Annotated in this window: 48 protein-coding genes (2 of these 48 cut by a window edge); 22 read left to right on the forward strand and 26 right to left on the reverse strand. The window is 61.9% G+C overall.

Going from position 1 to position 57671, the window contains the following annotated elements; translation table 11 throughout:
• A protein-coding gene (locus BLO97_RS11680; RefSeq protein WP_003205307.1) for a helix-turn-helix transcriptional regulator crosses the window boundary here: on the forward strand, positions 1-471 show its 3' portion. It extends 156 nt beyond the left edge of the window; 471 of the gene's 627 nt are visible here — the last part of the coding sequence; the start codon falls outside the window, past its left edge; the stop codon is at positions 469-471.
• A gap of 100 nt (positions 472-571) precedes the next feature.
• Here the strand turns inward: BLO97_RS11680 and BLO97_RS11685 are convergent, their stop codons facing one another.
• The 6 genes from BLO97_RS11685 to BLO97_RS11710 all read right to left on the reverse strand — a co-directional run bounded on the left by BLO97_RS11685 (position 572) and on the right by BLO97_RS11710 (position 5800).
• Positions 572-1348, reverse strand: a complete 777-nt coding sequence (locus tag BLO97_RS11685) for an ABC transporter substrate-binding protein (RefSeq protein WP_092345971.1) — start codon at positions 1346-1348, stop codon at positions 572-574.
• 254 nt (positions 1349-1602) lie between these two features.
• Complete coding sequence (gene moaE / locus BLO97_RS11690; protein WP_063324513.1) at positions 1603-2055, reverse strand: molybdopterin synthase catalytic subunit MoaE; 453 nt, start codon at positions 2053-2055, stop codon at positions 1603-1605.
• Positions 2056-2058: 3 nt separating this feature from the next.
• A complete protein-coding gene (moaD, locus tag BLO97_RS11695) occupies positions 2059-2301 on the reverse strand; it encodes a molybdopterin converting factor subunit 1 (protein WP_053189805.1) in 243 nt (80 codons plus the stop codon).
• Positions 2298-2771 (reverse strand): cyclic pyranopterin monophosphate synthase MoaC, encoded by a 474-nt coding sequence (gene moaC / locus BLO97_RS11700; protein WP_092345973.1) that lies wholly within the window; start codon positions 2769-2771, stop codon positions 2298-2300. The genes moaD and moaC overlap by 4 nt, the downstream gene beginning before the upstream one ends.
• 167 nt (positions 2772-2938) lie before the next feature.
• Positions 2939-4333, reverse strand: coding sequence for a PhoH family protein (locus BLO97_RS11705; protein ID WP_092345975.1), 1395 nt, complete (start codon positions 4331-4333; stop codon positions 2939-2941).
• 336 nt (positions 4334-4669) lie between these two features.
• Entirely contained in the window at positions 4670-5800 is a 1131-nt protein-coding gene (locus BLO97_RS11710; RefSeq protein WP_092345977.1) for a polysaccharide deacetylase family protein, read from the reverse strand.
• Between the two features lie 310 nt (positions 5801-6110).
• Between BLO97_RS11710 and yaaA the strand changes: the two genes are divergently transcribed.
• From yaaA to BLO97_RS11790, 15 genes are all read left to right on the forward strand, one after another.
• Complete coding sequence (gene yaaA, locus BLO97_RS11720) at positions 6111-6890, forward strand: peroxide stress protein YaaA (RefSeq protein WP_092345979.1); 780 nt, start codon at positions 6111-6113, stop codon at positions 6888-6890.
• Positions 6891-7700: 810 nt separating this feature from the next.
• Entirely contained in the window at positions 7701-9017 is a 1317-nt protein-coding gene (locus BLO97_RS11725; protein WP_063324509.1) for a nucleotide sugar dehydrogenase, read from the forward strand.
• Positions 9018-9117: 100 nt separating this feature from the next.
• The gene (gene alg8 / locus BLO97_RS11730; RefSeq protein WP_371856190.1) at positions 9118-10599 is read left to right on the forward strand and encodes a mannuronan synthase; all 1482 of its coding nucleotides are present in this window, start codon (positions 9118-9120) and stop codon (positions 10597-10599) included.
• A gap of 35 nt (positions 10600-10634) precedes the next feature.
• Positions 10635-11804, forward strand: a complete 1170-nt coding sequence (locus tag BLO97_RS11735; protein WP_063324507.1) for an alginate biosynthesis protein Alg44 — start codon at positions 10635-10637, stop codon at positions 11802-11804.
• Between the two features lie 15 nt (positions 11805-11819).
• Positions 11820-13304 carry an alginate biosynthesis TPR repeat lipoprotein AlgK gene (gene algK / locus BLO97_RS11740; protein WP_092146852.1) on the forward strand — a complete coding sequence of 495 codons (1485 nt, stop codon included), beginning with the start codon at positions 11820-11822 and terminating at the stop codon, positions 13302-13304.
• A gap of 5 nt (positions 13305-13309) precedes the next feature.
• The gene (locus BLO97_RS11745; protein WP_063325227.1) at positions 13310-14800 is read left to right on the forward strand and encodes an alginate export family protein; all 1491 of its coding nucleotides are present in this window, start codon (positions 13310-13312) and stop codon (positions 14798-14800) included.
• A gap of 26 nt (positions 14801-14826) precedes the next feature.
• Positions 14827-16416, forward strand: a complete 1590-nt coding sequence (algG, locus tag BLO97_RS11750; protein ID WP_092346092.1) for a mannuronan 5-epimerase AlgG — start codon at positions 14827-14829, stop codon at positions 16414-16416.
• Between the two features lie 11 nt (positions 16417-16427).
• Entirely contained in the window at positions 16428-17876 is a 1449-nt protein-coding gene (locus BLO97_RS11755) for an alginate O-acetyltransferase (protein ID WP_092146850.1), read from the forward strand.
• Between the two features lie 11 nt (positions 17877-17887).
• On the forward strand, positions 17888-19024 hold the full coding sequence (locus BLO97_RS11760; RefSeq protein WP_092146848.1) for a mannuronate-specific alginate lyase: 1137 nt from the start codon (positions 17888-17890) through the stop codon (positions 19022-19024).
• Between the two features lie 210 nt (positions 19025-19234).
• Complete coding sequence (locus tag BLO97_RS11765) at positions 19235-20800, forward strand: MBOAT family O-acyltransferase (protein WP_063324503.1); 1566 nt, start codon at positions 19235-19237, stop codon at positions 20798-20800.
• A gap of 11 nt (positions 20801-20811) precedes the next feature.
• Positions 20812-21987 (forward strand): alginate O-acetyltransferase, encoded by a 1176-nt coding sequence (locus tag BLO97_RS11770; RefSeq protein ID WP_092223674.1) that lies wholly within the window; start codon positions 20812-20814, stop codon positions 21985-21987.
• Between the two features lie 14 nt (positions 21988-22001).
• Positions 22002-22667 carry an alginate O-acetyltransferase AlgF gene (locus BLO97_RS11775; RefSeq protein ID WP_092146844.1) on the forward strand — a complete coding sequence of 222 codons (666 nt, stop codon included), beginning with the start codon at positions 22002-22004 and terminating at the stop codon, positions 22665-22667.
• A 150-nt stretch (positions 22668-22817) separates the two neighbouring features.
• Positions 22818-24269 (forward strand): mannose-1-phosphate guanylyltransferase/mannose-6-phosphate isomerase, encoded by a 1452-nt coding sequence (locus BLO97_RS11780; RefSeq protein ID WP_092146842.1) that lies wholly within the window; start codon positions 22818-22820, stop codon positions 24267-24269.
• 170 nt (positions 24270-24439) lie between these two features.
• Entirely contained in the window at positions 24440-24904 is a 465-nt protein-coding gene (locus BLO97_RS11785) for a hypothetical protein (protein WP_063324499.1), read from the forward strand.
• Between the two features lie 34 nt (positions 24905-24938).
• Positions 24939-25763, forward strand: coding sequence for an SDR family oxidoreductase (locus BLO97_RS11790; protein WP_092345981.1), 825 nt, complete (start codon positions 24939-24941; stop codon positions 25761-25763).
• A 271-nt stretch (positions 25764-26034) separates the two neighbouring features.
• Here the strand turns inward: BLO97_RS11790 and BLO97_RS11795 are convergent, their stop codons facing one another.
• From BLO97_RS11795 to BLO97_RS11810, 4 genes are read right to left on the reverse strand one after another with little or no spacing between them, the layout of a single operon-like run.
• Complete coding sequence (locus BLO97_RS11795; RefSeq protein WP_092223678.1) at positions 26035-26898, reverse strand: efflux RND transporter periplasmic adaptor subunit; 864 nt, start codon at positions 26896-26898, stop codon at positions 26035-26037.
• Between the two features lie 10 nt (positions 26899-26908).
• Positions 26909-27109, reverse strand: a complete 201-nt coding sequence (locus tag BLO97_RS11800; RefSeq protein WP_003205331.1) for a DUF1656 domain-containing protein — start codon at positions 27107-27109, stop codon at positions 26909-26911.
• Positions 27099-29315: an FUSC family protein gene (locus BLO97_RS11805; RefSeq protein ID WP_092146962.1), complete on the reverse strand. Its 2217-nt coding sequence runs from the start codon at positions 29313-29315 to the stop codon at positions 27099-27101. Before BLO97_RS11805 ends, BLO97_RS11800 begins: the two co-directional genes overlap by 11 nt.
• Positions 29316-29326: 11 nt before the next feature.
• Positions 29327-30892: an efflux transporter outer membrane subunit gene (locus tag BLO97_RS11810; RefSeq protein WP_175456240.1), complete on the reverse strand. Its 1566-nt coding sequence runs from the start codon at positions 30890-30892 to the stop codon at positions 29327-29329.
• 323 nt (positions 30893-31215) lie between these two features.
• Between BLO97_RS11810 and BLO97_RS11815 the strand changes: the two genes are divergently transcribed.
• The gene (locus BLO97_RS11815; protein ID WP_003205334.1) at positions 31216-32184 is read left to right on the forward strand and encodes a LysR family transcriptional regulator; all 969 of its coding nucleotides are present in this window, start codon (positions 31216-31218) and stop codon (positions 32182-32184) included.
• A gap of 27 nt (positions 32185-32211) precedes the next feature.
• On the opposite strand, the gene BLO97_RS11820 is transcribed toward BLO97_RS11815, so the two are convergent.
• Positions 32212-32469, reverse strand: a complete 258-nt coding sequence (locus tag BLO97_RS11820; RefSeq protein ID WP_063324496.1) for a hypothetical protein — start codon at positions 32467-32469, stop codon at positions 32212-32214.
• A 234-nt stretch (positions 32470-32703) separates the two neighbouring features.
• On the opposite strand from BLO97_RS11820, the gene BLO97_RS11825 reads away from it, so the two are divergent.
• The 5 genes from BLO97_RS11825 to BLO97_RS11845 all read left to right on the forward strand — a co-directional run bounded on the left by BLO97_RS11825 (position 32704) and on the right by BLO97_RS11845 (position 40745).
• Positions 32704-33861, forward strand: a complete 1158-nt coding sequence (locus BLO97_RS11825) for an efflux RND transporter periplasmic adaptor subunit (protein WP_092345983.1) — start codon at positions 32704-32706, stop codon at positions 33859-33861.
• Entirely contained in the window at positions 33858-36974 is a 3117-nt protein-coding gene (locus BLO97_RS11830; protein ID WP_092345985.1) for a multidrug efflux RND transporter permease subunit, read from the forward strand. Before BLO97_RS11825 ends, BLO97_RS11830 begins: the two co-directional genes overlap by 4 nt.
• Before the next feature lie 9 nt (positions 36975-36983).
• Positions 36984-37667: a heavy metal response regulator transcription factor gene (locus BLO97_RS11835; protein WP_060740762.1), complete on the forward strand. Its 684-nt coding sequence runs from the start codon at positions 36984-36986 to the stop codon at positions 37665-37667.
• Positions 37654-39021, forward strand: coding sequence for a heavy metal sensor histidine kinase (locus tag BLO97_RS11840; protein ID WP_092345987.1), 1368 nt, complete (start codon positions 37654-37656; stop codon positions 39019-39021). The genes BLO97_RS11835 and BLO97_RS11840 overlap by 14 nt, the downstream gene beginning before the upstream one ends.
• A gap of 230 nt (positions 39022-39251) precedes the next feature.
• Positions 39252-40745, forward strand: coding sequence for a sensor domain-containing diguanylate cyclase (locus tag BLO97_RS11845; protein ID WP_092345989.1), 1494 nt, complete (start codon positions 39252-39254; stop codon positions 40743-40745).
• Positions 40746-41037: 292 nt separating this feature from the next.
• Here BLO97_RS11845 and lpxC read toward each other — a convergent pair whose 3' ends face one another.
• The 15 genes from lpxC to rsmH all read right to left on the reverse strand — a co-directional run.
• On the reverse strand, positions 41038-41949 hold the full coding sequence (gene lpxC / locus BLO97_RS11850) for a UDP-3-O-acyl-N-acetylglucosamine deacetylase (RefSeq protein WP_030139673.1): 912 nt from the start codon (positions 41947-41949) through the stop codon (positions 41038-41040).
• 112 nt (positions 41950-42061) lie between these two features.
• Positions 42062-43255, reverse strand: coding sequence for a cell division protein FtsZ (gene ftsZ, locus BLO97_RS11855; RefSeq protein WP_063324491.1), 1194 nt, complete (start codon positions 43253-43255; stop codon positions 42062-42064).
• 98 nt (positions 43256-43353) lie between these two features.
• Positions 43354-44613 carry a cell division protein FtsA gene (gene ftsA, locus BLO97_RS11860; RefSeq protein ID WP_003205342.1) on the reverse strand — a complete coding sequence of 420 codons (1260 nt, stop codon included), beginning with the start codon at positions 44611-44613 and terminating at the stop codon, positions 43354-43356.
• Positions 44614-44628: 15 nt separating this feature from the next.
• The gene (locus BLO97_RS11865; protein WP_092223686.1) at positions 44629-45495 is read right to left on the reverse strand and encodes a cell division protein FtsQ/DivIB; all 867 of its coding nucleotides are present in this window, start codon (positions 45493-45495) and stop codon (positions 44629-44631) included.
• A gap of 3 nt (positions 45496-45498) precedes the next feature.
• Positions 45499-46464 (reverse strand): D-alanine--D-alanine ligase, encoded by a 966-nt coding sequence (locus tag BLO97_RS11870; protein WP_092345992.1) that lies wholly within the window; start codon positions 46462-46464, stop codon positions 45499-45501.
• On the reverse strand, positions 46461-47921 hold the full coding sequence (murC, locus tag BLO97_RS11875; protein ID WP_063324488.1) for a UDP-N-acetylmuramate--L-alanine ligase: 1461 nt from the start codon (positions 47919-47921) through the stop codon (positions 46461-46463). Before murC ends, BLO97_RS11870 begins: the two co-directional genes overlap by 4 nt.
• Positions 47914-48984, reverse strand: coding sequence for an undecaprenyldiphospho-muramoylpentapeptide beta-N-acetylglucosaminyltransferase (gene murG, locus BLO97_RS11880; RefSeq protein ID WP_063324487.1), 1071 nt, complete (start codon positions 48982-48984; stop codon positions 47914-47916). The genes murC and murG overlap by 8 nt, the downstream gene beginning before the upstream one ends.
• Positions 48974-50191 (reverse strand): putative lipid II flippase FtsW, encoded by a 1218-nt coding sequence (gene ftsW, locus BLO97_RS11885; protein WP_063324486.1) that lies wholly within the window; start codon positions 50189-50191, stop codon positions 48974-48976. The genes murG and ftsW overlap by 11 nt, the downstream gene beginning before the upstream one ends.
• Complete coding sequence (gene murD / locus BLO97_RS11890; protein WP_092223688.1) at positions 50188-51534, reverse strand: UDP-N-acetylmuramoyl-L-alanine--D-glutamate ligase; 1347 nt, start codon at positions 51532-51534, stop codon at positions 50188-50190. The genes ftsW and murD overlap by 4 nt, the downstream gene beginning before the upstream one ends.
• A gap of 5 nt (positions 51535-51539) precedes the next feature.
• Positions 51540-52622, reverse strand: coding sequence for a phospho-N-acetylmuramoyl-pentapeptide-transferase (mraY, locus tag BLO97_RS11895; RefSeq protein ID WP_063324484.1), 1083 nt, complete (start codon positions 52620-52622; stop codon positions 51540-51542).
• Positions 52622-53989, reverse strand: coding sequence for a UDP-N-acetylmuramoyl-tripeptide--D-alanyl-D-alanine ligase (gene murF, locus BLO97_RS11900; protein ID WP_092345994.1), 1368 nt, complete (start codon positions 53987-53989; stop codon positions 52622-52624). The genes mraY and murF overlap by 1 nt, the downstream gene beginning before the upstream one ends.
• Positions 53982-55445, reverse strand: coding sequence for a UDP-N-acetylmuramoyl-L-alanyl-D-glutamate--2,6-diaminopimelate ligase (locus BLO97_RS11905; protein WP_092146821.1), 1464 nt, complete (start codon positions 55443-55445; stop codon positions 53982-53984). The genes murF and BLO97_RS11905 overlap by 8 nt, the downstream gene beginning before the upstream one ends.
• The gene (locus BLO97_RS11910; protein ID WP_162893922.1) at positions 55445-57184 is read right to left on the reverse strand and encodes a peptidoglycan D,D-transpeptidase FtsI family protein; all 1740 of its coding nucleotides are present in this window, start codon (positions 57182-57184) and stop codon (positions 55445-55447) included. Before BLO97_RS11910 ends, BLO97_RS11905 begins: the two co-directional genes overlap by 1 nt.
• The gene (gene ftsL, locus BLO97_RS11915) at positions 57184-57477 is read right to left on the reverse strand and encodes a cell division protein FtsL (protein ID WP_072348519.1); all 294 of its coding nucleotides are present in this window, start codon (positions 57475-57477) and stop codon (positions 57184-57186) included. Before ftsL ends, BLO97_RS11910 begins: the two co-directional genes overlap by 1 nt.
• On the reverse strand, positions 57474-57671 hold the final stretch of the coding sequence (rsmH, locus tag BLO97_RS11920; RefSeq protein ID WP_003205354.1) for a 16S rRNA (cytosine(1402)-N(4))-methyltransferase RsmH. Its footprint extends 750 nt past the window's final position; 198 of the gene's 948 nt are visible here — the last part of the coding sequence; its start codon lies off the right edge, out of view; its stop codon occupies positions 57474-57476. The genes ftsL and rsmH overlap by 4 nt, the downstream gene beginning before the upstream one ends.

Below are 57671 nucleotides of genomic sequence, written 5' to 3' on the forward strand. Positions count from 1 at the left end.
GGCGATGACTCGTCCCTGGAAGACATGCTCAGCGAGGATGTCAGCGAACGTAATATCGGGCCCTACGAGAAGCTGAACTGGGACGGACAGAAGATTCGCAGCCTCAGCAGCGTACTGCGTGACGCCGACGGACATCCGCTGGCGGTGCTGTGCATCAACCTGAATATTTCGCTGTTCGAGAACGCCAAGGCCGCGCTGGATCTGTTCCTGTCGCCAAGCAAGTTGATCCCCCAGCCAGACTCACTGTTTCGCGATGACTGGCAGGAGCGGATCAACACCTTCCTGCATGCCTGGATGCGCGAGCGTCAATTGAGCCTGAACCTGCTGACTCGCGACCACAAACGCGAGCTGGTGCTGGCGCTGCATGCCGAAGGCGCGTTCAAGGGCAAGAGCGCGTCCAACTACGTGGCCAACGTGCTGAATATGGGGCGGGCGACGGTGTACAAGCATTTGAAGGAGTTGAAGGGCTGAAATCTGCTTTGCCAGGTCTGCCGCCATCGCGAGCAAGCGCCCACACTGGATCTTTGTACCCAGGCCCTGTGGGAGCGAGCTTGCTCGCGATGGCGGTCAATCAGTCGCCGTAGATATCCGACTTGAAATACTTGCCCTGGATCTTCTGATACTCCCCATTGGCGCGAATCCCATCGATGGCCTTGTTCAAATCCGCCACCAGTTGGGTATTGCCCTTGCGCACCGCGATACCGGCACCTTCGCCGACGTATTTCGGGTCCTTGAGCTCGGGGCCGACAAAGGCGTAACCCTTGCCACGGGGCATCGACAGGAAGTCTTCCAGGGGGATGGTGTCGGCAAAAATCGCGTCGAGGCGACCGGACGCCAGGTCCATGTAGATTTCTTCGTTGTTGCCATAGCGCTTGACGACCACACCCTTGGGCTCGAGGACTTCAGTGGCGTAGCGGTCAGTGGTGGTGGCCCGCTGCACACCGACGGTCTTGCCCTTGAGGCTGACGTACTGGTCATCGACCACCGCCCCTTCCTTCATGACTAGGCGCGACGAGGTGAAGTAGTACTTGTGGGTGAAATCCACCGACTTCTTGCGCTCTTCGGTGATGGTCATGGACGACAGCGCCAGGTCGATCTTCTTCACCTTGAGCGCCGGAATCAGCCCGTCGAACTCACCTTCGATCCACTCGCACTTGACCTGCATCTGCGCGCACAGGGCATTGCCGATGTCGTAGTCGAACCCCACGATCTTCCCTTCCGAGGTCTTGGAAGCAAAAGGCGGGTACGCCGCCTCGATGCCGATGCGCAAGGTTTTCTCAGCGGCGAACAGGCTGCTGGAGGCCAACAGGCTCAAGGCCAGGCCAGTGATGAGGGGGAGTTTCTTCATGATCGATCTCTCGCGGGTTGTTGTTGGTTTGGCAGAGAAAGGTGGGGCGATGACTTTTATGTACTTATAAATCCATACTGGACTTTTATGTACAAAGCGTCAATTGGGGAAACAGGGGAAAGTGATGGGAGGCTGCCGGCCTCATCGCGAGCAAGCTCGCGCCCACAAAGGACCTGTGTACAACGAAGATCCAGTGTTGGAGCGAGCTTGCTCGCGATGGCGGGCTCGTGGCTTGCGAAAAAAAGACGGGGGGTTTACTGCTTCCAGCGATCCGCTGCCGCATGATCACTGTCCCGCCCTTCAACCCAGCGCGGGCCGTCGACAGTGTTTTCCTTCTTCCAGAACGGCGCTCGGGTCTTGAGGTAGTCCATGACAAAGGCGCAGGCGTCGAATGCCGCCTGGCGATGGGCACTGGCGGCCCCGACGAAGACGATCGGCTCGCCCGGTTCCAGGGCGCCGATACGGTGCAGCACCTCCAGCTTGAGCAACGGCCAGCGCTGCTCGGCCTCGCTGGCGATCTTGCCCAGGGCTTTCTCGGTCATGCCTGGATAATGCTCCAGGAACATCCCGGACACATCGAGGCCGTCATTGAAGTCGCGCACGTAGCCGACAAAACTCACCACCGCCCCCACGCCGACATTGGCCGCGTGCATCGCGTTGACTTCGCCCCCTGCGTCGAACGGTGCGACCTGCACACGAATCGCCATGGTTCAGCCTCCGGTCACGGTGGGGAAAAACGCCACTTCGTCGCCGTCCGCCAGCGGTTCGTCGAGCTGGCACAGGTCTTCATTGCGCGCGCACATCAGGTTTTGTTCCTTCAGCACCTCGGCCCCGTCACGCTGGGCAAGCAGCACGCGCACATCGTCGACCGTGGCGAAATCGCCTTCCACCTTTACCGAGTCCACACCCAGCGCTTCACGGTAACGGGCAAAGAACTTCACGTTGATTTTCATGACGCATCCGCCTGGAAATGGCCGCTCTTGCCGCCGAGTTTTTCCAGCACCCGCACGCCTTCGATGGTCATGCCACGGTCGACGGCCTTGCACATGTCGTAGATGGTCAGTGCAGCGACGCTGGCGGCGGTGAGGGCCTCCATTTCCACGCCGGTCTGCCCGGACAGTTTGCAACGGGCGACGATGCGTACCTGGTCCTCGCCTTCGGCATTGAGCTCGACCTTGACGCTGGTGAGCAACAGCGGGTGGCAGAGCGGAATCAGGTCACTGGTTTTCTTGGCCGCCTGGATGCCGGCAATGCGTGCGACGGCGAACACATCGCCTTTGGGGTGACCGCCGCTGACGATCATCTGCAGCGTGTCGGGCAACATGCGCACAAAGGCTTCGGCCGTGGCTTCACGGAACGTCACGGCCTTGTCGGTCACGTCGACCATGTTGGCGCGACCTTGGGAATCGAGATGAGTCAGCACAGGGTTACTCCTGATCGGGAGTGTCGATTGTAAACCCGTAAGTCAGAAACCGGCAGGGTCGATTGTCGCACCCCACTTGGGTCTTGGAGTCGAAAGTCAGCGCTACCACAGTTTTTTTGTACAGCATAAAAACCGGGCGGCTAGAAGGCCGCCCGGTTTGGCAGGGGTTACAGGTGGGATTCGGCGTATTCGGCCAGGATCGAGCGCGGTACGCCCTGCAGGGTGATGTGGACCCCGTTGGGGAAGTCCTTGAAGCGTTCCGTCAGGTAGGTCAGCCCGGAGCTGGTCGCGGACAGATAAGGGGTATCGATCTGCGCCAGGTTACCCAGGCACACCACTTTGGAACCGGCACCGGCACGGGTAATGATGGTTTTCATCTGGTGCGGGGTCAGGTTCTGGCATTCGTCGATCAGGATCAGGCTCTGCTGGAAGCTGCGGCCTCGAATGTAGTTGAGGGATTTGAACTGTAACGGCACTTTGCTGAGGATGTAGTCGACGCTGCCATGGGTGCTTTCGTCATCCATGTGCAAGGCTTCGAGGTTGTCGGTGATGGCGCCGAGCCAAGGTTCCATTTTTTCCGCTTCGGTACCGGGCAGGAAGCCGATTTCCTGGTCCAGGCCCTGCACGCTGCGGGTGGCGATGATGCGCCGGTAGCGTTTGCTGACCATGGTCTGCTCGATGGCAGCGGCCAGGGCCAGGATGGTCTTGCCGGAACCGGCGGCGCCGGACAGGTTGACCAGGTGGATATCCGGGTCGAGCAAGGCGAACAGCGCCAGGCTCTGGTAGATGTCTCGGGGCTTGAGGCCCCAGGCTTCCTGGTGCAGCAAAGGCTCCTGGTGCAGGTCGAGGATCAGCAGCTTGTCGACCTGGATTTCCTTGATCCAGCCGACGAAGCCTTGTTCGTCGATGATGAACTCGTTGATGTGCACGGCCGGCAGGTTGTCGATCAGTTGCACCTGGTGCCAGGTGCGGCCGTGGTCCTGGCGGGTCTCGACCTTGCTCACACGGTCCCAGAAGGAGCCGGTCATGGTGTGGTAGCCATTGGGCAACAGCGAGATGTCGTCGACCAACTGGTCGGTGCTGTAGTCCTCCGCCGCAATCCCGCAGGCGCGGGCCTTGAGGCGCATGTTGATGTCTTTGGTCACCAGCACCACGGCCTGGTCCTTGGTGCGCGCGTGCAGGTCGATCAACTGGTTGATGATGATGTTGTCGTTCAGGTGTTCTGGCAGCACCAGGTTGGGTTCGGTGCGCTTGCTCATCAGGATCGAAAGCAGGCCCTTGGGACCACTTTTACCACGCTGGATCGGCACGCCGAGCTCAACGTCCTCCGGAGAGGCGTCACCCAGGGTCTTGTCGATCAGGCGGATCGCCTGCCGGCATTCGGCCGCAACGCTGTGGTGCCCGCTCTTGAGTTTGTCCAACTCCTCAAGCACGGTCATCGGGATGGCAACGTGGTGTTCTTCGAAGTTCAGCAGGGCGTTTGGATCGTGGATCAATACGTTGGTATCGAGTACATAGAGGATTGGCTGGTTGGAGGAAGGGCTACGTCCGTGGTCATCCATACTCGGTCACCTATGTGGGGGCCATTCGACGCAATACCGTGACAGTGCTGCGCCTCGAGGTAGCCACCGAATTCACCCGCGACGATTCAGGTGAACTGCACACAATCTGGGTCTTGGAAGACGCCACCTGTGTTGCAGGTTTCGGCGGTCTGTCTTCTTGATACTCCAAAAACCATGACAGGAAAAAGCACTTTGACGCTTTTTTGAAGTTTATTTTTCAGAGTGACGAATAACCCTTGGCGTACCGCCATTGCGCCGTTAAAGTCGGAAGTCCGGTTGTCATGAATGTGCGCCGGTTTTTCCTCTTCCCCCAATGTTTCCGGGCCTTTTCAGGTTTCAGCGAAACGCTTCCTGGCAATCCGCCCAACCGATCCCGCTTTGCGCCGTCTGCGTCATCAACCAGGGCATCGCCGTTTTCACCCCATCCTGCTTGGCATTGAAAGTGATCACCCCGTGGCGCCACAGCAGCATCAGGGTCAGCACACGCTGGGCACTTTGCTCAGGCTTGAGTCGATTGTTGCTGTCCTGGGGATCGATGTCCCACAGCGCCACTTGCAAGCCCTGCTGCTCAAAGAACGCTTGTGCATCGCCACGACGCTGGCCCTGGGGTGGACGAAACAGCGGCACATAATTTTCGGGCAGCTTGCCCTTGACCAGCTCGACACTGCGCCGGACCGAGTCTTGCCAGTCCTGCCAATAACTGTGGGAGCGGAACTCCCAGCCCTGCACGCCCACGCATTGTCTCGAATACAACGCCTGGAGATGGTTGACCGAGCCCTCTTGCAACCGCGCCTGGATGTCCTTGCCCAGCACGAAGAAGGTGCCATTGACGTTCGCCTTGCGCAGGTATTCGGTTAGCCACGCAGTGTTGTCCGGCACCACGTTGGCGGCGCTGTCGAAGGTCAGCAGGAACAGGCGGTCGTTCATGTCTTCGCCGTTGCGTTCGTAATCGCCGAAACGTTCGATTTCGCTGCTGGTTTGCGGAAAAAGCGCGGCTTTACGCAGCAGTTCGTCGCGGTATTGGGTATGAAAGATCTGACTCGGCGCGGCCCACTTGATGTAGTAGGAATCGTCATCCAGATGAAACCTGCGCGCTTCTTCGCGCAGGGTCGCCATGTCCTCGACCAAGTAACAGAAGGAAGCGTCCTGATCGCAACTGCGTTGGGCAAAGTTGTAGCTGGCCAACAACCGCTGCCACAGCCGGGTGCGAAGCGCATCGATCGCAACCATGTTGACCGAGCGCAGCCCCAAGTACTGCTTGAGTGCGATCTCGTCCATGGCATCGACGTCCAGCAGGACCCGGGCGAACATCAGGATCTCGGCCCGCGAGGCCACGTCGAACAGCGTCGGGCTGGTGAGTTGTTCCGGCCAGGTGCTGCGGTCCAGGGTCGCGACATCATTGGGCGCGGGCGCGGCAATGGCACCCAGGCTCAACAGCCAGGCCGATAACACAAGAGCGATACGCAAAAGGGATGTCTCCATAACGAAACCCGCGCGGCATCATAGCCGATCCTGATGCAATACCCGCCGGCGAACGCCTCATGGCAAAGCGGCTTCTGCGGTTGGAGGATTTTGTGGTGGAAGTGCTTTTTGTGGCGAGGGAGCTTGCTCCCGCTGGGCTGCGAAGCGGCCCCCAAAATTTTGCGGTCGCTGCGCAACCGAGCGGGAGCAAGCTCCCTCGCCACAAAAGCATCACCACCGATCACCTATCACCCCAATAGCTGGAGTCCACCCGGACAACCCCCTAGAATCGCCGCACCCTCAAGGAGACGATTTCATGCTGATGGTGATTTCCCCCGCCAAGACCCTCGATTACGAAACACCGCCGGCCACCGAGCGTTTTACCCAGCCACAGTACCTGGATCATTCCCAGGAACTGATCGAGCAACTGCGCGAACTCTCCCCGGCACAGATCAGCGAGCTGATGCATGTCTCCGACAAGATCGGCGGCCTCAATGCCGCGCGATTCGGCAGTTGGACACCGGCGTTCACTCCGGCCAATGCCAAGCAGGCGCTGCTGGCCTTCAAGGGCGACGTGTATACGGGCCTCGATGCGCAAAGCTTTGGTGACGCCGACTTCGACTACGCCCAGCAACACCTGCGCATGCTCTCTGGCCTCTATGGCCTGCTGCGGCCACTGGACCTGATGCAACCCTATCGCCTGGAAATGGGCACGAAGCTGGCCAATGCCCGGGGCAAGGATCTTTATGCTTTCTGGGGCGCACGCATCAGTGAATGGCTGAACGAAGCCCTCGCCGACCAGGGCGACGACGTTCTGCTGAACCTGGCTTCCAATGAATACTTCTCGGCGGTCAAGCGCAGCGCACTGAAAGCGCGCGTCATCGATACCGAATTCCGCGACCTGAAAAATGGCCAGTACAAAATCATCAGCTTCTACGCCAAGAAAGCCCGGGGCCTGATGAGTCGTTTCGTGATTCAGGAACGGATCAGCGACCCTGCGGCACTCAGCCAGTTCGATGTACAGGGCTACCGCTTCAACGCCCAACAATCGAGCCGGGACAAACTGGTTTTCCTGCGCGATCACGCCCCCGAATAAGGCATGACCCTATACCGCCCCCTGATCGGGGGCTTCGATCATCTGCCTATTTGTCATCTTAGTTCATCGCCCACTTCGCCAGTTTCATGGCGCCAATAAATCGCCCCACTCCTGCGCTAACTTTTCTTTCACTCGACACTCGTCAGTTTTTTGCGTAGTGGCACCGATTTTTTTCATCAGTAGTGGCACAAAACTATCTACCCCTCCTAACTCCCCATTAATAAAGGGCAAAACGGCAAGTGCCATCATATTGAGGCCAGTGCCATCTTCGATAATATTTCGAAAAATTTCGAAAATCGCGATGAGCGGATCGGAACTATGTCAAATTGCATGGCTCATACCATCCGTAACGATTCTCGGCGAGCGTGTACGAGATAACTTACAAAGGACGTCGAACGGATTAACCAAGTTGTCACGACAACTTAGCGAAACGGTCGTCTAATTGGATCCACCCTTAAAGGATGGGAGATAAAGCACCATTACTATCCCCTACAAGGCCAAGGCTGCGCCCCTATAACGTGCTCACCCGAGCACACAAACTTTTGATTTTGTGGGCTTTTTGCCAGGGATCGGAAGTGAAGGACCTTTGCACGAGCGTTCCCGATAACGAGGACTGGCTGCATAACAGGGCAGGTCATAACAACTAGGCCACATTGCGCACAACTTGAGTGCATTTATTTAGACACTCGGAACTTAGTATGCCTGCACACGGCATTGTGGCGCCTGCATTCCACACTTCCGAGTGCACTATGACCGCTGAACACTATTAACTCCGGCCATTTAATGGCGTGAAAAACAGAGGGAAATGCGATGCGCATTAGCATATTTGGTTTGGGTTACGTCGGTGCAGTATGTGCCGGTTGCCTGTCTGCACGGGGCCATGATGTAGTTGGCGTGGATGTCGCCAAAGACAAAATCGACATGATCAACGCCGGTAAATCGCCGATCGTTGAACCTGGTCTTGGTGAGCTATTGGCGCAAGGCATTCAAACTGGTCGACTGCGCGGCACGACCAACTTCGCCGAAGCGATTCGCGATACTGACCTGTCGATGATCTGCGTCGGTACACCGAGCAAAAAGAACGGCGACCTGGAACTGAACTACATCGAAGCGGTGTGCCGCGAGATTGGTTTTGTCCTGCGTGACAAGACCACCCGCCACACTATCGTAGTTCGCAGCACCGTATTGCCGGGCACAGTGGCAAACGTTGTGATCCCAATCCTGGAAGACTGCTCCGGCAAGAAAGCCGGCGTCGATTTCGGTGTCGCGGTCAACCCTGAATTTCTGCGTGAAAGCACCGCGATCAAGGACTACGACCAGCCGCCGATGACCGTTATCGGTGAGTTCGACACCGCCTCCGGTGACGTTCTGCAGTCGCTGTACGAAGAGCTCGATGCGCCGATCATCCGCAAGGACATCGCCGTCGCCGAGATGATCAAGTACACCTGCAACGTGTGGCACGCCACCAAGGTGACCTTCGCCAACGAAATCGGCAACATCGCCAAGGCCGTCGGCGTCGATGGCCGTGAAGTGATGGATGTGGTCTGCCAGGACAAGACCCTGAACCTGTCCCAGTACTACATGCGCCCAGGCTTCGCCTTCGGCGGCTCCTGCCTGCCCAAGGACGTTCGCGCCCTGACCTACCGTGCCGGTTCCCTGGACGTGGAAGCGCCGCTGCTCAACTCGCTGATGCGCAGCAACGAATCCCAGGTGCAGAACGCCTTCGACATCGTTTCCAGCCACGACAAGCGCAAAGTCGCCCTGCTGGGCCTGAGCTTCAAGGCCGGTACCGACGACCTGCGAGAAAGCCCACTGGTAGAACTGGCGGAAATGCTGATCGGCAAGGGCTTCGACCTGAAGATCTACGACAGCAACGTCGAATACGCCCGCGTCCACGGTGCGAACAAGGATTACATCGAGTCGAAGATCCCTCACGTCTCGTCCTTGCTCAACTCCGACTTCGACTCGGTGATCGACAGCTCCGACATCATCATCCTGGGCAACCGCGACGAGAAGTTCCGCGCGCTGACCGAGAACGTACCGGAAGGCAAGCAGGTCATCGACCTGGTCGGCTTCATGTCCAAGGCCACCAACCCGAGTGGCCGGACCGAAGGCATCTGCTGGTAAGTCTGTTTGCCGGCCGGGGCATGCTCCGGCCGGCCTTTCGCCTGCCTTAACCCATCGGGCCGCCCACAAGGCCCGCCCGAGATAGAGACGGATGCAGATTATGCACAGGCTAAAGCACGGCCTGCTTCAGGCCGCCGGTTGGCTGTTTTACTTGAGTTTATTGATGGGCATCGCCATGGCGCTGCCCACGTCCACGTTCGACTCCGAATCCAAGGACTTCATCTTCCTGATCGGCGCCGTGGGCATCTGGCGTTACTCCATGGGAGCAACGCATTTCGTGCGCGGCATGATCTTCCTGTACATCGTCTACCCGCACCTGCGCCGCAAGGTACGCAAGCTGGGCAAGGCGGCGGATCCGTCCCATGTGTACCTGATGGTCACCAGCTTCCGGATCGATGCGCTGACCACCGCCCAGGTGTACGGCTCGGTGATTCGCGAGGCCATCGAATGCGGGCTGCCCACCACCGTGGTCTGCTCCATCGTGGAAATGTCCGACGAACTGCTGGTCAAGAGCCTCTGGGCCCGCATGAACCCGCCAGCGCGGGTCAAGCTGGACTTCGTGCGTATCCCTGGCACCGGCAAGCGCGACGGCCTGGCCTACGGTTTCCGCGCCATCTCCCGCCACTTGCCGGATGACCGCGCCGTCGTAGCGGTGATCGATGGCGACACCGTGCTCGCCGAAGGCGTCGTGCGCAAGACCGTGCCGTGGTTCCAGCTGTTCGGCAACGTCGGCGGCCTGACCACCAACGAGTTCTGCGAAGTGCGCGGCGGCTACATCATGAGCGAATGGCACAAGCTGCGTTTCGCCCAGCGGCACATCAACATGTGTTCCATGGCCTTGTCCAAGCGCGTGCTGACCATGACCGGCCGCATGTCGGTGTTCCGCGCCACCGTGGTCACCAACCCGGACTTCATCGCCGACGTGGAAAGCGACTCGCTGCAACACTGGCGCCTGGGTCGCTTCAAGTTCCTGACCGGCGATGACAAGTCGAGCTGGTTCAGCCTGATGCGCCTGGGCTACGACACGTTCTATGTGCCCGATGCGGCGATCAACACCGTTGAACACCCGCCGGAGAAGAGCTTCATCAAGGCCAGCCGCAAATTGATGTTCCGCTGGTACGGCAACAACCTGCGGCAGAACTCCCGGGCACTGGGCCTGGGTCTGCGCCGTCTGGGCCTGTTCACCTCGGTGGTGCTGCTCGACCAGCGTGTGTCGATGTGGACGTCGCTGCTGGGCCTGACCGTGGCACTGATCGCCAGCTTCAAGTACGGCACCGCGTTCATCCTGGTGTACCTGCTGTGGATCGGCATCACCCGGTTGCTGCTGACCCTGTTGCTGTCGTGCTCCGGACACAAGATCGGCCCTGCCTACCCGGCGATTCTCTATTACAACCAGATCGTCGGTGCCCTGGTGAAGATCTATGTGTTCTTCCGCCTCGACCAGCAGTCCTGGACCCGCCAGCCCACCTCACTGACCCGTGATCTCGCCAGCTTTCAACGTTGGTTCAACACTTGGTCGTCTCGGACCATGACCTTCTCCGCCGGCAGCATCTTTGTCGCCGTGCTGCTGACGATGGTCTGACCGGACTTGAATGAATTAACTAGGAAATCGCCCCTATGAACACCGCCGTGAATGTCAACGTAGTGCATGAATCCGAAGCCCAGCGCCAACACGCCCGGGTCAAAATCCCGGCCAAGCTGCGCTTCTTCGGCCCTGACCGTACGCCGATGGAAGTCAAGGTCCTGGACTTGTCCGCCGGCGGCCTGAGCTTCAACGCCGGCCAGATGCCCCTCAAGACCGGGGAGTCCTACAAAGGTCGCCTGCAGTTCGTCATCGACAACCTTGGCCTGGCCATGGACGTGGAGTTGCAGATCCGTTCCTACGACCGCCAGACCGGCCGCACCGGTTGCCAGTTCCAGAACCTGGAGCCGCGGGACATCTCGACACTGCGTCACATCATCACCTCGCACCTGGCCGGCGACATCGTCGGTGTCGGTGACGTGCTGGCGACCCTGCAGCGCGACAACTTCACCAAGGCCCGCAAACAGAAAGACGAAAACGGCGGCATGAGTGCCATGGGGCGCCTACGCGCCGTGACCTTCAGCCTGGGGGTCTTCGCCGTTGGCCTGGCGGCGTTCGGTTTCATCTTCAAGTCGGTGTACGGCATGTACTTTGTCAGCCACGCCCAGGCCGGCCTGGTGAACGTGCCGGGCATGGCCATTACCATGCCGCGCGACGGCACCGTGCAGAGCCTGGTCAAGGCCGACGGCGTGGCTGCCAAAGGCGCCCCGCTGGCGACCTTCAGCACCAGCATGCTCGACGTGCTCAAAGGTCACCTGGACGACAACCAGTTGCAGCCGGCCAAGGTCGAGGAGCTGTTCGGCAAGCAAATGACTGGCACCCTGACGTCGCCGTGCGACTGCATCGTGTCCCAGCAACTGGTCGCCAACGGCCAGTACGCCAGCAAGGGTGACGTGATCTTCCAACTGGTCCCACGGGGCACCGAAGCCAACGTCGAAGCCCGTTTCTCCTATCGCCAGTTCGGCGACGTGCGCCCAGGTACGCCAGTCAACTTCCAGGTCGCCGGCGAAGACACCACCCGTACCGGCAAGATCGTCAGCAGCACCAGCCTGAAAAGTGCCGACCTGTCCTCCGATATCCGTGTGCTGATCCAACCTGACGAACCCCTGGACAGCTCGCTGGCCGGCCGGCCGGTAGAAGTCACCAGCGACCGTGGTCCGAACCTGAACTGGCTGATCGACAAAGCCATGGCCGTCGGTATTTAAGTCGAGGATATGCCCGTGACCATTATAAAAATCCTGAACACCCCACAGGCTCTGTGGGAGCGAGCTTGCTCGCGAAAGGATCAACGCGGTCAGGATGCTATGCCGCAAACTCGTTCCCACATGGGAACACTGTGTGCCCTGGCACTGGCCGTCAGCCTGGCCGGTTGTGCCGGCCTGCCCGACCAGCGCCTGGCCAACGAAGCCCTCAAGCGCGGCGACACGGCGCTGGCGCAGCAGAACTATCAGCAGCTGGCAGACCTGGGCTACAGCGAAGCCCAGGTCGGCCTGGCCGATATCCAGGTGGACAGCCGCGATCCCGAGCAGATGAGAAAAGCCGAGGCGACTTACCGCGCCGCCGCCGATATCTCGCCACGGGCCCAGGCTCGCCTGGGTCGCCTGCTGGTGGCCAAGCCCGGTTCCACTGAAGCGGAAAAACACGAAGCCGAAGGCCTGTTGAAGAAAGCCTTCGCCAACGGGGAAGGCAACACCCTGATCCCGCTGGCGATGCTGTACCTGCAATATCCCCACAGCTTCCCGAACGTCAACGCCCAGCAGCAGATCAGCCAATGGCGCAGCGCCGGCTACCCGGAAGCGGGCCTGGCGCAGATTCTGCTCTACCGCACCCAGGGCACCTACGACCAGCACCTGGATGAAGTCGAGAAGGTCTGCAAGGCCGCGCTGGCGACCACGGACATCTGCTACGTCGAACTCGCCACGGTCTATCAGAAACGCGGCCAGCCGGAACAGCAGGCCGCATTGCTCAAGCAGATGCAGGACGGTCACGCCCGTGGCGTCGTATCCGCCCAGCGCGTGGACAGCGTCGCCCGTGTCCTGGCCGACGCCAGCCTGGGCAAGACCGATGAAAAGACCGCCCAGTCGTTGCTCGAAGGCATCGCTCCTGGCTACCCCGCTGCCTGGGTCAGCCTGGCGCAACTGCTCTACGACTTCCCGGAACTGGGTGACGTCGACAAGATGATGCAATACCTGGAAAACGGCCGCGCCGCCGACCAGCCTCGTGCCGAGCTGTTGCTGGGCAAGCTGTACTACGAAGGCAAGTGGGTTCCGGCCGATGCCAAGGCCGCCGAGGCGCATTTCCAGAACGCCGTTGGCCGCGAAGTGGCTGCCGATTACTACCTCGGCCAGATCTATCGCCGCGGTTATCTGGGCCAGGTGTACTCGCAAAAAGCCCTGGACCACCTGCTCAAGGCCGCCCGCAACGGCCAGAACAGCGCCGACTTCGCCATTGCCCAGCTGTTCTCCCAGGGCAAGGGCACCAAGCCCAACCCGGTCAACGCGTATGTGTTCAGCCAGTTGGCCAAGGCGCAGAACACCCCGCAAGCCATCGAGCTTGCCCAAACCCTCGAAGCACAATTACCGCCGGAACAACTTGCACAAGCCCAACGCCTGCTACAACAAGAGCAGGCCATTCGCGGCGCAATGAGCCCCGATACGCTGGAACTGCAAGCCCTAAAAGAAGATGACGGCGAGGAACCTCTATGAAGCTTTTGAAGCTCAACCCTTTTGTGCAGGCTGGTATTGGCCTGTCGTTTGCCCTGCTGTGGTCCTGTCCGACCCTGGCGGCACTGACCGATAGCAAGAATTTCGGCCTGGAAGTGAAGATCACCGGGCAGTCCGAAGATGACCGTGATCTCGGCACCCAGAGCGGTGGCGACGTCAACGGTGTCGGCCTGGACCTGCGTCCATGGGTCTACGGTGAAAGTGAAAGCGGCGCCTGGAGCGCCTACGCCATGGCCCAGGCCGTGACGTCCAGCGACATCATCGAGACCGACACCCTGCAACAGTCCGATGGCAGCACCCAGCAAACCGACAGCGGTGACCGCGAAGCCAAGAAAAGCTACCTGGCCATGCGCGAGTTCTGGATTGGCTACCGTGGCCTGACCCCCTACCCGGGCGAGCAGTTGAAGTTCGGTCGCCAGCGCCTGCGCAACGACGACGGCCAATGGCGTGACACCAACATCGAAGCCCTGAACTGGACCTTCGACACCACCTTGCTGCGGGCCAACCTCGGCGTGGCCGAACGGTTCAGCGAATACCGCACCGACCTCAAGGAATTGTCCCCCAAGGACAAGGACCGCATGCACGTCTACGGCGACGTGGGTTACCAGTGGATGCCAGGCCAATGGGCCGGTATCCGTGCCCACCACTCCCATGACAACGGCAGCCTCGACTACCCTACCCCGGGCGAGCCCACCGATACCCTGGACAAGACCGAGAATGGTGACTTGACCTGGCTCGGCCTGGAAGCCAACAGCGACGCCTACAACTGGCGCAACACCAACACCGTCAACTACTGGGCGAGCCTCACGGGCATGACCGGTGACCGCGACACCGTCAACCCGCTCAATGCCGACGGCACCCGCCCGACAGAAGCCAAGCACAGCGATGATGTGGACGGCTGGGCCACTGACCTGGGTATCCGCCTGCGCCTTGACCCGCAATGGCAAGTCGGTGCGGCCTATGCTCGCGCCAGCGAGGACTACGAACAGAACGGCCTGCAAAGCAACCGTTCGAACTTCACCGGCACCCGTTCGCGCGTCCACCGTTTCGGCGAAGCATTCCGTGGCGAAATGGCCAACACCCAGAGCGCCAGCCTGTTCGGTTCCTGGCAACTGCGTGACGAATACGACGCCAGCCTTGTGTATCACAAGTTCTGGCGCGTGGACGGCAACAAGCCAGTGGGCAGCAACGGTATCAATGCCGTGGAAAACAACACCGACGACGTGACCGGCGCAATCCTGTCCACCTCGACCCTGCCGCTGCGTGATGGCGACAAGGACCTGGGCCAGGAAGTCGATCTGGTCGTCACCAAGTACTTCAAGCAAGGCCTGCTGCCGGCCGCGCTGAGTCAGTCAATTGATGAGCCGTCGGCGCTGGTGCGCTTTCGTGGCGGCGTGTTCAAGCCAGGCGACGCCTACGGCAAAGAGGTCGATTCGTACATGCATCGCGCCTTTGTCGACGTGATCTGGCGCTTCTGATGCGAATGGCCATGGGAGTGCCCGAAATGAACCGCTACCTCAGGAACAGCCAGGCGATGAAAGGTTCGATCAGCCTGTTGGTCGCAGCGATGCTGCTGGCCGGCTCGCCGGCGTTCGCCAACGTTGAACCGGTGGTCAAGCCGGGCAACGTGGCCAAGGAACTGCAACGAGCCAAGACCTATACCGTCAGCAGCGCGCCGACCGCACCGCTGGAACTGGCCAAGCCGACCTTGCCCGACCTCAAAGGCTATACCGCCGAAGCGGTCGCGGCCAAGATCGTGCGCACCAAGCCCGGCAAGGTCAGCGTGCGCCGGATGATGCAGGAAAACGCCTTGAAGGACTTCATCGGCGGCGACAACAAGATGGCCGAGTGGGTCGTGCGTCAGCACGGTATCCCACAGGCCATCTTCCTCGACGATGGCTACATGAACCTCAAGGACCTGGCCAAGAAACAGCCCAAGTACCTCATCGAAACTTCGCCAGGTGTCTACCTGGCGAAGATTCCGATCGTGGTTGGCCAGAAAGGCATCCTGGAAATCGACAAACAGACCCAGGAACTGCGCCTGTCCCAAGAGGGCGGCTCATTCCTGGTCAACGATGGCCAGATGTTCATCCGCGACACCAAGGTCACCGGCTGGCGCGAAAAGGACAATGGCCCCGCCACGTTTCGCTCGCCCAAGGAATTCCGTCCGTTCCTGCTGTCGTGGGGCGGTACCGAGACCTACATCGTCAACACCAAGATGGCCAGCTTCGGCTACGCCAACAGTAAGTCGTACGGGGTGAGTATTTCCCAGTACACGCCGAACATGGCCAAGGTCCTCAAGCGCCCGGAACCGACCGGCTGGATCATCGGTTCCGAGTTCTCGGACATGTGGTACGGCTTCTACTGCTACGAGACCCGCGACTTTGTCATCAAGGGCAATACCTACAAAGACAACATCGTCTACGGCATCGACCCCCACGACCGTTCCCATCGGCTGATCATCGCCGACAACACCGTCTACGGGACCAAGAAGAAGCACGGGATCATTATTTCCCGTGAGGTCAACGACAGCTTCATTTTCAACAATCGCAGCTACGACAACAAACTCTCGGGCCTGGTGATCGACCGTAACAGCGTCAACAACCTGATCGCCTACAACGAGATCTACAAGAACCACACAGACGGCATCACGCTTTACGAGAGTGGTGACAACCTGCTGTGGGGCAACAAAGTGATCAGCAACCGCCGCCACGGCATCCGGGTTCGTAACAGCGTGAACATTCGCCTCTACGAAAACGTATCCATGGCCAACGGCCTGACCGGTCTCTACGGTCACATCAAGGACCTGTCCGACACCGACCGGGACATCAAGCTCGACCCGTTCGACGCCCAGGTCTCGCTGATCGTAGTCGGTGGCGAACTGGCCGCCAACGGCAGCGGCCCATTGTCCATCGACTCGCCGTTGAGCGTTGAGCTGTACCGCGTGTCCATGCTCGCGCCGACCAAATCCAGCGGCATCAGCTTCTCGGGAATTCTCGGCGAGCGCCAGGATGAAATTCTCGACCTGCTGGTGCGCCAGCAGAAAGCCGTGCTGATCGACCCTGTCGAACGCCAGACCGAATTGCGGGACTGAGGATGACCTTTATGAACCCACAGATGATCAAACTCCTGGGCCTGTCTGCCCTGACTGCCGGCATTCTCGCCGCTGCAAGCGGCGCCCGCGCCGATGAAATCAAGGCCCCGAGCTTCACTGCCGAGCCCTGCTGCAACCTGTGCCCGGCGGCCCATGATGCGAAGAACTACACCACGCGCTACCAGCAGAACTTCACCACGCTGGTACAAGCCCAGGGTGACTGGCTGTTCCGGACCCAGGAAGACCTGCGTACCGAATTCAACACCACCCCGGCCGGCTACAAGCGCCTGCAGCAGTTGCACGATGCGTTCAAGGCAAAAGGCGTCGAGTTGGTGCTCGTCTACCAGCCGACCCGGGGCCTGGTGAACCGCAACAAGCTCAACCCACAGGAAAAGGCCGCTTTCGACTATGAGAAAGCCCTGACCAACTACAAATCCATGCTAGGGCGTTTCGCCCAGATGGGTTACGTGGTGCCGGACCTGTCGCCGCTGACCAACGAAAACCTGCCCGAAACCCTGCCGGCCCACGATTTCTATTTCCGTGGCGACCAGCACTGGACACCCTACGGCGCCCAGCGCACCGCCAAGATCGTCGCCGAGAAGGTCAAGCAGCTCCCGGCCTTCGCCGACATCCCCAAGCGTGAGTTCGAGACCAAGAAGTCCGGCCGCATGGGCAAGACCGGCACCCTGCACAACATGGCCGGGCAGCTGTGCGGCACCAGCTATGCGATCCAGTACATGGACCAATTCACCACCGAGCCCAAGGGCGAGGCGGGTGACGGCGATCTGTTCGGCGATTCCGGGAACCCGCAGATCACCCTGGTGGGCACCAGTCACAGCGGCAAGAACTACAACTTCGCCGGCTTCCTTGAAGAAGCCATCGGCGCCGACATCCTCAACGTAGCCTTCCCCGGCGGCGGTTTCGAGGGCGCGATGATCCAGTACCTGGGCAGCGAAGAGTTCCAGAAGAACCCGCCGAAAATCCTCATCTGGGAATTCTCGCCGCTGTATCGCCTGGACCAGGAAACCATCTATCGCCAGATGATGGCGCTGCTGGACAACAACGGTTGCGAAGGCAAGCCGGCATTGATGAGCAGCAAGACCGCGCTCAAGCCGGGCAAGAACGAATTGATGGTCAATAGCAAGAACATGGATCTGCGTAACGGCAGCCACCAGGTCGACATCCGCTTCGCCGACACCTCGGTGAAAACCTTGCAAGCCACCCTCTGGTACATGAATGGGCGCCACGAGGATATCAAGATCGAAAAACCGGATACCTCCGAAACCGACGGACGTTTCGCCTTCCAGCTGCGCACCGACGAGGACTGGGCTTCGCAAAACCTTCTGGCTGTCGAAGTCCAGGGACCTGAAGCCGGTAAAGAGCCGCAGCAGATCGAAGCGAAAATCTGTAAACGCAACGCATCTCCGCAAGCCGAACAAACGGCTCAAATCGGACAATGAGGTCTCGTCTCATGACCAGTACCACGCGCACCCGAACGTTGAAAACGCTGCTGGCGCCCTCCCTGCTGACCCTGGCAATGTTCGCCGGGGCCACGCAGGCCGCGGCCCCGCTGCGCCCGCCACAGGGTTACTTCGCACCGATCGAAAAGGTCAAGGCCGGCGAAGCGGCCCAAGGCTGCGACGCCACGCCGACGCCCTACACTGGCTCCCTGCAATTTCGCAGCAAGTACGAGGGCTCCGACAAGGCCCGTGCGACCCTGAACGTGCAGTCGGAAAAAGCCTTCCGCGACAGCACCGCCGACATCACCAAGATCGAGCGTGGCGTCAGCAAACAAGTGATGCAATTCATGCGTGACGGCCGTCCCGAACAATTGGAATGCACCCTCAACTGGCTGACCGCGTGGGCCCAGGCCGATGCGCTGATGTCCAAGGACTTCAACCACACTGGCAAGTCCATGCGCAAATGGGCGCTGGGCAGCATGGCTTCGGCCTATGTGCGCCTGAAGTTCTCCGAGTCCCGCCCACTGGCCAATCACCAGGAGCAGGCGCAACTGATCGAAAGCTGGTTCAGCCGGATGGCCGACCAGGTCGTCAGCGACTGGGACAACCTGCCGCTGGACAAGACCAACAACCACTCCTACTGGGCCGCCTGGTCGGTGATGGCCACCTCCGTGGCAATCAACCGCCGCGACCTGTTCGATTGGGCCGTCAAGGAATACAAGGTCGGCGTCAACCAGATCGATGCCGACGGTTTCCTGCCCAACGAACTCAAGCGCAAGCAACGCGCCCTGTCCTACCACAACTATGCCCTGCCGCCGTTGGCGATGATCGCCAGTTTCGCCCAGGTCAATGGCGTGGACCTGCGCCAGGAAAACAACGGCGCCCTCAAGCGACTGGGTGACCGGGTGCTGGCCGGGGTGGAAGACCCGGACATCTTCGAAGAGAAGAACGGCGACAAACAGGACATGAAGGACCTGAAGGTCGATTCGAAATTCGCCTGGCTCGAACCGTTCTGCAGCCTCTACACCTGCAGCGAGGATGTGCTGGAACGCAAGCATGAGATGCAACCGTTCAAGACCTTCCGCCTCGGCGGTGACTTGACCCGGGTGTACGACCCTTCGCGGGAGAAAGGTGAAAAAGGAAGCTGATTCACAACACATTTCCTGTGGCGAGGGAGCTTGCTCCCGCTGGGGTGCGTAGCGCCCCCAAGCCTGACGATGCGACTGCTTCGCAGCCGAGCGGGAGCAAGCTCCCTCGCCACAGGTAAGTGTCGGAAATGTAATCAACCACCCGGTTTTCATGGGGGGGTTTGGGGGGGCTCTGGCCCTTGACTGTTGATTCAACATGGAGAGATCGGGATGGTATTTTCATCCAATGTGTTCCTGTTTCTGTTCTTGCCGATCTTTCTCGGCTTGTACTACTTGAGCGGGCAACGCTATCGCAACCTGCTGCTGCTGATCGCCAGCTACGTGTTCTATGCCTGGTGGCGGGTGGACTTCCTGGCGCTGTTCGCCGGCGTCACCTTGTGGAACTACTGGATCGGCCTGAAAGTCGGTGCCGCCGGTGTGCGGACCAAACCGGCCCAACGCTGGCTGTTGCTCGGCGTGGGCGTGGATTTGGCCATCCTGGGCTACTTCAAGTACGCCAACTTCGGCGTGGACAGCCTCAACGCAATCATCACCAGCTTTGGCCTCAACCCGTTCATCCTGACCCATGTGCTGTTGCCGATCGGGATCTCGTTCTACATCTTCGAGTCCATCAGCTACATCATCGACGTCTATCGCGGTGACACGCCGGCGACCCGCAACCTGATCGACTTCGCAGCGTTCGTGGCGATTTTCCCGCACCTGATCGCCGGCCCTGTGTTGCGTTTCCGCGACCTGGCCGACCAGTTCAACAACCGTACCCACACGCTGGACAAGTTCTCCGAAGGCTGCACCCGCTTCATGCAGGGCTTCATCAAGAAAGTGTTCATCGCCGACACCCTGGCGGTGGTGGCCGACCATTGCTTCGCCTTGCAGAACCCGACCACGGGCGATGCCTGGCTCGGCGCCCTGGCCTACACCGCCCAGCTGTACTTCGACTTCTCCGGCTACAGCGACATGGCCATCGGCCTGGGCCTGATGATGGGTTTCCGTTTCATGGAAAACTTCAAGCAGCCCTACATCAGCCAGTCGATCACCGAGTTCTGGCGCCGCTGGCACATCAGCCTGTCCACCTGGCTGCGCGACTACCTCTACATCACCCTGGGCGGTAACCGCAAAGGCACGCTGATGACCTATCGCAACCTGTTCCTGACCATGCTGCTCGGTGGTCTGTGGCACGGCGCGAACATCACCTACGTGATCTGGGGTGCCTGGCACGGCATGTGGCTGGCCATCGAGAAAGCGGTGGGCATCAACACCACGCCACGCAGCATCAACCCGATCCGCTGGGCGCTGACCTTCCTGCTGGTGGTGATGGGCTGGGTGATCTTCCGGGCCGAGAACCTGCACGTGGCCGGTCGCATGTACGCTGCCATGTTCAGCTTCGGCGACTGGTCGCTGTCGGAACTGACCCGCGCCAACCTCACCGGCCTGCAGATCGCCACGCTGGTGGTGGCCTACATCACCCTCGCCTTCTTCGGCCTGCGGGACTTCTACACCAACCGTCCGCCGGTCAAGACCAAGCCTGAGGTCAATACCGAGGCCAACGGCCCGGCCACCGCACAACCGGGGATGATCAAGGCCGTACCGGGTGACAACCCATCGACGATCCATGAGCCGGGCTACACCGTGGGTGTCGAAGCCCAGGTGCAACCGGCCTACTGGACCGTGGACTGGTCGCGCTACGTGATGCGCGCCCTGGTGCTGCTGCTGTTCATCGCTTCGATTCTCAAACTCTCGGCGCAAAGCTTCTCGCCGTTCCTTTACTTCCAGTTCTGAGGGATCTGAACATGACCCGCTCATTACGCATCTTTTACATCGCACTGTTCATGCTGATCCTGACAGCGCTGGGCCTGTGGTCGATGCGCAGCTTCTTCGGCTTCAGCACCAACCCCGACGCCACCGTGCTCAACGGGCGCTGGGCCAAGGCCGTGGAAACGCACTACGACGACGAGTTCCCGATCAAGCGCCTGGGCACCAACATCTGGGCGGCGCTGGACTACAAGCTGTTCAATGAAGGCCGCAAGGGCGTGGTCCTGGGCCGTGACCAGTGGCTGTACAGCGACGAAGAGTTCAACCCGATCGTCAACGAAGAGCTGAACCTGCAAGGCAACTACGCGCTGGTCGAAGGCGTGCGCCAGAAGCTCAAGGAACAAGGCATCACCCTGGTCATGGCGATCCTGCCGGCCAAGGCGCGGCTGTACCCCGAGCACCTGGGTGACGTGAAGCCATCGAGCATTCACGCCAATCTCTACCAGGATTTCCATGCTCGCGTGGCGGCCGACAAGATCCTCGCGCCTGACCTGCTCGGCCCGCTGCAACAGGCCAAGCAAGGCGGCCAGCAAGTGTTCCTGCGCACCGACACCCACTGGACCCCGGAAGGTGCCCAGGTCGCTGCCGAGAACCTAGCCAAGGCCATCGCGGAAAAGGCGCCGCTCAATGGCGAACCACAGCGCTTCGTCACTGAGCCTGCGGAAAAAATCACCCACAAGGGTGACCTGCGCCAGTTCCTGCCCCTGGACCCGCTGTTCGAAAACCTGATGCCCGCCCAGGAGCCGCTGGTCAAGCGCAACACCCGCGAAGCCGACGACCAGCCAGCCGGCGACGACGCGCTGTTCGCCGACGCCCAGGTGCCCGTGGCCCTGATCGGCACGAGCTACAGCGCCAACCCCAACTGGAACTTCGTCGGTGCACTCAAGCAAGCCCTGCACAGCGACGTCATCAACTACGCCGAGGACGGCCATGGCCCGATCCTGCCGATGCTCAGCTACCTCAAGAGTGATGCCTTCAAGAACAGCCCGCCACAGGTGCTGATCTGGGAGTTCCCTGAACGTTATCTGCCCGTGAACAACGAAATCGGCGACGCCGACCCACAGTGGGTCGCAGAGCTCAAGCAAGCCGGCGCGCGCCAACAGAACGTAGCCGCCAACACCCCATCCGAGACGCCCGACCGGGCGCAAAACTGAAAGAGAGGTCCACCATGACTTTCAACACTACTCCTCGCCGTCTCGCTGCTCGCTCCTTCAAGGCCGTTGCCCTCGTCGCCAGCATGAGCGCCCTCTCATTGTCCGCCTTTGCCGGTGACTCGGCCCTGTACGGTCCGGTCGCGCCAAAAGGCTCGAGCTTCGTACGTATCTACAACGCCAGCAACGCCGAAGTCAGCGCCACCGTCGGCAGCACCAACCTCAACGAAGTGGCGCCACTGGCCAGCAGCGACTTCAGCTTCATGCCGGGCGGTGACTACAACGCCAAGGTCGGCAGCCAGACCGTCCCGGTCAAACTGGCCCCCGATCACTACTACACCCTGGTCAACAACGCCACCGGCCAGCCTCAGTTGATCGAAGAACCGCCGTTCAAGAACAAGCAGAAGTCCCTGGTCCGCGTGCAGAACCTCACCGACAAGGCCCTGACCCTCAAGACCGCCGATGGCAAGACCGAAGTGGTGCCGAACGTCGCGGCCAAGGGCCGTGGCGAGCGTGAAATCAACCCGGTGAAAGTGACCCTGGCACTGTTCGAAGGCGACAAGAAAGTCGGCGACCTCAAGCCCGTGGCCCTGGAGCGCGGCGAAGCGGCCGTGCTGTACGTCACAGGCTCAGGCAGCAGCCTGTCGCCAGTGTGGGTGAAACGCCCGGTGTCGACACGATAAGAGCAGCGGCGAGCTTCTAGCTTCAAGCGGCAAGCTTTTACTTGCAGCTTGAAGCTTGAGGCTCGCCACTGCCGCAGGAACAACAACAAGAGAGTGAAACGACAGAACGCAGTAGCTCTAACAACCATTTCGCTTCAAGGAGTAACAAACATGATTCCGGTGATCTTGTCAGGTGGTAGTGGCTCACGTCTTTGGCCGCTTTCGCGCAAGCAATTCCCTAAACAGTTCCTGGCCCTGACCGGTGAACACACCCTGTTCCAGCAGACCCTCGAGCGCCTGGTGTTCGAAGGCATGGACACGCCGATCGTGGTCTGCAACAAAGACCACCGCTTCATCGTCAACGAACAGTTGAGCAACCGTAAGCTTGAAGCCCAGCGCATCCTGATGGAACCGTTCGGGCGTAACACCGCACCGGCCGTGGCGCTGACCGCGATGATGCTGGTCAACGAAGGTCGCGACGAGCTGATGCTGGTGCTGCCGGCCGACCACGTGATCGAAGACCAGAAGGCCCTGCAACGCGCCCTGGCCCTCGCTACCGTGGCTGCCGAGCGTGGCGAGATGGTGCTGTTCGGCGTTCCGCCAACCAAGCCGGAAACCGGCTATGGCTACATCAAGTCGACCAACGATGCGCTGCTGCCTGAAGGTGTGAGCCGGGTTTCGCACTTCGTCGAAAAACCCGACGCCAAGCGCGCCACCGAGTTCCTTGAGGCCGGCGGTTATTTCTGGAACAGCGGCATGTTCCTGTTCCGCGCCAGCCGCTTCCTCGAAGAGCTGAAAAAACACGATCCGGACATCTACGACACCTGCCTGCTGACCCTGGAGCGCAGTGAGCAGACGGCCGACACCATTACCTTCGACGAAGCCACCTTCGCCTGCTGCCCGGACAACTCCATCGACTACGCCGTGATGGAAAAAACCCAGCGCGCCTGCGTGGTTCCCCTGGCCGCCGGCTGGAGTGATGTCGGTTGCTGGGCGTCGCTGTGGGAAGTCAACGAAAAGGACACCAACGGCAACGTCACCAAGGGCGACGTGGTGATCCAGGACAGCCGCAACTGCATGATCCACGGCAACGGCAAGCTGGTGTCGGTGATCGGCCTGGAAAACATCGTGGTGGTCGAAACCAAGGACGCCATGATGATTGCCCACAAGGACAAGGTCCAAGGCGTCAAGCAGATGGTCAACACCCTCAACGCCCAGGGCCGCACCGAGACCCAGAACCACTGCGAGGTCTATCGTCCGTGGGGTTCCTATGACTCGGTGGACATGGGCGGTCGCTTCCAGGTCAAGCACATCTCGGTCAAGCCGGGCGCGTGCCTGTCCCTGCAGATGCACCACCACCGTGCCGAACACTGGATCGTGGTCAGCGGCACCGCCGAAGTGACCTGCGACGAGAACGTGTTCCTGCTCTGCGAAAACCAGTCGACCTACATCCCGATCGCGTCGGTCCACCGCCTGCGCAACCCGGGCAAGATCCCACTGGAAATCATCGAAGTGCAGTCCGGCAGCTACCTGGGCGAAGACGACATCGAGCGTTTCGAAGACATCTACGGTCGCTCCACCCCGATCGAACGTGGCGTCTCGGTGAAGACCATCGCACAGTAACCAGCAACAACGATCAACTGTACAAGAAGCCCCCATCCAGCCCACTGCGTCCCTATCCGCAGTGAGTTGGGTGGGGGCTTTTTTTGCAGTCGGTGATGGGCAGGCATCATTGCTTCAACATTGCCCGCCCCCTTCGGTAGGATGTGCCTACGGTAACGGAGGCTTCCACCATGCTTATCGGCGTCTTGCTGGTCATCACCTGGCTCATCCTGCTGTTGCGCTACCCGGCCAAAGCCTTGCCGGTCTCCCTGGCGGCGTTCATCGGTCTCGGGCTAGTCGCTGCGTGGGTGCTCTGGCAGGAAAACCGCGAGACCCGGCAATTGGAGCGCCTGGAAATGCGCATTACCTATACCCCCGGACAATGCCCCGCCGACCGTCCACTGTCGCTGAACCTGAAAAACACCAATGACGTGCCGCTGATCGAACTGCGCTGGCAGGTCGCGGCCTATGCGCCTGGCGACACCATCAACCTGGCCGACACCCCCTACGACGCACCGCGCTACCGGGGCCCCGGCCAATTGCAGGCCGGCGCTGACTGGCAAGACTGCCTGCCCCTGCCACCCTTGCGTCCGGGTTATCGCCCGCAGACCCTGGAGTTTCGCGCCGAGCGATTGCACGGCAGCTTTTCCAACTGATTGCTCCCCCCACTTTTTGCACAAGGAATGCGCCATGCCTGTTGCGCTGATTACCGGATGTTCCAGCGGCATTGGCCGCGCCCTCGCCGACGCCTTCAAGACTGCGGGTTATCAAGTCTGGGCCACGGCGCGCAAGGTTGAAGACGTAGCGACGCTCAGCGCTGCCGGGTTCACCGCGGTGCAACTGGACGTCAACGACGGCCAGGCCCTGGAACAACTCAACGAACGGATCAACCAGCAGCATGGCGGCCTGGATGTGCTGGTCAACAATGCCGGCTACGGCGCCATGGGCCCTCTCCTGGACGGTGGCGTGCCGGCCATGCAGCGTCAGTTCGAAACCAACGTGTTCGCCATCGTCGGGGTCACCCGCGCGCTGTTCCCGGTGTTGCGTCGGGCCAAGGGGCTGGTGGTGAACATCGGCAGCGTTTCCGGGGTGCTGGTCACGCCGTTTGCCGGGGCCTACTGCGCCTCGAAGGCCGCGGTGCATGCCTTGAGCGATGCCTTGCGCATGGAACTGGCGCCGTTCGGCATCCGCGTGATGGAAGTCCAACCCGGCGCCATCGCCTCCAGCTTCGCCAAGAATGCCGGCCACGAAGCCGAACAGCTGATCAGCGAACAATCGCCCTGGTGGCCGCTGCGCGACAGCATCCGCGCCCGGGCCAAGGCGTCCCAGGACAAACCAACCCCGGCCAGCGAGTTCGCCGCCGGGCTGCTCAAGGCCGTGCAACAACCCCGGCCGCCCCGCCTGCTGCGCCTGGGCAATGGCAGCCGGGCATTGCCGTTGATGGCGAGCTGGCTGCCCAAGGGGTTGCTGGAGAAGGGGTTGATGAAGCGGTTTGGGTTGGGTGGATCGTTGTAAGGGATGGAGGGATAACAGGCTTAAACCTTTGTCCCGAGGACATGGTTAACACCTGTGGCGAGGGGATTTATCCCCGCTGGGCTGCGAAGCAGCCCCAAACCAGGCAACACGGTGTACGAGTCGAAACCGCATCAGTCAGATGACGACTGCTGCGCAGCCGAACGGGGATAAATCCCCTCGCCACAGGGATTTGGGTGCACATGGAACTCATGCCCACAGCTTCCACAGGAATAGGGGTGACAAGCCTCTTTGTCACCCTGCCACCGTCGCCTCAGCGCTCGGTTTGTGGCTCGACCACCACCGTGCAAGTCATCCCCGCCGCCAGTAACACCCCGTCGGGTACTTCATCGAGATGAATGCGCACCGGCACCCGCTGGGCCAGGCGAACCCAGTTGAAGGTCGGGTTCACGTCGGCGATCAGTTCGCGGCTTTCGGGGTTGTCCCGATCGTAGATGCCGCGGGAGATGCTTTCCACATGCCCCTTGAGCATCTCACCGCTCATCAACTGCAACTGCGCTGAATCGCCGACCCGCACCTTGGGCAACTTGGTCTCTTCGAAGAAGCCATAGACCCAGAACGAATTCATGTCCACCACGGCCATCTTCGCCTCGCCAATGCGGGCGTAGTCGCCACGGTGCACATTGAGGTTGGTGACGTAGCCGTCCACCGCCGCGCGGACTTCGGTGCGCGACAGGTTCAGCTCGGCGGCTTCCAATTGCGCCTGGGCCTGCTGGTAATCGGCCAGGGCCGAGTCGGCGATGTTGCTGGCGTCGTCGCGGTTTTCCCGGGAGATCACCAGGCTGTCCAGGTCGGCACGCCGATGGGCGTTGACCTTGCGCATCTCCCAAGTGGCCTTGCGCGACGCCACCAGGGAACGAGCCTGCTTCACGGCGATGCGGTAATGCTCAGGATCGATGCGCATCAACAGGTCGCCCTTTTTCACCGATTGGTTGTCGCGCACCGGCACTTCGACCACCTCGCCACTGACATCGGCGGCCACATTGATGATGTCGGCCCGCACCCGCCCATCGCGGGTCCAGGGTTCGTTCATGTAATGGACCCATAACGTGCGGCCGATCCACAGCGCCAGGGCCAGAACCAACAGCGTCGCCAGCAGGCTGAAAAACTTTCTCATCGCATCGATCTCAACGGTAGACCGTCAGCGCCAGCGCGCCGAACAGACAGGTAAACAGACTCAGGCGCAACAACGCCGGGTGCCAGAAGAAGCGGTACAGGTCCAGCCCCGACAGGAAGCGGTCCAAGGCCCAGGCCAGGCCGGCGGCGATGAAAAACATCAAGGTCATGGTGGGCATGTACACACCATGGAAGGCGATCTCACGGGGCATGTTCAGGTTCCTGGGGAAGCGGTGTGGCAGGCGGCATGGCATGCGGCATGGCATAGCCGGCCAATGGCGATTGCGGGTCCAGCAACGAGGTGCGGATGAAATGCAGGTAGCTTTTCACGCGGCGCAGGGCCGAGGTGTCGAAATGCGGGGCGAAGGGTTCGTCGGTGGCCTGCACGCGGCCGATGGCATGGTCCACCGCCACCAGGGCACGCTCCAGATTGCTCTGGCTCGGTTGGCGGAACAGCCGCACCAGCGCCCGCCCCATCACACGAATCGCCTGGCGCCACGGTTGGCTTTCGGCATACGCCGGATGCACCGGTAAAATCGCCTGTTCCTTGCGCAACTCGATAATCGCGTGGCCGACCTCCAGCACCACGAACATCCAGCGCAGCAAGTCCCGTTGCACCCGCGGCTGCCCCGCCGCCAGCCCGTAGGCCTGATGCAGCAAGTCGCGGGTACCACTTTCGAAGCTCGATGCCAGGCCCTTGAGCTTGCCACTGATGGCAAACACCACTTGCTCGCGCAAATCCTGCTCGAGCCGGCGCCACAACCAGCGACTGTTGGGCGGCAGGATGATTGCCCCGGCCGCGGCACACACCAGCATGCCGAGGATCATCGCGATGTAATCGTTGATGAAGGCGTAGGGGTTGTAGACCGTCAGGTTGTCCGGCACCGAACCGGTGCTGAAAAAGATCAGCAGCCCCAGCCCGACCCCGGCGTATTTCGGTCGCGAGCTGAGGAACGAACCAAGCATGATCACCGGCGCCAGCATCACGCAGAGCAAAGGGAAGCCGTCGATCAGCGGGAAGATGAAGAACATCTCGACAAAGCCGATCAACGCCCCGAACAACGTGCCGCAGGCCATCTGGAAAGCCATGCGCTTGGGGTTCGGCGTCGCGGCCGACAAGCCCACGGTGGCGGCGGCGATCATCGTCATGGTCGCGCCGCTCGGCCAGGCCGTGGCGACCCAGTAACTGCCCAGCACCAACAGGATGAAGGCGGCGCGAACACCCGATGCCGTGGCGGCCAGCCAGTTGGTCTGCGGCACGAACGGTTCGTCCCAGCGTTCACGTTCGTGGCGATGATCGGCCAGCGAGGCGTGGGTCAGGGCATAGCCGTGCAAGTCGTCGACGAAGCGATAAAGCAGCTCGTAGGCGGTATGGAAATCCAGTTGCTGCCCATCACTGGGCGCCGTTTCCTGGAACAGCGCCCGCAGCCTTCGCACCTGGGCCGGCAGCTCGGCCTTGTACTCGGCCAGCGCCGCGGCCAGACGGGCCGCATCGGCATCGGTCAGGGCGCGGCCACTGAAACCGTCGAGCAGTTCGGCCAACGTTTGCAAGCCCGGCTTGATGGCGTCTACCACATGATCCGCGGCGCTGCCGCGCAAGCGCTCCAGCAATTGGTGCAAGGCGTTGAAGCGGGTGGTGATGCCCATGAATTCGCTGTTCAAGCGACTGAGCCGGCCGTTGCGCCGACGCATGTGCGGGTCTTCGAACACGGTCACGCTGCGCAGGCTTTCCAGGCCCACCGCCTCGGCAATGAAGCCCACGTTGCGCGCTTCGAAGGTCTCGCGCTTGCTGCGCCCACGCAGGCCATCGGTGACAAACAGGGCAAATACCCCAAAGCGCTGGTACAAGGCATTGCGCATGGCGGCACTGGCGGTTTGCGGCAGGATCGCGGCGCTGACCAGGGTGGAGCAGAGAATGCCCAGGGAAATCTCCAGCACCCGCCAGACCGCCGCCATGAACGCGCCTTCCGGATGGGCCAGGGCCGGCAGGCCGATCATCGCCGCGGTGTAGCCGGCCAGCACAAAACCATAGGCCCGGAAGTTGCGATATCGCGCCGCCCCTGCCGAACAGAGGCCAACCCAGGCCGCCAGGCAAGCGAGGAACGGCTCGGTGTTCTGGGCAAACAAGGCGATCAGCGCCACCATCACCGCCGAGCCGGCCAGGGTGCCAAGGAAGCGGTAGAAACTCTTGGCGAACACCTGCCCGCTCTGGGGCTGCATGACAATGAACACGGTGATCATGGCCGTGCGCGGTTGCGGCAACTCCAGGCGCATCGCCAACCACAAGGTCAGGAACGCGGCAAACAGGACCTTGAAGATATAGACCCAGGTCACCCCGTCGCTGCGGGCCCAGTCGAAGAAACCCCGGCGCCATTCAAGACGGTACAACCAGCGTGCGGGGGCAAGTAAAGACGTCACAGGAAAAGGACTCAGCATCGTGGCGAGGGAGCTTGCTCCCGCTTGGGCGCGCAGCACCCACTTGAGGGGACCGCCGCGCAGTCCAGCGGGAGCAAGCTCCCTTGCCACAGGGCATGGCTCAAGCCAGGGCTGTCGTTGCCGGCCTCAAGCCCGCCGCCCAGCGCCGTCACCAGGTCGGCATGGGCACTCAAGCGCGCCGCCTGCACTTGCTGTTGCACCTGTTGCTGCTTGAACAACAGGCTTTGGGCGTTGAGCACGTTGAGGTAGTCGGTGAGCCCGCGCTGGAACGCCACCATTGCGATGTCGTAGGTGCGCTGGGCTGCGGCCACCGATTCGGCAGCGAAAGCCTGCTGCTTGTCCATCGATTGGCGGCGGATCAGTTGGTCGGAAATGCCCTTGAGGGCGTTCACCAGTGTCTGGTTGTAGTGCGCCACGGCGATGTCATAACCGGCCGCCGCCTCGCCCAGCTGTGAACGCAAGCGTCCGCCGTCGAAGATCGGCAACGTGATCGCCGGCCCGACGTTGTAGGTGAGCTTCTTACCCGTCAAAAACTCCAGCGCCCCACCGCCAGTGGCCATGTAGCCGAGGCTACCCACCAGGTCGACATTGGGATAGAAGCCGGCCCGGGCCACATCGATACCCCGGGCCTGGGCCGCTACTTGCCAACGCCCGGCAACCACATCCGGACGCTGGCCGAGCAGTTCGGCGGGCAAGGCCGACGGCAGCTTCAAGGGCGCGCCGAGGGCCAGGGTCGGACGTTGCAATTGCGCGCCCTCTCCCGGCCCCTTGCCGGCCAGGGCCGCCAACTGATTACGGCTCAAGGCGATGGCTTCGTCCAGCGCGTCGAGTTGGCGATGGCTCTCGGGCACTGGTGCCTGGGCCTGGCTGACTTCGAAATGGGTGCCGATGCCGCCGTCCAGGCGTTTCTGCGCAAGGTCGAGAATCTGCTCTTGTTGGTGGAGAGTCGCGGCGACGATATCGCGCTGGGCGTAGTGCAGCGAAAACTGGATGTAGGCACGCACGATGTTGCTTTGCAGTTCCAGTTGCGCCTGGCGCGCCTCAGCGACACTGACATGGGCCAGGTCAACCGCCCGTTCGCTGGCATTGCGCTCGCGGCCCCACAGGTCCAGGGCGTAGCTCAAGCCCAGGGCGGCATTGTTGTCCCAGGTCGTGGTGTCGGCCAGCTCGCCCGGGCCATAGAACTGATCGGTGGGCCAGTTATGGCGCTTGAGGGTCACCTCGCCATTGATCTGCAGCGACTCGGCAGCCTCGGCAACACCGGCCATGGCCTTCGCCTGGCGCACCCGCGCGGCGGCCATGGCCAGGCTCGGGCTGTCCTGCATGGCCAGGTCGACCCAGCGATCCAACTGCCGATCACCATAGGCTTGCCACCACTGACGGGTGGGCCAGCGGGCGTCGCGAGCCGCCTCGCGGATGGCGGCATCGGTGACCAGTTGATTGGCCGGCAGTACCTGGCTTTGCGGCCCAATCCCGCCTGTCCCGATGCACCCGCTGATGGTTAATGTCAGAACCCAAACACTGAGAGTCTTCAGCTCTCTGCTGATGCAACGCGGCACTTGCGCAAAATTCCTAGGAGAGAGAGACGAAAACCTGTAGGAGCACCCTGTGGAAGCGGGCTTGCCCGCGAAGGCGGTTACCCTGGCAACATCACCGCCAACTGACCCACCGCTTTCGCGAGCAAACCCGCTCCCACAGGTACTGCATCAGACAGCAGGGCCAGACCAGCGCCACAGTGCCGGCAATTCTAGGCATCCCCCTACCTGGCGATAAGCCGACCTTTCTGTGAATCTTTGTTACCGTTAACGCGATAATCCATTAGTCGGGTCCCGCTGCTCTGTAACTTCGTGTCACAATTTGCCACCTCCCAAGAGAGCCCTCCATGGACACCTTGCAAAACATGCGCGCGTTCAGTTGTGTTGCCGAAGCTGGCAGTTTCACCGCTGCCGCCGCGCAACTGGACACCACGACGGCCAACATCTCGCGCGCGGTTTCCAACCTGGAAGCCCATCTGCAAACCCGCCTGCTCAACCGCACCACTCGCCGCATTGCCCTGACCGAGGCAGGTAAACGCTACTTGTTGCGTTGCGAGCAGATCCTGGCTTATGTCGAAGAAGCGGAAGCCGAGGCCAGCGACGCCCATGCCCGACCGGCCGGGCAGTTGAAGGTCCACACGATGACCGGCATCGGCCAGCATTTCGTGATCGACGCCATCGCCCGTTATCGCAAGACCCATCCGGATGTGACCTTCGACCTGACCCTGGCCAACCGCGTGCCGGACATCCTTGACGAGGGCTACGACGTCTCCATCGTGCTCGCCAGCGAGTTGCCGGATTCGGGCTTCGTCTCCCAGCGCCTGGGGATCACCTACAGCATCGTCTGCGCATCGCCCGCCTATGTGAAAGCCAGCGGCTGCCCGCAAAAACCCGGCGACCTGCTCAACCACGCCTGCCTGCGCCTGGTCAGCCCGGTCATTCCGCTGGAAAAATGGGTGTTCGACGGCCCGGAAGGCCAGGAGATGGTCACCATCAATAGCTCACCGTTCCTGGTGAACTCCGCCGATGCGATGAAAACCGCGATCACCAGCGGCATGGGCGTGGGGGTGTTGCCGGTGTACGCCGCCATCGAAGGCCTGCGCAACGGCACGCTGGTGCGGGTCATGCCCAACTACCGCTCCCAGGAACTGAACCTCTATGCCATCTACCCGTCGCGCCAATACCTGGATGCGAAGATCAAGACCTGGGTCGAGTACCTGCGAGGCTCGTTGCCTGAAATCCTCGCGGCGCACCAGTCTGAGCTGGCGGCTTACGAATTGAGTGGAAGCCTGGCAGGCGCACGGGTCGCGAACTGAAGTCGCCCCCGTGCGTGAAGGATGATGTCAGCGCTTGCCCATCGAACGACGCGTGCCGGGAGGCGCGGCGCCCGGGGTCTTGGTATGGCCATTCTTCGCGCCGTTCTTGTACCACGGCTGTTGGCCGGCGCCCTTGGCCGCAGCCAGTTCACCGGGTTTGAACGGGAATTTGAAGGCAGGGATCGCCGCTTTGGCGTCCTCGGTGCAGGAAACATCGCTGTCGGACAAATCGGCCTGTTCGCCGCCGGGGAGTTCATCCGCAGGCGAAGGTGTGGGGGAAGTCATGTGAGGCTCCGGGTCATGCATGCAAGTCGGGCCCGAAGGGCGAGCCGCGAAAGGCGGCAGTATACCTGCCCGATATCACCGCGCGCAGGGCAGTTTCATTGGCACGACATTCATCTGACGGCAAGCCAGGACAAAACTGACAAGCCTGTCAGTTAGCCGTCACCTTCCTGACCGGCTCGTAACGCTATATAAGAAAGCTCAAACTCCTGTGTCCCGAACCGGCCCTTCATATTCATGCACACCCAGAAGAAAACCGTCCTGCTCGTCGTGCTTTTGGTCGCCCTGGCGGCCCTTGTCCTCTGGTTTGTGCTCAGGCCCGTGACCGCCAAGCCCAGCGCTCCCGCCGCCGTTCCGGTGCGGGTCGTCAGCGTGGTGCAAAAGGATGTGCCGCGCTTTGCCAGCGGCATCGGTACGGTCCTGTCGCTGCACAGCGTGGTCATCCGGCCGCAGATCGACGGCATCCTCACCCGGCTGCTGGTCAAGGAAGGGCAACTGGTCAAGAAAGGTGACCTGCTGGCGACCATCGACGATCGTTCGATCCGCGCCAGCCTCGACCAGGCCCGGGCCCAGCTCGGCGAGAGCCAGGCGCAGCTGGCGGTGGCCCAGGTCAATCTCAAGCGCTACAAATTGCTGAGCGTCGATGACGGCGTCTCGAAGCAGACCTACGACCAGCAGCAGGCGCTGGTCAACCAGCTCAAGGCCACCGCCCAGGGTAACCAGGCGGCCATCGACTCGGCGCAGGTGCAACTGTCCTACACCCAGATCCGCTCCCCGGTGAGCGGTCGCGTCGGCATTCGCAATGTGGATGAAGGCAACTTCCTGCGCACCAGCGACGCCGAAGGCCTGTTCACGGTGACCCAGATCGACCCGATCGCCGTGGAGTTCTCCCTGCCCCAGCAAATGCTGCCCACCTTGCAACGCTTGATCGCGGCGCCCGAGCAAGCCTTGGTCAAGGCCTATCTCGGTGCCGATGGCGCTAGCGGGGAACTGCTCGGCGAGGGGCGCCTGAGCCTCATCGACAACCAGATCAACGCCAACACCGGAACCCTGCGGGCCAAGGCTGAATTCGACAACGCCGCGCAACGGCTGTGGCCCGGGCAACTGGTGACGCTGAAGATCCAGACCGCCCTCGACAAGGACGCCCTGGTGGTGCCTCCCTCCGTGGTCCAGCGCGGGCTGGAGCAACACTTCGTGTACCGGATCAAGGGCGACAAGGTCGAGAGCGTGCCGGTGGTCATGGTTTACCAGGACAGCGACATACACATCATCAAAGGGGTGAACGCTGGCGATCAACTGGTGAGCGATGGTCAGTCACGGCTCAAGCCGGGCAGCCACATCCAGGTGCTCAGTGCCCCGCCCGCCCTGGCCAAGACCGCGGAGCCGCAACCGTGAAGGGCCGCGGCTCGGTTTCAGCGTGGTGCATCGACCACCCCATCGCCACGGTGTTGCTGACGTTCGCCCTGGTGCTGCTGGGGTTGATCGCGTTTCCTCGCCTGCCCGTCGCGCCGTTGCCGGAAGCCGAATTCCCGACCATCCAGGTCAACGCCCAGTTGCCCGGGGCCAGCCCCGAAACCATGGCCTCGTCAGTGGCGACGCCGCTGGAAGTGCAATTCAGTGCCATCCCCGGCATCACCCAGATGACCTCCAGCAGCGCCCTGGGCTCGACCAACCTGATCCTGCAATTCAGCCTCGATAAAAGCATCGACACCGCCGCCCAGGAAGTGCAGGCGGCGATCAACACCGCCGCCGGCAAACTGCCCAACGACATGCCGAACCTGCCGACCTGGCGCAAGGTCAACCCCGCCGACAGCCCGGTGTTGATCCTCAGCATCAGCTCCTCCCTGATGCCCGGCACCGAGCTGAGCGACTACGTCGAAACCCTGCTCTCGCGCCAGATCAGCCAGATCGACGGCGTAGGACAAATCTACATCACCGGCCAGCAGCGTCCGGCGATCCGGGTCCAGGCCTCGGCTGATCGACTCGCCGCCATCGGCCTGACCCTGGCGGACATCCGCCTGGCGCTCCAGCAGGCCAGCCTCAACCTGGCCAAGGGCGCCCTGTACGGCGATTCGAGCATTTCCACCCTGTCCACCAACGACCAGCTGTTCCAGCCTGAGGAGTACGGTGAGCTGATCGTGTCCTACAAGGACGGCGCACCGGTTCACCTCAAGGACATCGCCAAGGTCGTCAACGGCTCGGAAAACGCCTACGTCCAGGCCTGGTCCGACAGCGAACCAGGGGTCAACCTGGTGATCTTCCGGCAACCAGGGGCGAACATCGTCGAGACCGTCGACCGCATCCAGGCGGCCCTGCCCACCCTGCAAGCCATGCTGCCCGCTGCCATACAGGTCAAGGTACTGATCGACCGCACCCAGACTATCCGCGCCTCGTTGCACGAAGTGGAGATCACCTTGCTGATCGCGGTGCTGCTGGTTGTCGCGGTGATGGCGCTGTTCCTGCGCCAGCTCTCGGCAACCCTGATTGTCTCGGCGGTGCTGGGGGTGTCGCTGATCGCCAGTTTCGCCCTGATGTACGTGATGGGCTTCAGCCTGAACAACCTGACCCTGGTGGCAATCGTCATCTCGGTCGGGTTCGTGGTGGACGACGCGATTGTGGTGGTGGAGAACATCCACCGGCATCTGGAAGCCGGCGACGGCATGCGCGAAGCGGCGATCAAGGGAGCGGGTGAGATCGGTTTCACCGTGGTCTCCATCAGCTTCTCGCTGGTAGCGGCATTCATTCCACTGCTGTTCATGGGCGGAGTGGTCGGGCGCCTGTTCAAGGAATTTGCCCTGACCGCCACCTCGACCATTCTGATTTCGGTGGTGGTGTCGCTCACCCTGGCACCGACCCTGGCCGCGCTGTTCATGCGTGCCCCGGTACATCATGCCCACAGCAAGATGGGATTCGGCGAGCGTCTGCTGGGCTGGTACGAGCACGGCCTGCGTCGGGCCCTGGCCCATCAAAAACTGATGATAGGCGTGTTCGGCCTGACCCTGGCGCTGGCGGTGGTGGGCTACGTGTTCATCCCCAAGGGGTTCTTTCCGGTACAGGACACCGGCCTGGTACTGGGCACCAGCGAAGCCGCCGCCGATGTGTCGTTCCCGGACATGGTCGCCAAACACAAGGCCCTGGCCGACATCGTCGCCGCCGACCCGGCGGTGCAGACCTTCTCCCATTCCGTCGGTGTTTCGGGCAATAACCAGACCATCGCCAACGGCCGTTTCTGGATCGCCCTCAAGCCCCGGAGCGAGCGTGACGTGTCGGCCAGCGGCTTCATCGACCGAATCCGCCCGCAATTGCTGAAAATCCCCGGTGTAGTGCTGTACCTCAGGGCCGGTCAGGACATCAACCTCAGCTCCGGCCCCAGTCGCGCCCAATATCAATACGTGCTCAAGAGCAACGACGGGCCGAGCCTCAACGCCTGGACGCAAAAACTCACCGACAAGCTGCGCGGCAACCCGGCGTTCCGTGACATCTCCAACGACCTGCAACTGGGCGGCAGCATCACCCACATCAACATCGACCGCAGCGCGGCAGCGCGCTTCGGCCTCACCGCCACCGATGTCGACCAGGCCCTGTACGACGCCTTCGGCCAACGGCAGATCAATGAATTCCAGACCGAGACCAACCAGTACAACGTGATCCTGGAACTCGATACCGCGCAGCGGGGCAAGGCCGAAAGCCTGGCGTATTTCTACCTGCGTTCCCCCCTGAGTGGGGAAATGGTGCCGCTCTCGGCCCTGGCCCGCTTCGATGCGCCGAGCAACGGCCCGCTGTCGATTGCCCACGACGGCATGTTCCCCGCCGCCAACCTGTCGTTCAACCTGGCGCCCGGCGTCGCCCTGGGAGACGCGGTGCGCCTGCTCGACCAGGCGAAGAACGAAATCGGCATGCCCGCCGCCATCACCGGTAATTTCCAGGGCGCGGCCCAGGCCTTCCAGAGCTCGCTGGCGAGCCAGCCATGGCTGATCCTCGCCGCGCTGGTGGCCGTGTACATCATCCTCGGCGTGCTCTACGAGAGCTTCGTGCACCCGTTGACGATCATCTCCACCCTGCCCTCGGCCGGTCTCGGCGCGCTGATCATGCTCTGGCTGCTGGGCCAGGATTTTTCGATCATGGCGCTGATCGGGCTGGTGCTGCTGATCGGGATCGTCAAGAAGAACGGCATCCTGATGATCGACTTCGCCCTCGACGCCCAGCGCAACAAAGGGTTGGCGCCCCAGGAGGCGATTTTCCAGGCGTGCCTGACACGCTTCCGGCCGATCATGATGACCACCCTGGCCGCCCTGCTCGGCGCCTTGCCGCTGATGCTCGGCTATGGCCCCGGCGCGGAGCTGCGCCAGCCCCTGGGCATCGCGGTGGTGGGCGGCCTGCTGGTGAGCCAGGCGCTGACGCTGTTCACCACACCGGTCATATACTTGTGGCTGGAGCGACTGTTCCATCGGCCCGCCCATCAGCCAGGGTCGGCGCCGACGGCGGCGCTGGCGAGCACAGACCACTGAGGCAGGGCCATGCGCGTTCTGATTATCGAAGACGAAGAAAAAACCGCGGACTACCTGCACCGCGGCCTGACCGAACAGGGCTATACCGTGGACGTGGCGCCGGACGGCATCGAGGGGCTGCACCTGGCCCTGGAAACCGACTATGCGGTGATCGTGCTCGACGTGATGCTGCCGGGCCTGGACGGCTTCGGCGTACTGCGGGCCCTACGCGCCCGCAAGCAGACACCGGTGATCATGCTCACCGCCCGGGAACGGGTCGAGGACCGCATCAAGGGCTTGCGCGACGGCGCCGATGACTACCTGGGCAAACCTTTCTCCTTCCTCGAACTGGTGGCCCGCCTGCAAGCCCTGACCCGCCGCAGCGGCGGCCATGAACCGGTGCAGGTGAGCATCGCCGACCTGTGGATCGACCTGATCAGCCGCAAGGCCACACGGGCCGGCCAGCGCCTGGACCTGACGGCCAAGGAGTTCTCCCTGCTCAGCGTCCTGGCCCGCCGCCAGGGTGAAATCCTCTCGAAAACCGCCATTGCCGAAATGGTCTGGGACATCAACTTCGACAGTGACGCCAACGTGGTGGAAGTGGCGATCAAACGCTTGCGGGCCAAGCTCGACGGGCCATTCGAACAGAAGTTGCTGCACACCATTCGCGGCATGGGTTATGTGCTGGAGAGTCGCAGCGATGAGCGTCCCTGACAGCATCGCCCTGCGCCTGAGCGGCATGTTCACGCTGGTGGCGGCGCTGGTGTTCCTGTTGATCGGTGGCGCTTTATACCAGCAGGTCGGCAAGGGCCTGGGCCTGTTGCCCGAAGCCGAGCTCGATGCCCGCTACAGTGTCCTGGAGTCCACCGTTGGCCGCTACGGCACGCCTGAACACTGGGTGAAGATCAACAACAAGCTGCGACTGCTCGGTGAAGAAGACAAACGCATCCATTTCTGGATCGTCAGCGACGATCCGCGCTTTGAATACGGCGCTCCCGATGCACAGATCCGTGCCTTTGCCCAAGGCGCCCTGGGGAAGCGCGACCTGACCTTGCCCCATCGGGACTACCCGATGAAAGTATTGGTGAGCCAATTCCCGGCCAAGGACCAACGCCCGCCGCTGCGCTTCATGATCGGCATCGACACCCAGACCTTCTACCAGACCCAGCATCGCCTGCTGGTGGCGCTGGTGAGCCTGGCGATTGTCGGTGTGCTCCTCGCTTCGTTGCTGGGCTACTGGGTCGCGCGCATCGGCCTCAAACCGCTGATCAAGCTGTCCGATGAAGCCCGACGCCTGGCCCCGCCCCGCCTGTCCGGGCGCTTGCAACTGTCGCCCTTGCCGCCGGAGCTGGGCCAGTTCGTCAGTTCCTTCAACGCCACCCTCGACCGGGTCGAACAGGCTTACTCGCGGCTGGAATCGTTCAACGCCGACGTCGCCCATGAATTGCGCTCGCCCCTGACCAACCTGATCGGCCAGACCCAGGTTGCGCTGACCCGTGGACGCTCGGCCGAACACTACTTCGAAGTGCTGCAATCGAATCTCGAGGAGTTGGAGCGGCTGCGTTCGATCATCAACGACATGCTGTTCCTGGCCAGCGCCGACCAAGGCAGCAAGGCCACCAAGTTGACCAGCGCATCCCTGGCCGGCGAAGTGGCGACCACCCTCGATTACCTGGACTTCATACTGGAAGATGCCCAGGTCCAGGTCCGGGTCAGCGGCGATGCCCAGGCCAACATCGAGATCGCCCACTTGCGACGGGCGCTGATCAACCTGCTGAGCAACGCCGTACAACACACCGCGCCCGGGCAAGTGATCGACGTGCACATCGAAGCCCTTGGCGACCAGATCACCCTCGCGGTCACCAACCCCGGCGAACCGATCGCCGGCGAGCACTTGCCACGCCTGTTCGAACGTTTCTATCGCGTCGATGCCTCGCGCAGCAACAGTGGCGCCAACCATGGACTGGGGCTGGCCATCGTCAAGGCCATTGCACTGATGCACGGTGGCGATGTGTTCGTGCGCAGCGACCAGGGTGCCAACACGTTCGGGATCCGCTTGCCAGCCTGAGGCCTTCACAAGGTTCGATCTTTCCAGCATTGAATGCTGGGCGAAAGCCAACTCGATCAAAATCGACAGATCGCAGCCTTCGGCAGCTCCTACCCAGTTATTGCGCAAACACTGATTGCCCGCTCTCATTGATCCAAGCACAATCAGCAAAAGGCCAGCATCTGGTTCATTGCCGGTTTGCAACCCTTTGGGACGGACCCCAGCCACATGACAATGCAGACATCGGAACCATGAGCGCGCGCAGTGCGACACCCGGCAACACCCCGCTTTCGAGACGTTCGGAACGGGTATTCGTACTGGCCAGCTCACTGGTTGTCATTGCCATCCTGAGCATCGTGACGTTTCTGTTGATCCGCGAACATGCCGCCGCACAAGAGGCGGCGACCCGTGCGGCGACCAATATCGTGCAATTGATTGACGCCGATGTGCTGCGTAACGTGGAGCTCTACGATCTGTCGCTGCAAGGTTTGGCCGCCGCCGCCAAACGCGACGACCTGAAAGACGTTTCGCCGGCGATTCGCCATCTGGCGCTGTTCGACCGCGCCACCGCCGCCCCCTACAAAGGCGACATCCTGCTGCTCGACAAGCGTGGCGATGTAATCGCCGACTCCGCCTCGCTCGAACCGCGCAAAGGCAATTACGCCGACCGGGAATATTTCCAGTCCCATGTCCAGGACCCGAGTCTGGGCATGATGATCAGTCGCCCGTTCCGCTCCAGGAGTGCCGCCCACGATTGGCGCATCAGTTTCAGCTATCGACTGAGCGACGAGCGGGGTGAGTTCATGGGCGTGGCCGAGGCCGCAATGCGCCTGAACTACTTCAGCCAGTTGTTCAAAAGCCTGAACATCGGCCACGGGACGGTCAACCTGATCAGCCGCGATGGGATTCTGTTGGCCCAGGAACCGCCCCTGGCCGACGACATGATCGGCAAGGACTTCAGCAACCGACCGAACTTCGTACGCATCCTGCGAGAAGGTAACGGCAGTTTTACCGGCATCTCCAGTGTTGATCAGACACAGCGGCTCTACACCTTTTCCCAGGTGGGCGACCTGCCATTGATTGTCGTGGTAGCGCTCTCCTACCAAGAGGTCTTCGCCTCATGGCAACGCACGGCGTTGTTGGTCAGCGGTGCCACCGGCGCGCTGTGCATCGGTTTGCTCTGGCTTACCTGGCTGCTACGCCGCGAATTGCGACGCCGCTACAGAGCTGAACGGGAATTGGCCCAACTGGCGTCCATCGACGCCCTCACAGGACTGGCCAATCGACGAACACTGGACGAGACGTTGCAACAGGAATGGCTGCGCGCCCAACGTTCGGGCCAACCGTTGTCTGTGCTGATGATCGATGCCGATCATTTCAAGGCGTTCAATGATCGCCATGGTCATCAAAAGGGTGACGAGGCCCTGCGCACCTTGGCGCAATTGATCGGCCAGCATGTCCGACGCCCCGCCGACCTGGCGGCGCGCTATGGCGGTGAGGAGTTCTCGGTGGTGCTGCCGGAGACCACCACCGCTGGCGCCTTCACCATGGCCCAGCATATTCGCAACGCGGTCGAACAACTGCCATCTGTGTCCGAGGGAGGAGCGCCCATGACGGTCAGTATCGGCATCGCCACTTGGACTCAGGGACCGTACAGCGAACTCAAACAACTCTTGTTCGCTGCGGACAAGGCGCTTTACCAGGCCAAGGCCAGTGGGCGTAATCGTGTGGTTTGCGCGATGTGACACCGGAGCACCCAAAGGCGATGGGCATGACGCCCTCTGTGCATGGATAGGATGCCCTCTGGGTAGGATAGGGTGCTCTCTGTGGCGAGGGGATTTATCCCCGCTGGGCTGCGAAGCAGCCCCAATGCAGACGACTCAATCAGCCTGGCGCACCGAGTTGCAGTGGGTGGGACTGCTGCGCAGTCCAACGGGGATAAATCCCCTCGCCACAGGGCTCATCTGATCCTCAGGAAACAGCCATAAAAAAAGGCCACCCAAAGGCAGCCTTCAAAAACTAGAGAGGTTTTTTTGCCTACACGGCCGCAACAGGGCGCATGTAAGAGATTGGTGCGGTGCTGGCGTCTTCGAACGTCACGACTTCCCAAGCATCTTTCTGCTCAATCAACTTGCGCAGCAGCTGGTTGTTCAGTGCATGGCCGGACTTGAAGCCCTTGAACTCACCAATCAGGCTATTGCCCAGCAGGTAGAGGTCGCCGATTGCATCGAGGATCTTGTGCTTGACGAATTCGTCTTCATAACGAAGACCGTCTTCGTTCAATACACCATCGGAATCGACCACGATCGCGTTTTCAACACTGCCGCCGAGTGCGAGGTTGTGCTTGCGCAGGTACTCGATGTCACTCATGAAACCGAAGGTACGGGCGCGGCTGACTTCTTTTACGAACGAAGTGCTGGAAAAATCCACGCTTGCACTCTGGGTGCGGTCACGGAAAACCGGGTGATCGAAATCGATCTCGAAGCTCACCTTGAAACCTTCGAAAGGGACGAAAGTGGCGCGCTTGTCGCCGTCTTCCACGGTCACTTCCCGCAGGATGCGGATGAACTTCTTGGCTGCGTCCTGCTCTTCCAGGCCAGCCGATTGAATCAGGAATACGAAGGGTCCGGCACTGCCATCCATGATCGGGACTTCGGACGCGGAGAGCTCGACGTAGGCGTTATCGATGCCCAGGCCAGCCATGGCCGAGAGCAAATGCTCCACCGTATCCACTTTGGTGTCACCGTTGACCAGAGTGGTCGACATAGTGGTTTCACCAACGTTTTCCGCGCGAGCAGGAATCTGCACCACAGGGTCGAGGTCGGCACGACAAAACACAATGCCGGTATCGACAGGCGCGGGCTTGAGGGTCAGGTAGACCTTCTCGCCGGAGTGCAAGCCGACACCTGTGGCACGGATAATATTCTTCAGGGTGCGTTGTTTAATCATGGCATGGGCCGCTTCAGCGCAAATTGCGAACTGGTATCAACAAAGGCTGGCGATGATAGCAGACCAGACCTTTGCTGAACACCAATCACCCGTATCCCCCTGATACATTTCATCAATCGGCCTGACGACGCAGGAAAGCCGGGATGTCCAGGTAATCCAGATCGTCTTGCGGATTCATCTTCGCGGCAGTCGCAGTACCGGCCTGGGCCTGGTTGCGCATGACGGTCGGACGGTCCAGGTCACGGTAGTTCACCGCAGGCGCTTCCTGACGGGCAGACACTTGTTGTTGCGGTTGCGAAGCCATGGAAGTGTGAACGGTGTTGTCGATGACCTTCACAGGCTTCTCGATTTTGGCGCCCAGACCGGTGGCAACCACGGTGACGTGCAGCTCGTCGCGCATGTCCGGATCGATAACGGTACCGACCTTGACCATCGCGTGCTCGGAAGCGAAGGCTTCGATGATGCTACCCACGTCGGAGTACTCACCCAGGGACAGGTCAGGACCGGCGGTGATGTTCACCAGGATGCCACGCGCACCTTGCAGGTTCACGTCTTCGAGCAACGGGTTGCGAATGGCCGCTTCGGTGGCCTCGCGTGCACGGTTCGGACCGCTGGCGCAGCCAGTGCCCATCATCGCCATGCCCATTTCGCTCATGACCGTCCGTACGTCGGCAAAGTCGACGTTGATCATGCCCGGACGCTTGATGATGTCGGAGATACCGCGAACGGCACCGGCCAGTACATCGTCAGCCTTGGCGAAAGCCGACAGCAGGCTGGCGTCTTTACCGAGGATGGTCAGCAGCTTCTCGTTGGGGATGGTGATCAACGAGTCGACGCTTTCAGACAGCAGACGGATACCTTCGTCGGCGATCTGCATGCGCTTGCGGCCTTCGAACGGGAACGGACGAGTCACCACCGCAACGGTGAGGATCCCCATTTCCTTGGCCACTTCGGCAATGATTGGCGCCGCACCGGTACCGGTACCGCCACCCATGCCCGTGGTGATGAACACCATGTTGGTGCCTTGCAGGACTTCAGCGATACGCTCACGGTCTTCGAGAGCGGCCTGACGACCGACTTCAGGGTTGGCGCCGGCGCCCAGGCCTTTGGTCACGCCAGTGCCCAGTTGCAGGATGGTCCGCGCGCCGATGGATTTCAGCGCCTGGGCATCAGTGTTGGCGCAGATGAATTCAACGCCTTCAATGTTGCTCTTGACCATGTGGTTGACAGCGTTGCCGCCGCCACCGCCGACACCGATTACTTTGATAACCGGGCTAGCGGGGATGTTGTCTACGAGTTCGAACATTTTCCCTCTCCTTTCATTCTCTAGTTTTTTCGCCTACTGCGTTTGCTGCGTCTTCCAGCGCCAAGCCTGAAACCTGCCGCTTGAAGCTTTGAAACTGTTTAAAAGTTGCCTTTGACCCAAGCCTGGAGCCGCTCGAACAGCGGAGCCTTCGGCTCGTCGCTGCTATAGCTGTCGCGGCTGCCGATGCCTGAGAACGAAATCCCGTCGGACTGCTTCTGCAGGCCGTACATCAACAGGCCCACGCCAGTGGAATAGATCGGGTTGCGGACCACGTCATCCAGGCCCTTGACGCCATGGGGCACGCCCAGGCGCACCGGCATGTGGAAAATCTCTTCGGCCAGCTCGACCGCGCCTTCCATCTTCGACGTACCGCCGGTCAGCACGATGCCGGCCGGGATCAGGTCTTCGTAGCCACTGCGGCGCAGTTCGGCCTGGATCAGCGTGAACAGCTCGTCGTAGCGCGGCTCGACCACTTCGGCCAGGGCCTGGCGCGACAGCTCGCGCGGTGGACGGTCGCCGACGCTTGGCACCTTGATGGTTTCGCCGGCACCGGCCAGCTTCGCCAGGGCACAGGCGTAACGGATCTTGATTTCCTCGGCGTACTGGGTCGGGGTGCGCAACGCCATGGCGATGTCGTTGGTCACCTGATCACCGGCAATCGGGATCACCGCCGTGTGGCGAATGGCGCCTTCGGTGAAGATCGCGATGTCGGTGGTGCCGCCGCCGATGTCCACCAGGCATACGCCCAGTTCTTTCTCGTCGTCGGTCAGCACCGAGTAGGCCGAGGCCAGTTGCTCGAGGATGATGTCGTCAATTTCCAGTCCGCAGCGGCGCACGCATTTCTCGATGTTCTGCGCCGCGTTCACTGCACAGGTCACCACGTGGACCTTGGCTTCCAGGCGCACGCCGGACATGCCCAGGGGCTCACGCACGCCTTCCTGGTTATCGATCACGTAATCCTGCGGCAGGGTGTGCAACACACGCTGGTCCGCCGGGATCGCCACGGCCTGGGCCGCGTCGAGCACGCGCTCAAGGTCGGCGGAGCTGACTTCGCGATCACGAATCGCCACGATGCCGTGGGAGTTCAGGCTGCGGATGTGATTGCCCGCCACGCCGACGAACGCCGAGTGGATCCGGCAACCGGCCATCAGCTGCGCCTCTTCGATGGCGCGCTGGATCGATTGCACGGTGGACTCGATGTTCACCACCACGCCTTTTTTCAAGCCACGGGACGGGTGTGTACCGATCCCGACGATGACCAGCGTGCCGTCGTCCGCGACTTCGCCTACCAGCGCCACCACCTTGGAAGTGCCGATATCAAGACCGACGATCATTTTCCCGCTTTGCACGTTTGCCATGGGTCCTGCCTCTTCTTAATTCTTCGCGACGGCGGGTTCGGCCGTCGTCGGCGCTACAGGTTCCCGCCAGCCAACGGCCAGGCCGTTGGCATAGCGCAGATCGATGCGCGCAATGTTCGTAATCTGTTCTTTGAGCGTCTTGTCGTAGATGGCGATGAAGCGGCGCATCTTTTCCACCAGGTTGCCGCGCCCGAGCAACAGCTCGATGCCCGGTCCCGAGCTGCCCGCGCCAGTGGTCAGGAACCAACTGCCGCGCTCACGCAATTCCAGGCGCGCGATGGAGAAGCCCAATGGCCGCAACATCTGGCTCAACACCTGGTACTGCTGCATCACTTGCTGCTGGGCCCGCTGTGGACCGAACAGTTGTGGCAAATGTTCATAGTTGGCCAGTTCCCGCGGCGTAAACGCCTGGCCCTGGTTGTTCAACAACGACTCGTCGCCCCAACGGGCCACTGGCAATTGCTCTTCCAGGCGGATCGACACCTGGTCGGGCCACACCCGGCGGACTTCGGCGTGGGCGATCCAAGGCATCTGCTCCAGTTCTTTGCGCATGCCCGCCAGGTCGATGGTGAAGAAACTCGACGCGACGTACGGAGCGATCCGCTGCTGCACGGCCTGCTGACTGATGTAGCTCAGGTCGCCCTGGACGTTGATCCGGGCGATCGGCCGGTCGGCATAAGGCAGCAACCGTTGCGCGCCTTCATACGTACCGAACCCCAACGCCACCAGCAGCACCGGCCAGAACAAGCTCTTGAGAAAACCAAAATTGGCTTTCGGCAAGCGCGCCGACATCGGCTCTTTGGCCACCATTCGGCTGGCACCCCGCGGCACCGGCTTGCGACCGGGTGCGGATGGCTGATGACGAAGCGATGCGCCTTGCATGGCTTAACCTCTTGGCTCTTGATGGCCGACACTGGCGGCCAGGATCGACACCACCAGTTGCTGGAAATCCAGACCGGCGGCGCGAGCCGCCATCGGCACCAGGCTGTGGTCGGTCATGCCAGGCGCGGTGTTGACTTCCAGGAACCAGAACTGCCCATCGGCGTCCTGCATCACGTCTGCCCTGCCCCAACCGGCGATACCCAGCGCCTCACAGGCCTTGGCCGTGAGGTCCATCAGTTCTTTTTCCTTGGCAGCGTCCAGCCCACAGGGAATGCGGTACTGGGTATCGTTGGCGATGTACTTGGCGTCGTAGTCGTAGAACGTGTGGGGCGTGCCCAGCGCAATCGGGGGCAACACCTGGTCACGCAGGGTGGCGATGGTGAACTCGGGACCGGAGATCCATTGTTCGACCAACACTTGCGAATCGTAGGAACTGGCGTCTTTCCATGCCGCGGTCAACTCAGGCAGCGAACTCACTTTCGCCATGCCGATACTTGAACCTTCATGGGCCGGTTTGACGATCAAAGGGAAGCCCAGTTCCGTGGCCGCCGAAATACAATCGGCCTCGGATGCCAGCACGGCGTGACGCGGTGTCGGGATGCCAAGGCTGTGCCAGACCTGCTTGGTGCGCAGCTTGTCCATCGCCAGGGCGGAAGCCAGGATGCCGCTGCCGGTGTAGGGAATGCCCAGGCACTCGAGCAGGCCTTGCATGCTGCCGTCTTCGCCGCCACGGCCGTGCAGGATGATGAACGCGCGGTCGATTTTTTCGCTCAGCAGGCGCTGCAGGAAATCGTCGCCCACGTCGATGCCGAATGCGTCGACACCGGCGCTTTGCAGGGCTTGCAGTACGGCGTTACCGGACTTGAGGGATACCTCGCGCTCGGCGCTCTTGCCACCGAACAGCACGGCAACGCGGCCGAAGGCTTTCGGGTCAAGGGTCGAGACCAGGTTGGCGTAGGCAGCAGTCATTTCAGTTTCCCCTCGCTGGAGGCCACGATTGCTCCGGCGAATAACGGACTTTTCAACAGTTTCGGGGCCAGGCCACCAATGTCACCGGCACCCTGGCACAGCAGGATGTCGCCGGCGCGCAGCAGCGGCTTGACCAGCGGCGCCAACTCCACGCCACGCTCGATGTAGATCGGGTCCAACTGACCACGCTGGCGAATGCTGTGGCACAGCTGGCGGCTGTCGGCCCCCGGGATCGGCTCTTCACCGGCCGGATAGACTTCCATCAACAGCAGCACGTTGGCGTCGGCCAGCACCTGGACGAAATCGTCGTACAGGTCGCGGGTGCGGCTGTAGCGGTGGGGCTGGTAGACCATCACCAGGCGCCGCTCCGGCCAGCCACCGCGCACGGCCTTGATCACCGCCGCGACTTCGGTCGGATGGTGGCCGTAGTCGTCCACCAGCATCACGTTGCCGCCGTCCACCGGCAGTTCGCCGTAGACCTGGAAACGTCGGCCCACGCCCTGGAACCCGGACAGGCCCTGGACGATGGCTTCATCGCTGACGCCTTCGTCGGTGGCGATGCAGATGGTGGCCAAGGCATTGAGTACGTTGTGGTTGCCGGGCATGTTCACCGACACATCCAACGGCTCGCGATCGGGGCGCAGTACGGTGAAGAACGTCTGCATGCCCTGCTGGCGCACGTTGATGGCGCGCACGTCGACGTCTTCGCCGAAACCGTAGGTCACGGTCGGACGCTTGATCAGCGGCAAAATCTCGCGCACCACCGGATCGTCCAGGCACACCACCGCCAAACCGTAGAACGGCAGGTTGTGCAGGAATTCGACGAAGGTTTTCTTCAGCTTGTTGAAGTCGCCGTCGTAGGTCGCCATGTGGTCGGCGTCAATGTTGGTGACCACGGCCACCAGCGGTTGCAGGTGCAGGAAGCTCGCATCGCTCTCGTCGGCTTCGGCGATCAGGTAGCGGCTGGTGCCCAGCTGGGCATTGGTGCCCGCGGCGTTCAGGCGACCGCCGATCACAAAGGTCGGGTCCAGGCCACCGGCCGCGAACACCGAAGCGATCAGGCTGGTAGTGGTGGTCTTGCCGTGGGTACCGGCGACGGCGATGCCGTGGCGATAGCGCATCAGCTCGGCCAGCATCTCGGCCCGTGGTACCACGGGGATACGGCGCTCCAGGGCGGTGGCGACTTCCGGGTTGGACGTGTTCACGGCACTGGAAACCACCAGCACGTCGGCATTGGCGGCGTTCTCGGCACGGTGGCCGATAAATATCTGGGCGCCGAAGGATTCCAGGCGCTCGGTGACCGGGGAGGCTTTCAGGTCGGAACCGGAAACCTGATAACCCAGGTTCAGCAGCACTTCGGCAATCCCGCACATGCCCACGCCGCCGATACCGACGAAGTGGATGCGACGGATACGGCGCATTTCCGGTTGCGGCATGGCTTTGCGATTCTCAACCATGGGCCACCTCCAGGCAGGTATCGACCACTTGGCTCGTGGCATCGGGTTTGGCCAGGCGGCGTGCGGCGCGGGCCATGTCTTCAAGTCGTTGCGGCTGCATCAAAACCTCTGTCAGGCGGGCGGCAAGATCCGCGGCGCCAGTCGTTCTTTGCGGCATCAGGAAGGCAGCGCCTTCACGGGCCAAATAATCGGCGTTACGGGTCTGGTGATCGTCGATGGCGTGGGGCAAAGGCACCAGCATCGAGGGCAGACCGGCGGCAGCCAGTTCACTGATGGTCAGCGCGCCTGCGCGGCAGACCACCAGGTCGGCCCAGCCATAGGCTTGGGCCATGTCGTTGATGAAAGGCTGTACTTGCGCCTCGACGCCGGCCGCGCGATAGCGCTCGGCGGTCACTTCATCGTGGTTTTTGCCAGCCTGGTGAAACACTTCCGGCCGCAGCTCGGGGGCAACCTGCGACAGGGCTTCGGGCAGCAATTTGTTCAACGGTTCGGCCCCCAGGCTTCCGCCCAGGACCAGCAGACGTGCCTTGCGTCCAGCCAGGGCCGGGCGCGGCGCATCAAAAAACAGCTCGGTACGCACCGGATTACCGGTGGTGCGGCGGCTGCCCGACAGGGTAAAGGTGTCGGGAAAGGCTTCACAGACCCGGGCGGCCAACGGCACCAGTAACCGATTGGCGGTACCGGCCACGGCGTTCTGTTCGTGAACGATCACCGGCACACCGGCCAATTTCGCCGCAACACCACCAGGACCGGTCACATAACCGCCAAACCCGACCACGCACACCGGGCGCAACCGACGGATGATCGCCCGCGCCTGCCTGATCGACTTGAGCAGCATCAGCGGCGCCTTGAGCAACGACAACTTGCCCTTGCCCCGCAGGCCGCTGGCGTCGATCCGGTGCAGCTCAAGGCCGGCAGCTGGCACCAGTTCGTTCTCGATGCCCCGTGGCGTGCCCAGCCAGTGCACGGTGTAGCCGCGCGCCTGGAACTCCCGGGCACAGGCCAGCGCCGGGAATACGTGCCCGCCGGTACCACCCGCCATGATCAGCACGTTAGCGCCCATGAATCGGCTCCTCGGCGAAGTCGCTCTCCTGGAATTCCATCTCTTCGCTGCCCAGGTGGGTTCGGCTCTCCCATTCGATGCGCAGCAACAGGCCGAGACAGGCACAGCAGATCACCAGGGAACTGCCGCCATAACTGAGGAACGGCAGCGTCAGGCCCTTGGTCGGCAACAGGCCAACGTTCACGCCGATGTTGATCAGGAACTGGCCGATCCACAGGAACGACAAGCCATACGCCACGTAAGCGGCAAAAAACTGCTTGGCCTTTTCGGCCCACAAGCCGATGTACATGCCGCGTACGCAGACGAACACAAACAGGGCGACGGTGCACAGGGAGCCGACCACGCCCAGCTCTTCGGCCAGGACCGAGAACACGAAGTCGGTGTGGGCTTCCGGCAGGTAGAACTGCTTCTGCACGCTGTTGCCCAGGCCTACGCCCAGCCACTCGCCGCGACCGAAGGCGATCAGCGCCTGGGTCAATTGATAACCGGAGCCGAACTGGTCGGCCCACGGGTCGGTAAAGGTGATCAGGCGCGCCATCCGGTACGGTTGCGCCTGGACCAGCACGGTCACGGCCGCCACCGCCAACGCCACCATCAGGATGAAACGAAACAGCCCGACCCCACCGAGGAACAGCATCGCCGCCGCGGCGCCCATCATCACCACCGTGGCGCCGAAGTCCGGCTCCATCAGCAGCAGGCCCGCCATCGGCAGCAAGACGATGAACGGCTTGAAGAACCCCATCCAGCTCTCGCGCACTTCTTTCTGGCGACGCACCAGGTAACCGGCCAGGAAAATCACCACGAAGACCTTGGCGATCTCCGAAGGCTGAACGTTGAAGAAACTGAAGCCAATCCAGCGCATCGAGCCGTTGACCTCGCGGCCGATACCCGGCACCAGCACCATCACCAACAGGCCGAAGGCACCGAGCAGCATCATCCAGCCCAGGCGTTGCCAGGTAGCGATTGGCACCATCATGGTGACGATGCATGCGCCCAGGCCGATCACCAGGTAAATCAGGTGGCGGATCATGTGATAAAGCGTGTTGCCCGACTGCACGGCGGCCACTTCCGACGAGGCGGACGTGATCATCACCAGGCCCAGGCCCAGCAAGGCCAGGCAACCGGCAAGCATCGGGAAATCCAGGTCGATGCCGCGCCCGGTGATCAGCGGCGACGGGTACGGCTTGATGATGTTCATCAGGCTCATGCCAAGTCCTCCGCGGCCCGGGCGAACAGCTGCCCGCGCTCTTCATAGTTCTTGAACATGTCGAAACTGGCGCAGGCCGGCGACAACAGCACCGCATCGCCTGGTTGCGCAAGGGCGCGGCACTGTTGCACCGCCTCGTCCAGCGAACCGACCCGAACCAGCGGCACGGCATCGCCGAGCGCCTGGGCGATCAATTCACGGTCGCGGCCCATCAGCACCACGGCACGGCAGTTGGCCGCCACCGGGTCGCGCAGGTCCTTGAAGTCGGCGCCCTTGCCGTCGCCGCCGGCGATCAGCACGAGCTTGCCTGCGATGTCCGCCCCCAGCCCTTCGATGGCCGCCAGCGCGGCACCGACATTGGTGGCCTTGGAGTCGTTGTACCAGGCCACGCCATCGAGGTCGCGCACCCACTGGCAGCGGTGTTCGAGACCGGCAAACGTGCGCAGGGCCGAGAGCATGGCATCGAACGGCAGGCCGACCGCATGCCCCAGGGCCAACGCGGCCAAGGCATTGGCCTGGTTGTGGGCGCCACGAATCTTCAGTTCGCGCACCGGCATCAGGTTCTGGAATTCGAAGGCCAGGTATTTTTCGCCATTCTCTTCGCGCAGCCCGAAGCCTTTGAAGTCCGGCACACCCAGGCCGAAGGACCAGCACGGCATGCCCTCGCCCAACAATGGACGAGTCAGGGCATCCTGGCGGTTGAACACCACTTGCCGGGCACCACGGAAGATCCGGTGCTTGGCCAGGTGATAAGCCGGCAGGCCGCTGTAGCGGTCCATGTGGTCTTCGCTGATGTTGAGCACGGTCGCCACTTCGGCGCCCAGGTGGTCGGTGGTTTCCAGCTGGAAGCTCGACAACTCCATCACGTACAGCTCGACGTCGTCACTGAGCAGGTCCAGCGCCGGGGTGCCCAGGTTGCCGCCCACGGCGACGCGCTTGCCGGCCGCCGCAGCCATCTCGCCCACCAGGGTGGTGACGGTGCTCTTGGCGTTGGAGCCGCTGATGGCAACGATCGGCGCCTTGGCGTTGCGCGCGAACAGCTCGATGTCGCCGGACAATTTCACGCCACGGGCAGCGGCCGCCTGCAGGGCCGGGGTCGCCAGGGCCAGGCCGGGGCTCACGTAGAGCTCATCGGCGCGGCACAGGAACTCGACGTCCAGCTCGCCACAACGCACGTCCACCTGGGGATAGTCACGGCGCAGCGTGGCCAGCTCAGGTGGATTTTCCCGCGTATCGGCGACGGCAAACGACACGCCCCGGCTCGCCAGGAAGCGAACCAGGGACATGCCGCTCTTGCCGAGGCCGACAACGATGCGGAAGTGGTCAGAAGCGATCAGGGACACTCGTTCTACCTCAGCTTCAGGGTGGCAAGGCCGACCAGTACCAGAATCACGGTGATGATCCAGAAACGGACGATCACACGCGGCTCGGGCCAGCCCTTGAGTTCAAAGTGGTGGTGGATCGGCGCCATGCGGAATACGCGGCGGCCGGTCAATTTAAAGGAAGCAACCTGAATGACGACTGACAGGGTCTCCATCACGAACACACCGCCCATGATGAACAGGACGATTTCCTGGCGAACGATGACCGCGATGGTGCCCAGGGCCGCGCCCAGCGCCAGCGCGCCGACGTCTCCCATGAAGACTTGTGCCGGGTAGGTGTTGAACCACAGGAAGCCCAGGCCGGCACCGATCAGCGCGCCGCAGAACACGATCAGTTCACCCGCCCCCGGTACATAAGGGATCAGCAGGTATTCAGCGAATTTCACGTTACCCGACAGGTAGCAGAAGATCCCCAGGGCGCCGCCGACCATGACCGTAGGCATGATCGCCAGGCCATCGAGGCCGTCGGTGAGGTTGACCGCGTTGCTCGAACCGACGATCACCAAGTAGGTCAGCACGATGAAACCTGCGCCCAGCGGAATGCTGTAGTCCTTGAGCATCGGCAGGATCAGGGTGGTCTCCACCGGCGAAGCAGCGGTCATATAAAGGAAGATCGCCGCGCCGAGGCCGAACACCGACTGCCAGAAATACTTCCAGCGGCTTGGCAGCCCACGGGAGTTCTTCTCGATGACCTTGCGGTAGTCGTCAACCCAGCCGATGGCCCCGAAGAACAAGGTCACCAACAGCACGACCCAGACATACCGGTTCGCCAGGTCGGCCCAGAGCAGGGTGCTGATGCCGATAGACGACAGGATCAGCGCGCCGCCCATGGTCGGGGTGCCGGATTTGGACAGGTGCGATTGCGGGCCATCGTTACGAACCGACTGGCCGATTTGCAGGTTCTGCAGAGTGCGGATCATCCACGGGCCCAGGAACAGCGACAACGACAGCGCGGTCAGCACACCCAGGATCCCGCGCAGGGTCAGGTACTGGAAGACCGCGAAGCCTTTGTGGAACTGTTGCAGGTACTCCGCTAGCAGCAGCAGCATTAATGTTTCTCCGTGGAGGCGCCGCACAGCGCCGCGACGATGTTTTCCATCGCTGCGCTGCGTGAGCCCTTGATCAATAAGGTGGTGTTCGGATCCTGCTCGGCGCCCAGGGCCTGGATCAGCTCGGCCTGAGTGGTGAAATGCCGTGCGTGCTCGCCAAACGCGGCGACCGCATGGGCCATCATCGGACCGACCGCATACAGCGCGTCGACCTTGCCGCGCGCATAGGCACCGACATCGTGATGCCCCTGTTGCGCCCACTCGCCCAGCTCACCGATATCCCCCAGCACCAATACGGTACGGCCGGAGAAACCGGCGAGGATATCCACGGCTGCGCACATGGACGACGGGTTGGCGTTATAGGTGTCGTCGATCACGCGCATGCCATTACTGGCCAGTTGCGCAACAGAGCGCCCCTTGACCGGCTGCACGGCGTTCAGCCCGGCGACAATGCCCGGCAGCGATACGCCCAGCGCATGGGCGGCAGCCGCCGCGGCCAGGGCGTTGGCAACGTTATGCGTGCCGAGCAGGTTCAATTGCACCCGCTCGGCGCCATCCGGACTGTGCAGGTTGAAGGCCGGGCAACCGCGGGCATCGCGGTCCAGGTCGCTGGCGTAGAAATTCGCGGCGAGGTTGCTCAGGGCAAAAGTCAGCACCTTGCGCTCGCCCGCCCGGGTCTTCCAGATTTCGAAGGCCTTGTCGTCGAGATTCAGCACAGCGACGCCATCGGCATCCAGCCCTTCGATGATCTCGCCCTTGGCCTCGACGATTTTTTCCGGGCCGCCGAACTCGCCGACGTGAGCAGTCCCGGCGTTGTTGAGCACCGCCACATGAGGCTTGGTCATGGCCACGGTGTAGGCAATCTCGCCGAGCCGCGAAGCCCCCAGCTCGATGACAGCGGCGCTGTGTTCCGGCGCCAGCTCCAGCAAGGTCAGTGGCACGCCGAGGTCATTGTTCAGGTTGCCACGGGTCGCCAGCACCAGACCGCGCGTGCGCAGGATGCTGGCGAGCATTTCCTTGACGGTGGTCTTGCCGCTGGAGCCGGTGATGGCCACCACCGGCTTGTCAAACCCGGCGCGGTTCAACGCGCCCAGTTGGCCCAGGGCCTGACGGGTGTCAGCGACCAGCAACTGCGGCAGCGTACTGTTGGTCACTTCCCGTTCGACCAGTGCCGCGACCGCCCCTTTGGCGGCGACTTCGTTCAAGTAATCGTGGCCGTCGAAACGCGGTCCGGCCAGGGCGACGAACAGCTGCCCCGGAGCAATGGCCCGGCTGTCGATGCTGACGCCGTCGAAGCTGGCGTCCGCCGCGATGAGGCGCCCGTTCAGGGCGTTGGTCAGTTCGCTGAGCTTCAGGGCCTTAAGCATGAGCCACCTCCCACGCGGTCAGGGCATGATCGGCTTCCACCAGGTCGGAGAACGCATGCCGTTCGCCGTTGATTTCCTGATAATCCTCATGGCCCTTGCCGGCCAGGACGATGACATCGTCCGCCGAGGCGCTGGCGATCAACTGGGCAATGGCCTGACCGCGGCCGGCGACGAAGGTGACGTTATCCACAGCCGTAAAACCGGCGCGGATGTCGTCGAAAATCCGCTGCGGATCTTCGGTACGAGGGTTGTCGTCGGTGACCAGCACGCCGTCTGCCAACCGCTCCACGACTTCAGCCATCAGTGGGCGTTTGCCGCGGTCACGATCGCCACCGCAGCCGAACAGGCACAGCAACCTGCCCTTGGCGTGAGGACGCAGGGCCGTGAGAACTTTTTCCAACGCGTCAGGGGTATGGGCGTAATCGACCACGACCAGTGGTTGAGTCCCACCGCCCAAACGCTGCATGCGACCGGCCGGGCCCTCGAGCTTCGGCAAGACCTTGAGAATTTCGTCCAGCGCGTAGTCCAGGCCGAGCAAGGCGCCGATGGCCGCCAATACGTTGCTCAGGTTGAAGCGGCCAAGCAAAGTGCTGCGCAAGTGGTGCTCGCCCTGGGGCGTGACCAGCGTGGCGCGCACGCCTTCGTCATTGAATTGCGCCTGGCGTACATAAAGGTAGGCGCTGGCATCTTCCAGGCTGTAGGTGATCAACCGCGACTCGCGCTTTTCGGCAGCCAGTTGCCGACCGAATTCGTCATCGAGGTTGATGACCCGGCACTTCAGGTCATTCCAGGCAAACAGCTTGGCCTTGGCCTCACCGTAGGCCTGCATGGTGCCGTGGTAATCCAGGTGATCCCGGGACAGGTTGGTCAACACCGCGACATCGAACGCCAGCGCGGTCACACGGCCCTGGTCCAAGCCATGGGAAGAGACTTCCATCGCAACGGCCTTGGCACCGGCCTTCTTCAGGTCCGCCAGGGTCGCCTGCACGGCAATCGGGTTCGGCGTGGTGTGCAGGCCACTTTCCAGCGCGCCATGGAAGCCGTTGCCCAGGGTCCCGACGATGCCGCAATGCTGGCCTAGCAGGTCCAGGGCCTGGGCCACCAGTTGGGTCACGCTGGTCTTGCCGTTGGTACCGGTCACGCCCACCAGGTTCAGGTGACGGCTCGGGTCGCCATAGAAACGCCCAGCGATGTCCGACAGCTGGGCCGCCAGGCCCTTGACCGGAATCAGCGGAACGTCGGTGATCGGCAGCACGGTCGCCCCGGCCACTTCATACGCCACGGCAGCCGCGCCACGCTTCAAGGCATCGGCGATGTGGGCACGGCCATCGAAACGGGCACCCGGCACCGCCAGGAACAAGTCCCCGGCGCGGACATTGCGGCTGTCCAGGGCCAGTTCGCGAATCAGCAGATCGTGACCGGCGTGGGCGAAAATCTTGTTCAGGCTCAGGGACATCAGCCACGCCCTCCTTCGGCTTTCAAGGGCACGACCGGTGCGGTATTCGCTTGCTGGGTCGGCGGCAGGTTATCCGGGGTAATGTTCATCAGGCGCAGGGTGCCGGACATCACTTTGCTGAACACCGGTGCCGAGACCAGGCCACCGAAGTAGCCCGCCTTGCTCGGCTCATCGATGACCACAACGATGGCGTAGCGCGGGTCGCTCATCGGGCCGAAGCCGGCAAACAGCGAACGGTAGGAATTCTCGGCGTAGCCTTTAGTGCCCACGGAGGTTTTACGGGCGGTACCCGACTTACCTGCCACGTGATAGGCCGGCACCTGGGCGCGATAGACACCGCGCGGGGCCTCGATCACCTGTTGCAGCATGCCCTGCATAGTCTTGGCGACGTTCTCCGGGATCACCTGGGTGGTCTGCGGCGCCTTGTCGGTCTTGATCAGGGTCAGCGGGGCGATACGCCCGTTGTTCGCCAACGCGGAGAACGCGTGGACCAGTTGGATCGCGGTCACGGAAACACCGTAGCCGTAGGACAACGTAGCGGTTTCAGCCTTGCGCCAGTCCCGGTAGTTCGGCAGGTTGCCGACACGCTCGCCCGGGAAGCCCAGGCCGGTGTCCTGGCCGAGGCCGATTTTCTGGGCCAGGCGATAAATCGTCTCGCCGCCGATATCGAAGGCGATCTTGCTCATACCCACGTTACTGGAGTTGATCAGGATGCCGGTCAGGTCGAGCACCGGGCCTTCGGTCTTGGACACGTCACGAATGGTGTACTTGCCGATCTGCAGGGTGCCCGGGTACACCTCGACGGTGTCGCTTGGTTTCCAGCGCCCGGTTTCCAGGGCGGCGGCCATGGACACGGCTTTCATGGTCGAACCGGGCTCGAACACGTCGATCATCGCGCGGTTGCGCATCATCGCCGGTTGCAGGTTGCGACGGTTGTTCGGGTTGTAGGTCGGCTGGTTGACCATCGCCAGGATCTCGCCGGTCTTCACGTCCATGATCACCAGGCTGCCGGCCTTGGCACCGTTCTCGACGATGGCATTGCGCAGTTCACGGTTGGCCAGGTATTGCAGGCGCAGGTCAATGGACAACGCCAAGGGCTTGCCGGCCTTGGCGTTTTTGGTGACTTGGACATCCTTGATCAGCCTGCCGCGCCGATCCTTGATGACTTGGCGCTTGCCGGCGACCCCGGCGAGCCATTCGTCATAGGCCAGTTCGACACCTTCGCGCCCTCGGTCATCAATGTCGGTAAACCCGACCATATGGGCCGTGACTTCACCGGCCGGATAGAAACGCCGGAACTCTTCGATGCCGTAGACACCAGGTACTTTCAGATCGAGCACGCTCTGGCCCTGTTCGGGGGTCAAGCCGCGCACCAGATAAATGAATTCCTTGTTGGCCTGGGCTTCGAGGCGCTCGGCCAGGGCCTTGGGATCCTGCCCGAGGGCAGCGGCCAGTGCCGGCCATTTTTCCTTGGCCAGCTGCATTTCCTTGGCGTTGGCCCACAAGGTGGTCACCGGGGTGCTCACGGCCAGGGGTTCGCCATTGCGGTCGGTGATCAAGCCACGGTGAGCCGGGATCGGAATATGCCGCACGCTGCGCGCATCGCCCTGCCCCTTGAGGAAATCACGGTCGACGACTTGCAGGTCGATGATGCGCCACGAAATCGCCGCCACCATGATCCCGAGCAAGCCCAGGACCAGACGAAACCGCCACGGGAACAGCGCCCCTTCGAGTTTCATCATGGCGCCACCATCTGCACTTCGGCAGCGCCGGGAATGCGCATTTTCAGCTGTTCGGTGGCCAACACTTCGATACGGCTATGGGCAGTCCAGGTGCTCTGCTCCAGGATCAACCGGCCCCACTCGGCCTGCGCCTTGTCACGCACGCTCAGCTCGTTGTAAAGGGAATTGAGAAGCTGGCGGTTCCAGTGCGCACTATAGGACACGGCGATGGCCGACACGAGCACGCCGATAAACAGCAGCAGCATGAAAAAGCTGCCGCCGGGCAGGGGCTTGGCGAAGAGCTTGCTCACCGCAACTTCTCCGCGACGCGCATGACGGCGCTACGGGCACGTGGGTTGGCCTTGAGTTCAGCCTCGGAGGCGAACTGCGCTTTGCCATGGATCTTGATTTTTGGCACGAAGGCTTCGAAACGCACCGGCAGGTTGCGCGGCAGGTTATCGGCTTCACCCTTGGTGAGTTTGCGCATGAACAGCTTGACGATACG

Source organism: Pseudomonas sp. NFACC05-1, assembly GCF_900100135.1.
GTDB lineage: Bacteria > Pseudomonadota > Gammaproteobacteria > Pseudomonadales > Pseudomonadaceae > Aquipseudomonas > Aquipseudomonas fluorescens_Q.

What these genes read in the sequence shown, in the direction of transcription:
- moaD (WP_053189805.1), bottom strand. Translation starts at nt 2,301, where the DNA reads ATGAAAATCAACGTGAAGTTCTTTGCCCGTTACCGTGAAGCGCTGGGT.
- BLO97_RS11820 (WP_063324496.1), bottom strand. Translation starts at nt 32,469, where the DNA reads ATGACTTCCCCCACACCTTCGCCTGCGGATGAACTCCCCGGCGGCGAA.
- BLO97_RS11775 (WP_092146844.1), top strand. Translation starts at nt 22,002, where the DNA reads ATGACTTTCAACACTACTCCTCGCCGTCTCGCTGCTCGCTCCTTCAAG.
- ftsA (WP_003205342.1), bottom strand. Translation starts at nt 44,613, where the DNA reads ATGGCAAACGTGCAAAGCGGGAAAATGATCGTCGGTCTTGATATCGGC.
- murG (WP_063324487.1), bottom strand. Translation starts at nt 48,984, where the DNA reads ATGGGCGCTAACGTGCTGATCATGGCGGGTGGTACCGGCGGGCACGTA.
- yaaA (WP_092345979.1), top strand. Translation starts at nt 6,111, where the DNA reads ATGCTGATGGTGATTTCCCCCGCCAAGACCCTCGATTACGAAACACCG.
- BLO97_RS11870 (WP_092345992.1), bottom strand. Translation starts at nt 46,464, where the DNA reads ATGACTGCTGCCTACGCCAACCTGGTCTCGACCCTTGACCCGAAAGCC.
- BLO97_RS11865 (WP_092223686.1), bottom strand. Translation starts at nt 45,495, where the DNA reads ATGCAAGGCGCATCGCTTCGTCATCAGCCATCCGCACCCGGTCGCAAG.
- BLO97_RS11910 (WP_162893922.1), bottom strand. Translation starts at nt 57,184, where the DNA reads ATGAAACTCGAAGGGGCGCTGTTCCCGTGGCGGTTTCGTCTGGTCCTG.
- BLO97_RS11760 (WP_092146848.1), top strand. Translation starts at nt 17,888, where the DNA reads ATGACCAGTACCACGCGCACCCGAACGTTGAAAACGCTGCTGGCGCCC.
- BLO97_RS11705 (WP_092345975.1), bottom strand. Translation starts at nt 4,333, where the DNA reads ATGGATGACCACGGACGTAGCCCTTCCTCCAACCAGCCAATCCTCTAT.
- murF (WP_092345994.1), bottom strand. Translation starts at nt 53,989, where the DNA reads ATGCTTAAGGCCCTGAAGCTCAGCGAACTGACCAACGCCCTGAACGGG.
- BLO97_RS11785 (WP_063324499.1), top strand. Translation starts at nt 24,440, where the DNA reads ATGCTTATCGGCGTCTTGCTGGTCATCACCTGGCTCATCCTGCTGTTG.
- lpxC (WP_030139673.1), bottom strand. Translation starts at nt 41,949, where the DNA reads ATGATTAAACAACGCACCCTGAAGAATATTATCCGTGCCACAGGTGTC.
- BLO97_RS11795 (WP_092223678.1), bottom strand. Translation starts at nt 26,898, where the DNA reads ATGAGAAAGTTTTTCAGCCTGCTGGCGACGCTGTTGGTTCTGGCCCTG.
- BLO97_RS11790 (WP_092345981.1), top strand. Translation starts at nt 24,939, where the DNA reads ATGCCTGTTGCGCTGATTACCGGATGTTCCAGCGGCATTGGCCGCGCC.
- BLO97_RS11725 (WP_063324509.1), top strand. Translation starts at nt 7,701, where the DNA reads ATGCGCATTAGCATATTTGGTTTGGGTTACGTCGGTGCAGTATGTGCC.
- BLO97_RS11825 (WP_092345983.1), top strand. Translation starts at nt 32,704, where the DNA reads ATGCACACCCAGAAGAAAACCGTCCTGCTCGTCGTGCTTTTGGTCGCC.
- BLO97_RS11755 (WP_092146850.1), top strand. Translation starts at nt 16,428, where the DNA reads ATGAACCCACAGATGATCAAACTCCTGGGCCTGTCTGCCCTGACTGCC.
- ftsW (WP_063324486.1), bottom strand. Translation starts at nt 50,191, where the DNA reads ATGAGCCTGATGAACATCATCAAGCCGTACCCGTCGCCGCTGATCACC.
- alg8 (WP_371856190.1), top strand. Translation starts at nt 9,118, where the DNA reads ATGCACAGGCTAAAGCACGGCCTGCTTCAGGCCGCCGGTTGGCTGTTT.
- mraY (WP_063324484.1), bottom strand. Translation starts at nt 52,622, where the DNA reads ATGCTGCTGCTGCTAGCGGAGTACCTGCAACAGTTCCACAAAGGCTTC.
- BLO97_RS11735 (WP_063324507.1), top strand. Translation starts at nt 10,635, where the DNA reads ATGAACACCGCCGTGAATGTCAACGTAGTGCATGAATCCGAAGCCCAG.
- ftsZ (WP_063324491.1), bottom strand. Translation starts at nt 43,255, where the DNA reads ATGTTCGAACTCGTAGACAACATCCCCGCTAGCCCGGTTATCAAAGTA.
- algG (WP_092346092.1), top strand. Translation starts at nt 14,827, where the DNA reads ATGAACCGCTACCTCAGGAACAGCCAGGCGATGAAAGGTTCGATCAGC.
- BLO97_RS11835 (WP_060740762.1), top strand. Translation starts at nt 36,984, where the DNA reads ATGCGCGTTCTGATTATCGAAGACGAAGAAAAAACCGCGGACTACCTG.
- BLO97_RS11780 (WP_092146842.1), top strand. Translation starts at nt 22,818, where the DNA reads ATGATTCCGGTGATCTTGTCAGGTGGTAGTGGCTCACGTCTTTGGCCG.
- BLO97_RS11685 (WP_092345971.1), bottom strand. Translation starts at nt 1,348, where the DNA reads ATGAAGAAACTCCCCCTCATCACTGGCCTGGCCTTGAGCCTGTTGGCC.
- BLO97_RS11800 (WP_003205331.1), bottom strand. Translation starts at nt 27,109, where the DNA reads ATGCCCCGTGAGATCGCCTTCCATGGTGTGTACATGCCCACCATGACC.
- BLO97_RS11905 (WP_092146821.1), bottom strand. Translation starts at nt 55,445, where the DNA reads ATGTCCCTGAGCCTGAACAAGATTTTCGCCCACGCCGGTCACGATCTG.
- BLO97_RS11845 (WP_092345989.1), top strand. Translation starts at nt 39,252, where the DNA reads ATGAGCGCGCGCAGTGCGACACCCGGCAACACCCCGCTTTCGAGACGT.
- BLO97_RS11765 (WP_063324503.1), top strand. Translation starts at nt 19,235, where the DNA reads ATGGTATTTTCATCCAATGTGTTCCTGTTTCTGTTCTTGCCGATCTTT.
- moaE (WP_063324513.1), bottom strand. Translation starts at nt 2,055, where the DNA reads ATGGCGATTCGTGTGCAGGTCGCACCGTTCGACGCAGGGGGCGAAGTC.
- murC (WP_063324488.1), bottom strand. Translation starts at nt 47,921, where the DNA reads ATGGTTGAGAATCGCAAAGCCATGCCGCAACCGGAAATGCGCCGTATC.
- BLO97_RS11770 (WP_092223674.1), top strand. Translation starts at nt 20,812, where the DNA reads ATGACCCGCTCATTACGCATCTTTTACATCGCACTGTTCATGCTGATC.
- BLO97_RS11840 (WP_092345987.1), top strand. Translation starts at nt 37,654, where the DNA reads ATGAGCGTCCCTGACAGCATCGCCCTGCGCCTGAGCGGCATGTTCACG.
- BLO97_RS11815 (WP_003205334.1), top strand. Translation starts at nt 31,216, where the DNA reads ATGGACACCTTGCAAAACATGCGCGCGTTCAGTTGTGTTGCCGAAGCT.